Annotated in this window: 53 protein-coding genes and 2 tRNA genes (2 of these 55 running past the window's edge); 23 read left to right on the top strand and 32 right to left on the bottom strand. The window is 68.7% G+C overall.

Annotated elements, in window-relative coordinates; all coding sequences use genetic code 11:
- Window positions 1-1,321 carry the 3' portion of a glycerol kinase GlpK gene (glpK, locus tag HWD99_RS04820; protein ID WP_241795107.1) on the top strand. 194 nt of this gene lie to the left of the window's left edge, so only the last 1,321 of its 1,515 coding nucleotides appear in the window; its start codon lies beyond the left edge, outside the window; the stop codon is at window positions 1,319-1,321.
- 56 nt (window positions 1,322-1,377) lie between these two features.
- Here the strand turns inward: glpK and HWD99_RS04815 are convergent, their stop codons facing one another.
- Complete coding sequence (locus HWD99_RS04815) at window positions 1,378-2,301, bottom strand: LysR family transcriptional regulator (protein ID WP_241795106.1); 924 nt, start codon at window positions 2,299-2,301, stop codon at window positions 1,378-1,380.
- A 39-nt stretch (window positions 2,302-2,340) separates the two neighbouring features.
- Here HWD99_RS04815 and HWD99_RS04810 point away from each other — a divergent pair, with 39 nt between their 5' ends.
- Window positions 2,341-3,246 carry an EamA family transporter gene (locus tag HWD99_RS04810; RefSeq protein WP_241795105.1) on the top strand — a complete coding sequence of 302 codons (906 nt, stop codon included), beginning with the start codon at window positions 2,341-2,343 and terminating at the stop codon, window positions 3,244-3,246.
- Between the two features lie 6 nt (window positions 3,247-3,252).
- Here the strand turns inward: HWD99_RS04810 and ffh are convergent, their stop codons facing one another.
- Both ffh and HWD99_RS04800 read right to left on the bottom strand, forming a co-directional pair.
- Complete coding sequence (gene ffh, locus HWD99_RS04805) at window positions 3,253-4,806, bottom strand: signal recognition particle protein (protein ID WP_241795104.1); 1,554 nt, start codon at window positions 4,804-4,806, stop codon at window positions 3,253-3,255.
- A gap of 73 nt (window positions 4,807-4,879) precedes the next feature.
- Window positions 4,880-5,476, bottom strand: coding sequence for a TetR/AcrR family transcriptional regulator (locus tag HWD99_RS04800; protein ID WP_241795103.1), 597 nt, complete (start codon window positions 5,474-5,476; stop codon window positions 4,880-4,882).
- 79 nt (window positions 5,477-5,555) lie between these two features.
- Between HWD99_RS04800 and lipB the strand changes: the two genes are divergently transcribed.
- Window positions 5,556-6,227, top strand: a complete 672-nt coding sequence (gene lipB / locus HWD99_RS04795) for a lipoyl(octanoyl) transferase LipB (RefSeq protein ID WP_274618021.1) — start codon at window positions 5,556-5,558, stop codon at window positions 6,225-6,227.
- Window positions 6,224-7,213, top strand: coding sequence for a lipoyl synthase (lipA, locus tag HWD99_RS04790; RefSeq protein ID WP_241795101.1), 990 nt, complete (start codon window positions 6,224-6,226; stop codon window positions 7,211-7,213). Before lipB ends, lipA begins: the two co-directional genes overlap by 4 nt.
- 9 nt (window positions 7,214-7,222) lie before the next feature.
- Here lipA and HWD99_RS04785 read toward each other — a convergent pair whose 3' ends face one another.
- Window positions 7,223-7,723 (bottom strand): DUF2004 domain-containing protein, encoded by a 501-nt coding sequence (locus tag HWD99_RS04785; protein WP_241795100.1) that lies wholly within the window; start codon window positions 7,721-7,723, stop codon window positions 7,223-7,225.
- A gap of 43 nt (window positions 7,724-7,766) precedes the next feature.
- Window positions 7,767-8,639 carry a signal recognition particle-docking protein FtsY gene (ftsY, locus tag HWD99_RS04780; RefSeq protein WP_241795099.1) on the bottom strand — a complete coding sequence of 291 codons (873 nt, stop codon included), beginning with the start codon at window positions 8,637-8,639 and terminating at the stop codon, window positions 7,767-7,769.
- Window positions 8,640-8,667: 28 nt separating this feature from the next.
- On the opposite strand from ftsY, the gene HWD99_RS04775 reads away from it, so the two are divergent.
- Complete coding sequence (locus HWD99_RS04775; RefSeq protein ID WP_241795098.1) at window positions 8,668-9,324, top strand: hypothetical protein; 657 nt, start codon at window positions 8,668-8,670, stop codon at window positions 9,322-9,324.
- Window positions 9,325-9,353: 29 nt separating this feature from the next.
- Here the strand turns inward: HWD99_RS04775 and smc are convergent, their stop codons facing one another.
- The gene (gene smc, locus HWD99_RS04770) at window positions 9,354-12,899 is read right to left on the bottom strand and encodes a chromosome segregation protein SMC (protein ID WP_241795097.1); all 3,546 of its coding nucleotides are present in this window, start codon (window positions 12,897-12,899) and stop codon (window positions 9,354-9,356) included.
- A gap of 550 nt (window positions 12,900-13,449) precedes the next feature.
- Between smc and HWD99_RS04765 the strand changes: the two genes are divergently transcribed.
- From HWD99_RS04765 to HWD99_RS04745, 5 genes are all read left to right on the top strand, one after another.
- Entirely contained in the window at window positions 13,450-13,728 is a 279-nt protein-coding gene (locus HWD99_RS04765) for a hypothetical protein (protein WP_241795096.1), read from the top strand.
- 13 nt (window positions 13,729-13,741) lie between these two features.
- Complete coding sequence (locus HWD99_RS04760; RefSeq protein WP_241795095.1) at window positions 13,742-14,830, top strand: GNAT family N-acetyltransferase; 1,089 nt, start codon at window positions 13,742-13,744, stop codon at window positions 14,828-14,830.
- A complete protein-coding gene (locus HWD99_RS04755) occupies window positions 14,827-15,906 on the top strand; it encodes a GNAT family N-acetyltransferase (RefSeq protein WP_241795094.1) in 1,080 nt (359 codons plus the stop codon). Before HWD99_RS04760 ends, HWD99_RS04755 begins: the two co-directional genes overlap by 4 nt.
- 87 nt (window positions 15,907-15,993) lie before the next feature.
- Complete coding sequence (locus HWD99_RS04750; protein WP_241795093.1) at window positions 15,994-16,689, top strand: ABC transporter ATP-binding protein; 696 nt, start codon at window positions 15,994-15,996, stop codon at window positions 16,687-16,689.
- Window positions 16,686-18,008 (top strand): permease, encoded by a 1,323-nt coding sequence (locus tag HWD99_RS04745; protein ID WP_241795092.1) that lies wholly within the window; start codon window positions 16,686-16,688, stop codon window positions 18,006-18,008. Before HWD99_RS04750 ends, HWD99_RS04745 begins: the two co-directional genes overlap by 4 nt.
- A 6-nt stretch (window positions 18,009-18,014) precedes the next feature.
- Here the strand turns inward: HWD99_RS04745 and mutM are convergent, their stop codons facing one another.
- The 6 genes from mutM to HWD99_RS04715 all read right to left on the bottom strand — a co-directional run bounded on the left by mutM (window position 18,015) and on the right by HWD99_RS04715 (window position 23,125).
- Entirely contained in the window at window positions 18,015-18,878 is an 864-nt protein-coding gene (gene mutM, locus HWD99_RS04740; RefSeq protein WP_241795091.1) for a bifunctional DNA-formamidopyrimidine glycosylase/DNA-(apurinic or apyrimidinic site) lyase, read from the bottom strand.
- Window positions 18,871-19,563: a ribonuclease III gene (gene rnc / locus HWD99_RS04735; protein WP_241795090.1), complete on the bottom strand. Its 693-nt coding sequence runs from the start codon at window positions 19,561-19,563 to the stop codon at window positions 18,871-18,873. Before rnc ends, mutM begins: the two co-directional genes overlap by 8 nt.
- Window positions 19,564-19,580: 17 nt before the next feature.
- Window positions 19,581-19,790: a 50S ribosomal protein L32 gene (gene rpmF, locus HWD99_RS04730; protein WP_013586329.1), complete on the bottom strand. Its 210-nt coding sequence runs from the start codon at window positions 19,788-19,790 to the stop codon at window positions 19,581-19,583.
- Between the two features lie 2 nt (window positions 19,791-19,792).
- Window positions 19,793-20,287: a DUF177 domain-containing protein gene (locus HWD99_RS04725; RefSeq protein WP_241795434.1), complete on the bottom strand. Its 495-nt coding sequence runs from the start codon at window positions 20,285-20,287 to the stop codon at window positions 19,793-19,795.
- Between the two features lie 135 nt (window positions 20,288-20,422).
- Entirely contained in the window at window positions 20,423-20,920 is a 498-nt protein-coding gene (gene coaD, locus HWD99_RS04720; protein WP_241795089.1) for a pantetheine-phosphate adenylyltransferase, read from the bottom strand.
- Between the two features lie 30 nt (window positions 20,921-20,950).
- A complete protein-coding gene (locus HWD99_RS04715; RefSeq protein WP_241795088.1) occupies window positions 20,951-23,125 on the bottom strand; it encodes an ATP-dependent DNA helicase RecG in 2,175 nt (724 codons plus the stop codon).
- Between the two features lie 61 nt (window positions 23,126-23,186).
- On the opposite strand from HWD99_RS04715, the gene rsmD reads away from it, so the two are divergent.
- Window positions 23,187-23,780, top strand: coding sequence for a 16S rRNA (guanine(966)-N(2))-methyltransferase RsmD (gene rsmD, locus HWD99_RS04710; protein ID WP_241795087.1), 594 nt, complete (start codon window positions 23,187-23,189; stop codon window positions 23,778-23,780).
- Here the strand turns inward: rsmD and thiL are convergent.
- Complete coding sequence (gene thiL / locus HWD99_RS04705) at window positions 23,750-24,745, bottom strand: thiamine-phosphate kinase (protein ID WP_241795086.1); 996 nt, start codon at window positions 24,743-24,745, stop codon at window positions 23,750-23,752. The genes rsmD and thiL overlap by 31 nt on opposite strands.
- A gap of 23 nt (window positions 24,746-24,768) precedes the next feature.
- Between thiL and HWD99_RS04700 the strand changes: the two genes are divergently transcribed.
- Window positions 24,769-25,263: a DUF3515 family protein gene (locus HWD99_RS04700; RefSeq protein WP_241795085.1), complete on the top strand. Its 495-nt coding sequence runs from the start codon at window positions 24,769-24,771 to the stop codon at window positions 25,261-25,263.
- Between the two features lie 19 nt (window positions 25,264-25,282).
- Here HWD99_RS04700 and HWD99_RS04695 read toward each other — a convergent pair whose 3' ends face one another.
- The 6 genes from HWD99_RS04695 to leuC all read right to left on the bottom strand — a co-directional run bounded on the left by HWD99_RS04695 (window position 25,283) and on the right by leuC (window position 31,663).
- Window positions 25,283-26,365, bottom strand: a complete 1,083-nt coding sequence (locus HWD99_RS04695; RefSeq protein WP_241795084.1) for a D-alanine--D-alanine ligase family protein — start codon at window positions 26,363-26,365, stop codon at window positions 25,283-25,285.
- Complete coding sequence (locus HWD99_RS04690; RefSeq protein ID WP_241795083.1) at window positions 26,271-27,404, bottom strand: NAD(P)H-dependent glycerol-3-phosphate dehydrogenase; 1,134 nt, start codon at window positions 27,402-27,404, stop codon at window positions 26,271-26,273. The genes HWD99_RS04695 and HWD99_RS04690 overlap by 95 nt, the downstream gene beginning before the upstream one ends.
- A complete protein-coding gene (locus tag HWD99_RS04685; RefSeq protein ID WP_241795082.1) occupies window positions 27,394-28,149 on the bottom strand; it encodes a 1-acyl-sn-glycerol-3-phosphate acyltransferase in 756 nt (251 codons plus the stop codon). Before HWD99_RS04685 ends, HWD99_RS04690 begins: the two co-directional genes overlap by 11 nt.
- A gap of 5 nt (window positions 28,150-28,154) precedes the next feature.
- On the bottom strand, window positions 28,155-29,522 hold the full coding sequence (gene murA / locus HWD99_RS04680; protein ID WP_241795081.1) for a UDP-N-acetylglucosamine 1-carboxyvinyltransferase: 1,368 nt from the start codon (window positions 29,520-29,522) through the stop codon (window positions 28,155-28,157).
- A gap of 63 nt (window positions 29,523-29,585) precedes the next feature.
- Window positions 29,586-30,182: a 3-isopropylmalate dehydratase small subunit gene (gene leuD / locus HWD99_RS04675; RefSeq protein ID WP_241795080.1), complete on the bottom strand. Its 597-nt coding sequence runs from the start codon at window positions 30,180-30,182 to the stop codon at window positions 29,586-29,588.
- Entirely contained in the window at window positions 30,182-31,663 is a 1,482-nt protein-coding gene (gene leuC / locus HWD99_RS04670; RefSeq protein WP_241795079.1) for a 3-isopropylmalate dehydratase large subunit, read from the bottom strand. Before leuC ends, leuD begins: the two co-directional genes overlap by 1 nt.
- 187 nt (window positions 31,664-31,850) lie before the next feature.
- Here leuC and HWD99_RS04665 point away from each other — a divergent pair, with 187 nt between their 5' ends.
- Window positions 31,851-33,146, top strand: a complete 1,296-nt coding sequence (locus HWD99_RS04665) for an O-acetylhomoserine aminocarboxypropyltransferase/cysteine synthase family protein (protein ID WP_241795078.1) — start codon at window positions 31,851-31,853, stop codon at window positions 33,144-33,146.
- A complete protein-coding gene (locus tag HWD99_RS04660; RefSeq protein WP_241795077.1) occupies window positions 33,143-34,456 on the top strand; it encodes an LLM class flavin-dependent oxidoreductase in 1,314 nt (437 codons plus the stop codon). Before HWD99_RS04665 ends, HWD99_RS04660 begins: the two co-directional genes overlap by 4 nt.
- A gap of 20 nt (window positions 34,457-34,476) precedes the next feature.
- Here HWD99_RS04660 and HWD99_RS04655 read toward each other — a convergent pair whose 3' ends face one another.
- Window positions 34,477-34,974 carry a DUF427 domain-containing protein gene (locus HWD99_RS04655; RefSeq protein ID WP_241795076.1) on the bottom strand — a complete coding sequence of 166 codons (498 nt, stop codon included), beginning with the start codon at window positions 34,972-34,974 and terminating at the stop codon, window positions 34,477-34,479.
- Window positions 34,975-35,027: 53 nt separating this feature from the next.
- On the opposite strand from HWD99_RS04655, the gene HWD99_RS04650 reads away from it, so the two are divergent.
- Window positions 35,028-35,621, top strand: coding sequence for an LON peptidase substrate-binding domain-containing protein (locus HWD99_RS04650; RefSeq protein WP_241795075.1), 594 nt, complete (start codon window positions 35,028-35,030; stop codon window positions 35,619-35,621).
- A gap of 12 nt (window positions 35,622-35,633) precedes the next feature.
- Here HWD99_RS04650 and HWD99_RS04645 read toward each other — a convergent pair whose 3' ends face one another.
- Window positions 35,634-36,638 carry a TerC/Alx family metal homeostasis membrane protein gene (locus HWD99_RS04645; protein WP_241795074.1) on the bottom strand — a complete coding sequence of 335 codons (1,005 nt, stop codon included), beginning with the start codon at window positions 36,636-36,638 and terminating at the stop codon, window positions 35,634-35,636.
- Between the two features lie 292 nt (window positions 36,639-36,930).
- Between HWD99_RS04645 and HWD99_RS04640 the strand changes: the two genes are divergently transcribed.
- Genes HWD99_RS04640 through HWD99_RS04630 form a run of 3 tightly spaced genes read left to right on the top strand, consistent with a single transcriptional unit; the run spans window position 36,931 to window position 40,003 of the window.
- A complete protein-coding gene (locus tag HWD99_RS04640; protein ID WP_241795073.1) occupies window positions 36,931-37,488 on the top strand; it encodes an RNA polymerase sigma factor in 558 nt (185 codons plus the stop codon).
- Window positions 37,485-38,624, top strand: a complete 1,140-nt coding sequence (locus tag HWD99_RS04635; protein ID WP_241795072.1) for a DUF4349 domain-containing protein — start codon at window positions 37,485-37,487, stop codon at window positions 38,622-38,624. The genes HWD99_RS04640 and HWD99_RS04635 overlap by 4 nt, the downstream gene beginning before the upstream one ends.
- A gap of 56 nt (window positions 38,625-38,680) precedes the next feature.
- Entirely contained in the window at window positions 38,681-40,003 is a 1,323-nt protein-coding gene (locus HWD99_RS04630) for an acyltransferase (protein ID WP_241795071.1), read from the top strand.
- Window positions 40,004-40,075: 72 nt separating this feature from the next.
- Here HWD99_RS04630 and HWD99_RS04625 read toward each other — a convergent pair.
- A tRNA-Glu gene (locus tag HWD99_RS04625) sits at window positions 40,076-40,148 on the bottom strand.
- Window positions 40,149-40,302: 154 nt separating this feature from the next.
- On the opposite strand from HWD99_RS04625, the gene HWD99_RS04620 reads away from it, so the two are divergent.
- The gene (locus HWD99_RS04620) at window positions 40,303-40,941 is read left to right on the top strand and encodes an MBL fold metallo-hydrolase (protein WP_241795070.1); all 639 of its coding nucleotides are present in this window, start codon (window positions 40,303-40,305) and stop codon (window positions 40,939-40,941) included.
- A complete protein-coding gene (locus HWD99_RS04615) occupies window positions 40,941-41,819 on the top strand; it encodes an aminoglycoside phosphotransferase family protein (protein ID WP_241795069.1) in 879 nt (292 codons plus the stop codon). Before HWD99_RS04620 ends, HWD99_RS04615 begins: the two co-directional genes overlap by 1 nt.
- 56 nt (window positions 41,820-41,875) lie before the next feature.
- On the opposite strand, the gene pepN is transcribed toward HWD99_RS04615, so the two are convergent.
- Window positions 41,876-44,353: an aminopeptidase N gene (pepN, locus tag HWD99_RS04610; RefSeq protein WP_241795068.1), complete on the bottom strand. Its 2,478-nt coding sequence runs from the start codon at window positions 44,351-44,353 to the stop codon at window positions 41,876-41,878.
- A 72-nt stretch (window positions 44,354-44,425) separates the two neighbouring features.
- Here pepN and HWD99_RS04605 point away from each other — a divergent pair, with 72 nt between their 5' ends.
- Window positions 44,426-44,872 (top strand): MarR family winged helix-turn-helix transcriptional regulator, encoded by a 447-nt coding sequence (locus HWD99_RS04605; protein WP_241795067.1) that lies wholly within the window; start codon window positions 44,426-44,428, stop codon window positions 44,870-44,872.
- A 56-nt stretch (window positions 44,873-44,928) separates the two neighbouring features.
- On the top strand, window positions 44,929-45,786 hold the full coding sequence (locus HWD99_RS04600; RefSeq protein WP_241795066.1) for a 3-hydroxyacyl-CoA dehydrogenase: 858 nt from the start codon (window positions 44,929-44,931) through the stop codon (window positions 45,784-45,786).
- Window positions 45,787-45,829: 43 nt separating this feature from the next.
- On the opposite strand, the gene HWD99_RS04595 is transcribed toward HWD99_RS04600, so the two are convergent.
- The 9 genes from HWD99_RS04595 to HWD99_RS04555 all read right to left on the bottom strand — a co-directional run bounded on the left by HWD99_RS04595 (window position 45,830) and on the right by HWD99_RS04555 (window position 55,520).
- Complete coding sequence (locus tag HWD99_RS04595) at window positions 45,830-46,792, bottom strand: DNA topoisomerase IB (RefSeq protein WP_241795065.1); 963 nt, start codon at window positions 46,790-46,792, stop codon at window positions 45,830-45,832.
- A 197-nt stretch (window positions 46,793-46,989) separates the two neighbouring features.
- Window positions 46,990-47,061, bottom strand: a tRNA-Gln gene (locus HWD99_RS04590).
- Between the two features lie 178 nt (window positions 47,062-47,239).
- Window positions 47,240-48,745, bottom strand: coding sequence for a glutamate--tRNA ligase (gene gltX / locus HWD99_RS04585; protein WP_241795064.1), 1,506 nt, complete (start codon window positions 48,743-48,745; stop codon window positions 47,240-47,242).
- A gap of 88 nt (window positions 48,746-48,833) precedes the next feature.
- Window positions 48,834-49,598 carry a class I SAM-dependent methyltransferase gene (locus HWD99_RS04580; RefSeq protein WP_241795063.1) on the bottom strand — a complete coding sequence of 255 codons (765 nt, stop codon included), beginning with the start codon at window positions 49,596-49,598 and terminating at the stop codon, window positions 48,834-48,836.
- A complete protein-coding gene (locus HWD99_RS04575) occupies window positions 49,595-50,854 on the bottom strand; it encodes an MFS transporter (protein WP_241795062.1) in 1,260 nt (419 codons plus the stop codon). Before HWD99_RS04575 ends, HWD99_RS04580 begins: the two co-directional genes overlap by 4 nt.
- Window positions 50,851-51,627, bottom strand: a complete 777-nt coding sequence (locus tag HWD99_RS04570; protein ID WP_241795061.1) for a fumarylacetoacetate hydrolase family protein — start codon at window positions 51,625-51,627, stop codon at window positions 50,851-50,853. Before HWD99_RS04570 ends, HWD99_RS04575 begins: the two co-directional genes overlap by 4 nt.
- An 83-nt stretch (window positions 51,628-51,710) precedes the next feature.
- Window positions 51,711-52,811 carry a branched-chain amino acid aminotransferase gene (locus tag HWD99_RS04565; RefSeq protein ID WP_241795060.1) on the bottom strand — a complete coding sequence of 367 codons (1,101 nt, stop codon included), beginning with the start codon at window positions 52,809-52,811 and terminating at the stop codon, window positions 51,711-51,713.
- Window positions 52,812-52,870: 59 nt separating this feature from the next.
- On the bottom strand, window positions 52,871-53,914 hold the full coding sequence (locus HWD99_RS04560; RefSeq protein WP_241795059.1) for a 3-isopropylmalate dehydrogenase: 1,044 nt from the start codon (window positions 53,912-53,914) through the stop codon (window positions 52,871-52,873).
- Window positions 53,915-53,984: 70 nt separating this feature from the next.
- Window positions 53,985-55,520 (bottom strand): MFS transporter, encoded by a 1,536-nt coding sequence (locus HWD99_RS04555; protein WP_241795058.1) that lies wholly within the window; start codon window positions 55,518-55,520, stop codon window positions 53,985-53,987.
- A 111-nt stretch (window positions 55,521-55,631) separates the two neighbouring features.
- Between HWD99_RS04555 and HWD99_RS04550 the strand changes: the two genes are divergently transcribed.
- Window positions 55,632-56,106, top strand: the 5' portion of a protein-coding gene (locus HWD99_RS04550) for a TetR/AcrR family transcriptional regulator (RefSeq protein WP_241795057.1). 71 nt of this gene lie beyond the right edge of the window; only the first 475 of its 546 coding nucleotides appear in the window; it begins with the start codon at window positions 55,632-55,634; its stop codon lies beyond the right edge, outside the window.

Below are 56,106 nucleotides of genomic sequence, written 5' to 3'. Positions count from 1 at the left end.
TGCAGACCTGACGCGTCATGACATCGCCGCCGTCGGAATCACCAACCAGCGTGAGACCGCCGTGGTCTGGGACAAGACGACCGGCAAGGCCGTCTACAACGCCATCGTCTGGCAGGACACCCGCACGCAGGAGATCGTCGACCGCCTCGCGGCCGAGGGCGGCGTCGAGCGGTTCAAGCCCATCGTCGGCCTCCCCCTCGCCACCTACTTCTCCGGCACCAAGATCGCCTGGATCCTCGAGAACGTCGAGGGCGCACGCGAGAAGGCCGAGGCAGGCGACCTCGTCTTCGGCACGACGGACAGCTGGGTGCTGTGGAACCTCACCGGCGGCGTCGACGGCGGCGTTCACGTGACCGATGTCACCAACGCCTCGCGCACGATGTTCATGGATCTCGAGACGCTCGAATGGCGCGACGACATCCTCGACGCCTTCGGAGTTCCGCGCTCGATGATGCCGGAGATCCGCTCGTCCTCCGAGGTGTACGGCGCCGCCGAGGACTCGTCGCTGCTTCGCGAGACGCCGATCGCCGGCATCCTGGGCGACCAGCAGGCCGCGACGTTCGGCCAGGCCGCCTTCAACACGGGCGAGAGCAAGAACACCTACGGCACGGGATGCTTCCTGATCTTCAACACGGGCGAGGAGATCGTCCACTCGAAGAACGGGCTGCTCACCACCGTCGGCTACAAGCTCGGCGACGGGCCCACGCACTACGCGCTCGAGGGCTCGATCGCCGTCACGGGATCGCTGATCCAGTGGCTGCGCGACCAGCTCGGCATCATCGGCTCCGCTCCCGAGGTCGAAGAGCTCGCCAAGAAGGTCGACGACAACGGCGGCGTGTACATCGTCCCCGCATTCTCGGGTCTGTTCGCGCCGTACTGGCGTCCGGACGCACGCGGCGCGATCGTGGGCCTCACCCGCTACGCGAACAAGAACCACATCGCTCGCGCCGCGCTGGAGGCTGTCGCCTTCCAGACCCGGGACGTCCTCGACGCGGTCAACGCCGACGCCGGTGTCGACCTCACCGAGCTCAAGGTCGACGGCGGCATGGTCGCGAACGACGCGCTCATGCAGTTCCAGGCCGACGTCCTCGGTGTCCCGGTCGTTCGTCCGGTCGTCGCGGAGACGACCGCACTCGGCGCCGCGTACGCCGCCGGCCTCGCTGTCGGCTTCTGGAACGGTCTGGACGACCTCTCCGCCAACTGGCAGGAGGACCGTCGCTGGGAGCCGTCGATGGAGGACGCGGAGCGCGACCGTCAGCTGCGTCTGTGGCGCAAGGCCGTCAGCAAGTCGATGGACTGGGTCGACGAAGACGTGAAGTGACCTCAGATCTCTGAGGAGACGGGCTCGGAGGATTCCTCCGGGCCCGTTTCGTCTCGTCAGCGGGGCGTCATCTCTTCGACAACCCGCAGGAAGGCGACGGCGACCGCCCGCGGCGCACGGTCGTCCCACGCGACGTACTGGATGCGCAGAGGACCGTCTCCGAGGTCGACAGCCACCGCATCCGTCGATGACTCGGCGATCACGATCGGAGACAGCAGCGCGACAGCGAGCCCGACGGAGACGAGCCCGAGGATCAGCTCGGAGGAGTCGGCCTCGAAGGCCACGTCACGCGCTATTCCGGAGGCCGCGAAGGCCGCATCGCCCTGCGCGCGCCCCGAGGTTCCTGCAGGGAAGTCAGCGAACACCTCGCCGTCGAGGTCGGCGAGCCGGACCCCGCCGCGCCGCGCGGCGAGTCGATGTGTCGGCGGCACGGCGACGGCCAGCCGCTCGCGCCCGAGCTCGCGCGCCGCGACGCCTCGCGGAGATGCTCCCTCCCGCAGGCCGAGCAGCGCGACATCGAGCGCGCCCCGCCGCACTGCGTCAGCCAGGGTGTCGCTGTTGCCGACCGTGAGCTCGACCCGCGCGTCGGGATGCGCCGCCCGGAACCGCGAGATCACCTCAGGCACCGAGACCGCGCGGGCGGTGGGGATGACGCCGAGGCGAAGCGTGCCGACGACGCGCCCGACCGCCGCGGCCGCAGCCTCGCGCGCCTCGTCGACGGCGAGCACAGCCGCTCTCGCATGGATCAGGAACGCCTCCCCCGCATCCGTCGTCCGCACACTTCGACTCGAGCGGACGAAGAGACGCTGTCCGAGTTCACGCTCGAGAGCCGCGATCTGATGACTGAGCGCCGACTGGGTGACGAAGCATCGCTCGGCGGCGCGGGTGAAACTCGACTGGGAGGCGACTTCGACGACGTACCTCAGCTGCTGCAGATCCATTCGTCCATGATCGCTCTTCATCATCGAGATGAGAACCATGTGTTGGACTCATAATCGGTTCGCGATCAGGCTGAGGACATGAATCGAGCGACGCTTGTGCTTCTCACGGCAGTGGCCCCCATCTCGTGGGGGACGACCTACCTGGTGACGACCGAGCTGCTGCCTGCGGGGCATCCGCTGCTGGCCGGTCTGCTCCGCTCGCTCCCCGCCGGTGTCATCGCCCTGGCCCTCGCACGCACTCTGCCCACCGGAGGGTGGTGGCTGCGATCGCTGCTGCTCGGAACCCTCAACATCGGCGCGTTCTTCCCGCTGCTGTTCCTGGCGGCCGAGCGGCTGCCCGGCGGGGTGGCCGCGGCCGTCGCGGGTGTGCAGCCGCTGATCATCCTCAGCCTGGGAGCGCTCGTGCTCCGCGACCCCGTCCGCCCCGGCACCGCGGCCGCCGCTGTGGTGGGAGCGGGTGGAGTCGCGCTCGTCGTGCTGGGTCCGACCGCCCAGCTCGACGCACTGGGTGTCCTCGCGGCGCTGGGCGGCGTGACGGCGACGGCTCTCGGCATGATCCTCACCAAGCGCTGGGGACGGCCTGCGGGCGTCGGCCCGATCGCGTATGCGGGCTGGCAGCTCACCGCGGGCGGACTGGTCCTGCTGCCTCTCACGCTGGTGTTCGAAGGCGCTCCACCCGCGATCGACGGCGGCGCCGTTCTCGGATACGCCTGGCTGGGCATCGTCGGCGGGTTGCTCGCCTACACGCTCTGGTTCCGCGGGATCCAACAGCTGCCGGTCATCGCGCCGGGGCTGCTCGCGCTGCTCTCCCCCGTCGTGGCGACCCTTCTGGGTGCGCTCGTCGCGGGTGAGACGTTCAGCCCGATTCAGGCGCTCGGACTCGCCCTCGTACTCGTTGCCCTCGTCGCCGGCCAGGTGACAGCGCTCAGGAGGCCGCGCCGGTCGCAGGCGCCGGAGTCGGTGCTGCGACCGTCGAAGTCCTGAAGAACCTCAGTTCTTGCCGAACAGCTTCTGGATCTCGGCGAGATCCGCCTCGCTCGGAGCCTTCGCACCGCCCAGCCCGAAACCCGACCCGGTCGGGGCCGACGTGGCAGCGATTCCGGCGTTCTCCGCCGCCCTCTTCGCAGGGTTGCCCGATCGCGAGCCGCCGGACGACTTGCCCTTCTTGCCGCGCTTCGAGGAGGCGCCTGGCTTGCCGAGACCCGGCATCGCGCCCATTCCGGGAATGTTCGGCGTGCCGCCCCGAGCGACCGTCTTCATCATCTTCGCGGCCTGGTCGAAGCGCTGCACGAGCTGGTTGACGTCGGTGACGGTCATACCGGAACCGCGGGCGATACGAAGGCGACGCGATCCGTTGAGGACCTTCGGGTTGCGCCGCTCCCCGGGAGTCATCGACCTGATGATCGCCTCTGTGCGATCGATCTCGCGCTCGTCGAAGTCCTCGAGCTGCTGCTTCATCTGGCCCATGCCGGGGAGCATCCCCAGCATCTTCTTCATCGAGCCCATCTTCTTCATCTGCTGAAGCTGGTCGAGGAAGTCCTCGAGGGTGAACTGCTCGGTGGCGAGCTTCTCGGCCATCTTCATGGCCTCTTCCTCATCGAAGGCCTGCTGGGCCTGCTCGATGAGGGTCAGGATGTCACCGAGGTCGAGGATGCGGCTCGCCATGCGGTCGGGGTGGAACGGTTCGAGGTCTTCGAGGCGCTCGCCCGTCGACGCGAAGATGATGGGGCGGCCGGTGACCGATGCCACGGACAGCGCGGCACCGCCTCGGGCGTCGCCGTCGAGCTTCGACAGCACCACGCCGGTGAAGTCGACGCCCTCCTGGAAGGCCTTGGCGGTGTTGACGGCGTCCTGACCGATCATGGCGTCGATCACGAAGAGGACCTCGTCGGGATCGACCGCCTTGCGGATGTTCGCCGCCTGCTTCATGAGCTCGGCGTCGACGCCGAGGCGTCCGGCCGTGTCGATGATCACGACGTCGTGCTGCTGGCGGCGAGCGTACTCGACGCCGTCACGCGAGACCTTGACCGGGTCGCCGACGCCGTTGCCGGGCTCGGGCGCGTAGACGGTCGCGCCCGCCTGCTCGGCGACGACCTGGAGCTGATTGACCGCGTTGGGACGCTGGAGGTCGGCGGCGACGAGGAGGGGCGTGTGCCCCTCGCCCTCGAGCTGCTTCGCGAGCTTTCCGGCGAACGTGGTCTTTCCCGACCCCTGCAGACCGGCGAGCATGATCACGGTCGGTGCCGTCTTGGCGAACTGCAGTCGCCGCTGCTCGCCGCCGAGGATCTGGACGAGCTCCTCGTTGACGATCTGCACGACCTGCTGCGCCGGGTTCAGCGCCTTGTTGACCTCATCGCCGAGTGCGCGCTCGCGCACCTTCGCGGTGAAGTCCTTGACGACAGAGAGCGCGACGTCTGCGTCGAGCAGGGCGCGACGGATCTCACGGACGGTGCCGTCGACGTCGGCCGCAGTGAGCTTTCCCTTCGTGCGCAGGTTGCGGAAGGTCTCGGTGAGCCGATCGGAGAGCGTGCCAAAGGTTGCCATGGTGCTCTCGATTCTACGCGAGCGACGACTACACGCTCAGCGCGGCACGAACTTCCCGCCGACCCGGCGGTCTTCACTCCCTCGCGGCGGCCCAGGGGAGCCGGTGGATCGCTTCCACGGCGTCGACGAATCTGTCTCCCACCGATCCACGCCCGGCTCCGCTCTCCGCCCACGCGCGCACCGCAGCGAGCACGGCCGCCGCCCACGTCGCCGCGACGATGTCCGCCACGAGGGACGTGACTCCCGACCTCCGTGCGAGATCGGCGAGGGCGGCTGCGAGACGGGCCTGACGACGTGCGGCGTCCTGCTCGAGCTCGTCGTCGAGACCCATCGCCGACGAGTTCGTCATCGCCAGCGCCAGGCTGTCAGGGGCGAAATCTGCGACCAAGTGGCCGAGTATGCGTCTGACCTCGGCCCCGTCACGGTCCTCGCGAATCGTGACGAGATCGGAGACCGCGCGGTCGATGCGCTCGTCCAGGCCGGACCAGAGCACGTCGCTCTTCGACGCGAAGTAGTTGAAGAAGCTGGATCGGCTCACACCGGCGCGCTGCGTGATGTCGGCGACGGACGTCGCGTCGTAGCCGCGCTCGAGGAACAGTTCGCATGCGGCTTCCGCGAGCGTCTCGCGAGAAGAGGCCCTGGGGCGGCCCGCCCGGCCGTGAATGCTCATCCTCACACGGTACCGCGCGTCCTTCCTCGACCGATGGGGCGGAGCGGAGGAGTATTGTTGGACGCAATCCATCAAATGACTGAGAGCGACCACGAGAATGCTCGACATCCTGACTCCCGGCCTCGCGCCGGACTATGTGCCCTACAGCGAGGGGTGGGACCTGCAGCGACGCACCCATGCCGACGTCGTCGACGGCACTCGCCCGGACACGCTGATCCTGCTCGAGCACGAGGCGGTCTACACCGCCGGCAAGCGCACCGAGCCTCAGGAGCGGCCGCAAGACGGGACACCCGTGATCGACGTCGACCGCGGCGGCAAGATCACCTGGCACGGCCCGGGACAGCTCGTCGGCTACCCGATCGTGCGACTCCCCGAGCCCATGGACGTCGTCGCACACGTCCGCCGACTCGAGAGAATCCTCATCGACGTCCTCCGCCCGTTCGGGGTCGAGGGCTATCAGGTCGAAGGACGCAGCGGCGTGTGGGTTCGCCGCCCCCTCTCCGAGGACAAGGTCGCGGCGATCGGCGTACGCGTCCAGCAGGGCGTGACGATGCACGGGTTCGCGATCAACTGCGACAACAGCCTCTCGGGCTTCCGCGGCATCATCCCCTGCGGGATCACGGACGCGGGTGTGACGACCGTGAGCGAGGTCGTCGGAGCCGACATCTCCCCCGCCGACATCATCGATTCCGTGTCCGCCGCCTTCCTCGCCGACTACTCGACCGCCGACCACGCAGGAGTCCTCGCATGACCGCCGCACCCGAGGGACGCAAGCTCCTCCGCCTCGAGATCCGCAACGCCGAGACGCCCATCGAGCGCAAGCCCGAGTGGATCAAGACGAAAGCGAAGATGGGACCGGAGTACACCGCGCTCCACTCCCTGGTGAAGAGCGAGGACCTGCACACGGTCTGCCAGGAGGCCGGATGCCCCAACATCTTCGAGTGCTGGGAGGATCGCGAGGCCACCTTCCTGATCGGCGGCTCGCAGTGCACGAGGCGGTGCGACTTCTGCCAGATCGACACAGGCAAGCCCGACGCCTACGACACCGACGAGCCGCGCCGCGTCGCCGAGAGCGTGGTGAAGATGAACCTGCGCTACGCGACCGTCACGAGCGTCGCTCGCGACGACCTGCCCGACACGGGCGCCTGGCTCAACGCCGAGACGGTCCGCAAGATCCACGAGCTCAACCCGAACACCGGAGTCGAACTGCTCGCCAACGAGCACAACGCCGATCCCGCGTTCCTCGGTCAGATCTTCGATGCGCGGCCCGAGGTCTTCGCCCACAACGTCGAGACCGTTCCCCGCATCTTCAAGCGCATCCGCCCCGCGTTCCGCTACGAGCGGTCGCTCGACGTGATCAGCCAGGCGCGGAATGCCGGCCTCATCACGAAGTCGAATCTGATCCTCGGGATGGGCGAGGAGCCGGAGGAGGTCGTCCAGGCGCTGAACGATCTGCACGACGCCGGCTGCGACATCATCACCATCACGCAGTACCTGCGTCCTTCGCCACGCCATCTGCCGGTCTCGCGTTGGGTGAAGCCCGCCGAGTTCGTGGAGTTCAAGGAGGAGGCGGAGCGGATCGGCTTCCTCGGCGTGCTCGCAGGCCCGCTCGTGCGTTCGTCCTACCGTGCCGGTCGCCTGTGGGCGCAGTCCATGATCTCGAAGGGCCGCGAGATCCCGCCGCACCTGGCGCACATCGCCGAGAGCGCCGACCTGGGCTTCGCGCAGGCGGTCTGAGGCGGTCGCTCAGTCGGCGCTCATCACCGACTGGACGCTGCCGTCGGACCCGAGGTTGACGAGCAGGACGTCGTCGGTGGTGTCGGCGTCGAGCGCGTACTCGAGCACCGCGAAGGGCTCGGAACCGCCGTGCTCGTCGGCGAGGATCGTCATGCTCATCAGCTTGAGCGAGCGGATGATGTCCACAGCCGCATCGCCGCTGACATCGACCAGCACCTCTTCGAGATCCTCGCCGTACGCCTCCTGCTGCTGGAGGATGTACTCGGTCACCTCGCTGGTGCGGTCGTCGACCTCCGACAGCATTCCCCGACGGGCCGTGGCATCGACGTTCTCCAGTCCGGCGATCAGCGACGCGGCGATGTCGAGCGCATCCGCGGACACGTCGTCCTGGTCCGGAGCGGTGAGATCGACGGTGACGCTCTGGTCGCCGAGCTCGACGGTCTCCGACCAGAAGATCGAGCCGTCGGGCCCTGAGGACAGGAGTCCGAAGTAGTCGTGTTCGATCGCCATAACGCTATGAAACCAGCCTCGTGCTCGTGACGGTAGCCCTGTGTCAGCCGACCATCGACTGCACGAAGACATGGGGGGTGAATCCGGTGAGATCGTCGATGCCCTCGCCCTGACCCAGCAGCTTGACGGGGATCCCGGTGCGTTCCTGCACCGCCAGCACGAATCCGCCCTTGGCCGACCCGTCGAGCTTGGTGAGCACGAGGCCGGTGACCCCGGCGTGCTGGAGAAACGCCTCGGCCTGCATGACACCGTTCTGCCCGGTGGTGGCGTCGAGCACGAGGAGAACCTCGCTGATCGGCGCCTGCTTCTCGATGACGCGGCGGATCTTCGACAGCTCGTCCATCAGCCCGCCCTTCGTGTGCAGGCGGCCCGCGGTGTCGATGATCGCGATCTCGATCCCCTCCCGCTGCGCGTACTCGACAGTCTGATACGCGACGGATGCGGGGTCCTGCCCTTCCTGCTGGGGGCGGACGATCGCCGCTCCCCCGCGCTGGGCCCAGGTCGCGAGCTGGTCGACCGCCGCGGCGCGGAAGGTGTCCGCCGCCCCGACGACCACGCTGCGCTGGTACCCGCGGAGGAACTTCGTGAACTTGCCGATCGTCGTCGTCTTGCCCACGCCGTTCACGCCGACGACGAGCACGACCGCCGGACGCTCCGTGAGCGTGAGCGTGGTGTCGAACTTCGCGAAGTGCTCCTCGAGGGTCTCGCGAAGCATGCGCTGGAGATCCTGCGGATCGGTCGTGCGGTAGCGCTCGACCTTCTCCTTGAGCTCCTCGACCACGCGCTCGCTGATGTCGGGACCGAAGTCGGCCGTGATCAGCGCTGTCTCGAGGTCCTCCCAGGTCGTCTCATCGATCGTGGGCTTGACGAACATCCCGCGCAGAGCACGGGTGAGGGACCAGGACTTCTCCGCCATGAGTCCAGCCTACGGGTAGCATCCTGAGATGCCTCACGAACGGGTCTTCATCCACGGCTCCGGACGAGGTGGCGCCGAGGCATGGCCGGGGGCGGACGGCGAGTTCCTCCGCTTCGCGGACGGGTGCTCGATCACCGATCAGGTCCGTATGATCCGCGAGCGATGCGAGGGACGACGAGCGATGCTCTTCGCTCATTCGATCGGCGCGGTCCCCGCCGTGCTCGCCGCCGGCCGGCTCGATCTCGCAGGCCTCGTCCTCGTCGAGCCGGCGCTCTACGACATCGCGCGCGGCGACGCGGCGGTCGAGCGGCACATCGGGATCGTCACCGAAGCAAGGTCTCTGGCCGAATCCGGCGATCTGCGGGGTTTCTGGGCCATGCTTCGCCCGCTGATGTTCGGCGGACCTCTCGACGGCGATCTGCCGGACGACGAGCGAGCAGTGGCGCAGCGATGGGCCCGCGCGAATCTCCCGTGGGGCCACGGCGTGCGCGCCGCCATGGTCGACGACGTCGCGACCCTGATCGTCACCGGCGGCTGGAACGACGAGTACGAGGAGATCGCACGTGTCCTGCGCGGCCGCGGTGCGACGCACGAGGTCCTGCGCGGGTACGGTCATCGGCCGCAGGATTCGTCTCGCTTCGACGATGTCGTCGGCGCATTCGTCGCGACCCTCCCGCTCTCGTGAGCCGCGGCCTGCGGGCCTCGGATCCTCGGTCAGCGCGCTGCGGCTGCTCTGTCGCCCACGCGCTGCCCCACCACGGCTGAGACGCCGTCCTGACGCATCGAGACACCGTACAGAGCATCCGCGATCTCCATAGTGCGCTTCTGGTGCGTGATGACCAGGAGCTGAGAGCTCTCGCGGAGCTGTTCGAAGACGGTCAGCAGTCGCCCCAGGTTGGCGTCGTCGAGCGCCGCCTCCACCTCGTCGAGGATGTAGAACGGGCTGGGTCGAGCTTTGAAGATCGCGACGAGAAGGGCGACGGCCGCGAGGGAGCGCTCTCCGCCCGAGAGCAGAGAGAGCCTCTCGATCTTCTTCCCCACCGGACGCACCGAGACTTCGATGCCGGTGGTGAGCATGTTCTCGGGATCCGTGAGCGAGATGCTCCCTGACCCGCCGGGGAACAACAGCGGGAAGACCTCGCCGAATGCCACCCGCGTGTCCTCGAACGCACTGGCGAAGATCGTCTGCATGCGCTCGTCGAGGTCGGCGATGATCGTCAGGAGGTCCTGCCGGGTCTGGGTGAGATCGGTCAGCTGTTCGGTCAGGAAGGCGTGCCGCTGCTCGAGCGCGGCGAACTCCTCGAGCGCGAGCGGGTTGACCCGGCCCAGTTGCGCGAGTTTGCGCTCGGCATCCGCGAGTCGCCGTTGTTGGATTCGCCGGTCGAAGGGGATCGCGGTGTCGTCGGAATGCCCGTCTTCTGTCGGCGGTGCACCCGGATCGCGCGGAATCAGCTGGTCGGGTCCATATTCCGCAATGAGAATATCTTCATCGAGAGCGAGCTCCGATGCCACGCGCTCCAGGAGACTGTGCAGGTGCAGCTTCTTCTCGTGGATCTGCAGTTCGAGTCCGTGCACACTCTCCGTGAGCCCTGCGAGTCGCTCGCGCAACGAGGTCTCCTGAGCACGAAGCGCGGTCAGCTCGTGATTCTGAGCGGACCGTGCCGCTTCGGCCTCCGCCAGCGCGACCCGCGCCTCGGTGACCGAGCGATCGATCGAGTCGAGGATGCGCGGGAGCTCTTCCGCGACCCCGGCAGCCGCCTCGCGCTGACCGCGCCGGATCACCGCACGACGGGCCGCCTCCGCGGCGGCGTCGCGTTCCTGCTCCCGCTGGCGCTCGAGGCTCACGACCCGCGCCTGTGCTGCGCGCACACGTTCGCGCAGCGTCTCGATCTCGAGCCGCGCGCGGATCTCGTTCTCACGCGCCGACTCCAGTGCTTCGAGCAGACCGTCGCGTGCCGAGGCGTCGAGAACCGGTCGGGGTGCGGACACGGCAGCGTCGACCTCGGCTTTGGCCGCCTCGGCCTTCGCCTCCGCATCCGCCACCGCGGCCTGTGCCTGCGCCAGCCCTGTCTCGAGCCTCTCGCACTCTGCGACCGCCGACTCATGCGTCACGGTGACGCGGTTCACCTGCTCGGCGTGACTGGCCAGCGCGGCATCGTGCTCACGAAGAGCACGGAGCGCATCCTTCGCTTGCCGACGTGATGTCTCGACCGTCTCGTCCGCCTCCGCGCGGGCTTCGCGCAGCGAGTCGACGATCACCTGCACTTCGGCGAGCCGTTCGTCGGCCGCGTCGCGCTCGGCCGCGAGCTCGAGACGTGAGCGCTCACCGCCCGATCCGGTGCGCACCGTCTGCGCCGTGACGACATCGCCCGCGGTCGTGACGATCGTCGTCAGAACGTCACCGACCGCGTCGAGGGTCGCGCGCGCCGCTCGTGCCGTGTCGAGACCGTCCGCGATGAGCACGTGGGACAGGATTCCGAGCACACCCTCGGGGGCGGTCACGGTGTCGACGGCCGGGGTGACGCCATCGAGCGTCGGCAGCTCGACCGACGGACGGATGCCCTCGGCAACGACGAAGTCGACCACTCCGCGGTGATGCTCGGCGACGTCCGCCGCGAGAGCGAACGCATCCGAGGAGCGCTCGACGAGCACACCCTCGGCGAGCGGGCCCAGCACCGCGGCGATCGCGGCCTCAAAACCGGCTCTGACCTGCACGGAATCACCCACGAGTCCACGGATGCCTGTGCCGCCGCCCTTGACGATCTCGGCCGCACCCCCCGAGATCGCGAGTGCGCTGCCGAGAGCAGCCGACTTGGCCGTGAGCGCGTCGACCTCTCGCTCGGCAGCGTGCAGACGCTCCCGGAGCGTCTCCCGCTCGGCTTCCGCGGCAGAGGCCGCGCGCTGCGCACTGTCGTACGCGGCGGAGTGCTCCGCTGCCGTCCCCTCCGGCGCCTCCGCCTGGTCGATACCGTCGAGTGCCTCGGCCGCCTCGCGGCGCCGGTTGTTCGCCGCCTCCAGTGCGTTCTCCTGCCGCAGGACGGCGCCCCGCACCGCGGCGAGAGCAGACGCGGCGGCGTCCGCCGTCCCGCGAAGCGCGCTCAGACGCATGTCGTACGCAGACACCAGGGCGCTCTGCTCCGCGATGTCGACGTCGAGCGTGTCCAGCTCCGCGCGCGCGTGCACGACCTCGCGGCTCGCCACGGTCGCAGCATCCTGGGCGTCGCCGAGACCGGCCGAGATCTCGGTGATCTCGTCCTGCGCGTCGTCGATCGTGCTCTGCGTGACCGTCACCGCCGTGACCGCTGCATCGTCCTCCTCCGACCCCAGGAGAGCGAGGCGCTGGTTCGCGAGCGTGTACAGACCGCGCATGCGCTCCTGCACCTGCTCGAGACCGAAAGCCACCCCACGCGCCTGGTCGACGGCCACCGAGTTCTGGTCCTGCTCGAGGCGGGCGATGCTCGCACGCACGGCCTCGGCCTGGTCGCTCAGGACCAGCCGTTCGGTGTGGCGTTCCTGTTCGGTGCGCGTGTGATCGGCGAGAGCGGTGCGGAGTGCGACGACATCGTCGGCGAAGATGCGCGCCTTGGCATCGCGCACGACCGCGGCGATGGTCTGCGCCTCCCGAGCGATCTCCGCCTGGCGTCCCAGCGGCTTCAGCTGCCTGCGGATCTCGCCGGCGAGGTCGCTCAGGCGCGTGAGGTTCGTCTCCATCGCGTCGAGCTTGCGAAGGGTCTTCTCCTTGCGACGACGATGCTTCAGGATGCCGGCGGCCTCCTCGATGAAGCCACGACGATCCTCGGGCGACGCCTGAAGCACCGTGTCGAGACGTCCCTGCCCGACGATCACGTGCATCTCTCGACCGAGTCCCGAGTCGCTCAGCAGCTCCTGCACATCGAGCAGACGGCAGTTCTCGCCGTTGATCGCGTACTCGCTGGAGCCGTTTCGGAACAGCGTCCTGCTGATCGTGACCTCGGCGTAGTCGATCGGCAGGGCACCGTCGCTGTTGTCGATCGTGAGCTGGACCTCGGCGCGGCCGAGCGGACCGCGGGTCGAGGTGCCCGCGAAGATCACGTCCTCCATCTTGCCGCCGCGGAGCGTCTTCGCCCCCTGCTCGCCCATCACCCAGGCGAGAGCGTCGACGACGTTCGACTTGCCCGATCCGTTCGGACCGACGATGCAGGTCACTCCCGGTTCGAAGACGAAGCTGGTCGGCTGCGCGAAGGACTTGAACCCCTTGAGGGTCAGGCTCTTCAGATGCATGCGCGTGCCGCGCTTCCGGGGTGAATCACGCCCATACGCTACCGGAATCACGCGGTTTTCCCGGCATCCCGCGCGGGATCACGCCGAACCGCGGCAGGTCGCGACACGCCGATCCACGCCGTGCCTGCTTGACGGACACGCCCGGGTGTCGCTACCGTAACCTCCGGATCGCCACACGAAAGGAGGTTACCGATGATGATCACACTCACCGCACAGGCCACAGGCCTCGCCGCGCCATTCGCGCCGCGCACTGCGCACTCGGTAACCGCCGGCGTCCAGATCAGCACGCTCTCGTAGCACTGCTGTCCGGGGACTCCGCCGCACGCCGGCACCAGGTCTGAGACCTGCGATTACCGTCCTCCGCCGCGCACCTTCGCGCGCCACCCTCTGATCTGCAGTCAGATCACGGATCCCGCCGACCCGGCATCTGCGTCCTCGCGCCGTCGGGGTCTCGTCGGGCTTCGCGTCCCGTCATCCGTCATGGAGTCTGCTCCGACGGATGACAGGGACCTCTCGACCCCCTCCACACCACACATCTCGAAGGATCATCGTGAACACCACGCTGTACCGCAGCACCACCCATCCACCGGATACCGAGGACCAGCAGGTCCTCCACATCCCCGTACCCGACGACCTGCGGCGCCTCGCGCTCGCCGATCGTCTCTCGCTCCGAGTCGGCCTCTGGCTGCTCCAGCGCGCTCAGCGGCCTCGGCCGGCACGGCGCGCGTCGACCTTCTCGGTCGACCCGCTCCACCTGGAGAAACGAGAGCGTCCCGCCGCTGAGGCGCTCGCCCTGATGACGTTCGATCTGCAGCGACAGCTGCGCTGACCTGGAGACGACCATGAGCATCACCCTCATCGATGGTGCAACGCTGCATCCGCTCGTGCTGCCTGCGCGAGCGGATGCCGCGGACGCGGGAGAGTTCCGCGAACTCTCCCGCGTCCGCAACGAGGTCTACCGCGAACTCACCGGACGGACCGAGCAGGACCTCGCGCCCGAGGCCCTGCTGCCGCTCCTGCGCTCCCGCGCGGAGCGGACGACGGTCGTGTGGGCGGTTCGCGTCGACGGCGAGATGGTCGGTCGTACCGTCGTCGACATCCCGCACGAGGAGGGATCCCGCGTCGCCATCGCCGCGATCGAGATCCATCCGCGGGTCTGGGGTCGAGGGATCGGCACGGCGATCATGCCGCACATCGAGGCGGTCGCCCGCGAACACGGGCGCTCCGTGATCCAGAACTGGACCGAGCAGCAGGCGAGCTCCGGCTCCCGCCTCGACGCACGCACCGGATTCGGCAGCGTGCCGGATGACCACGTCGCACGGTTCCTCACGCGGCACGGATTCACCCTCGAGCAGGTCTACCGGGTGAGTCGGCTCGATCTGGACGTCGATGCGTGGGACCGCGCTCGCGACCTCCTCGACGACGCTCGACGGTTCTCCACCGAGTACCGCGTGCTGCAGTGGACCGTCCCGACCCCGGCGGAGCACCTCGACGGATACGCGTGGCTGAAGTCGCGGATGTCGACGGACGCGCCGTCCGCGGATCTCGAGACGGACGAGGAGTCCTGGGACGCCGCCCGAGTCACCGCCGCTGAGGAGCGCATCGCCGAGATGGCGCAGACGATGCAGGTGACCTTCGCGCAGCACATCGCGACGGGAGAGCTCGCGGCGTTCACCGAGCTCGGGATCGGTCCCGACCTGACAGCCACGACCCATCAGCACGACACGCTGGTTCTGAAGGAGCACCGGGGCAACCGGCTCGGACAGCTCGTGAAATGCGCGGCCCTCCTCGCCTGGGCGGAGGTCGCTCCGTCGTCGCGCGACGTCATCACCTACAACGCCGAGGAGAACCGGCCGATGCTCTCCATCAACGAGGCCCTGGGCTTCACCGCCATCGCCTACGAAGGCGCCTGGAAGAAGGAACTGTCATGACGACGATCGCCCTGACGATCACTCCCCTCATCGTCCCGACGTCGCTCGAGGACGACGAAGGTGCGGATTTCCGCGCGTACGGTGAGCTGAACCGCCTGATATGCGACGAAGCGGTCGGTCTGCCGGACATCGCACCGGATGCGGCACAGCTGCTGGCATCCTGGCGGGATCCCACCGACACGCTCTGCACCGGCTTCGTCGCGCGACACGGAGATGAGATCGTGGGCATGGTCACGATCGACTACCCGCAGGAGGAGGACGCTCAGGCGGCGGAGATCGATCTGATGGTCCCTGCCCGGCACTGGGGCCATGGCGTCGAGGATGCGCTGCTCTCGCTCGCCGAATCCGAAGCACGCGCGCACGGACGCTCCCTCGCGCAGACCTGGACGCTGCACCGACCGATCGACGCCGACCGCATGATCACGCCGAGGACGGGCTGGGGACGCATCCCTGCGACGCCTCTCTCCGATGTCCTGACGGCGCGCGGCTACGAGTTCGAGCAGGTGGAGCGCAACAGCGAGTTCGACCTGAGGTCCGATCCCGCGCCGGTCCGTGCTGCTCTCGAGGCCGCAGAGACGGCGGCCGGCCCCGACTATCGCACCCTGCAGTGGATGGCACCGACTCCGGCGGATCGCCGGGACGGCTATGCGGCGATCCTCGCGCGGCTGTCGACGGACGCGCCGAGCGGAGACATGGACTTCGTCGCAGAGGTCTGGGACGCCGACAGGGTCGTACGCCGGGAGAATCGGCTCACGGGTGCCGGACAGGCTCTCTCGATCGTCGCGGTCGAGCATGTGCCGACCGGTGCTCTCGTCGCGTACAACGAGCTGCTCGTCGGGGCCGACCGCGCGAGCGTCACCCACCAGCTCGGAACGCTCGTGTCGAGTGATCACCGCGGGCACCGCCTGGGAACCGTCGTCAAGTGCGCGAACCTCCTGCTGTGGCGGGACCTGATGTCCCTGTCCCCCGCGGTCTCGACGTTCAACGCTGAGGAGAACCGTCCGATGCTGGGCATCAACGAAGCGCTCGGCTTCGTCGCGGTCTCGTACGCGGGGGCCTGGCAGAAGCGTCTCTGAGAGATCATCCGATCGGTGTACCGGGCCGATGACGGATACACCGCCAGGCCGATGCACCGATCGGGGCCCCGCCGCGAGGCTGGAGACATGAACGCATCCGTGCTCGAAGCCCGACACCTCACCAAGTCCTACGGAACCACCCATGCACTCGCCGGGGTCGATCTGACGATCCTCCGCGGCGAGTCCGTGGCGATCATGGGCGCGTCAGGATCCGGCAAGACCACACTGCTGCACGTGCTCGCCGGGATCATCACGCCCGATTCCGGAACCGTCAGCTTCCAGCCATCCGGGGGGAGCCCGGTCGACGTCGCCGGGCTCGGGGAGTCCGCGCGGTCACGGCTCCGTCGCGAGAGGTTCGGGTTCGTCTTCCAGCAGGGTCTCCTGATCCCCGAGCTCACCGCGGTCGAGAACGTCGCTCTCGCCTCCATGATCACCGGAGTGAAGAGAGCGGATGCGGTCGCCCATGCCGCGTCGTGGCTCGCTGCGCTCGGACTCTCCGGAATGGAGGACCGCCGGATCGGAGAGCTGTCCGGCGGTCAGGCTCAGCGCGTCGCGATCGCCCGCGCGCAGGCGACCGGCGCCGACCTGGTGTTCGCCGACGAGCCGACCGGCGCGCTCGATTCGCAGACCTCGCACGAGGTCATGGACGCACTGCTGTGGTCGACGACGGGGCAGGGCCGCACGCTGCTCGTCGTCACCCACGACTCCGAGGTCGCCGCTCGATGCTCACGCACCGTGGCCGTCCGCGACGGTCGCATCGCCGGGACGGAGGTCGCCGCGTGAACGCTCGCACCCTCCTGCTGCTCTTCCGACCGGCAAAGGGGCAGAGCTCCGTCCTGGTGCTGCCCGTCGTGGCCTTCGCGATCGTCACCGCGCTCGTGCTGACGGTGGTCGGGGGCGCACAGTCGTTCTGGACCTGGACGGATCCCGAGGCTCCCCTCTACCAGGCTCTGGCAGCCATCGCGCTCGTGCTCCTCGTCGTGCCGCTCATGAACCTCGGCGGTGCCGCCGCCCGGCTTTCCGCACGACGTCGCGATGAGAGACTCTCCACTCTGCGGCTTCTGGGGGTCACTCCCCTCGGTGTGGGCGTCGCGACCGTCGTCGAATCCGTGTTGGTCGCGGCCGCGGGGGCACTCATCGGCGTGCTCGCACATCTGGCGATCTCCCCGCTGATCGGCATGATCCCCTTCCGCGGCAGTCCGCTCGGACTCGGCGCGGTGCTGATGCCGCCCCTCGTCGGTACGGGCGTGGTGGTCGCGGTGCTCCTTCTCGCCGCGGCCAGCGCCGCACTCGGCCTCAGACGAGTGGTCATCTCGCCCCTCGGCGTCCGTCTTCGCGCCACCGCCTCGCCCGCGCACTGGCTCCGCGTCGTGGTCGGGGTGGCGGTCCTCGCGGGCATCTTCGTGATGATCAAGATCTTCCCTGCGGTGGCCGACCTCACCGTGACGATCGTGGTCCTCGCCGTCCTCTTCGCCGTCGCCCTCGCCGTCGTGAACGTCATCGGCCCCTGGGTGCTCAGAGTCGGAGCATCACTGCACCTCCGCCGCGCCGAGACGCCGTCCGGCCTGCTCGCGGCGCGGATCGTCCTCGACTCGCCCCAGGCGGCATGGCGTCAGGTCAGCGGTGTCGCGATGACCAGCTTCATCGCGGTGTTCGCGGGCACGGGAGTGTCCCTTCTGAACGTCATGTCCAGCGCGGACCTGAACGCGGCCGACGCCGCACTCGCGGCCGACATCCGCACCGGTCTCATCATCACGCTGGTGGCGTCCTTCCTCATGGTCGCGGCGTCCGTCGGTGTGAACCAGGCGGCCTCCGTCCTCGATCAGCGAGAGCTGCACACGAGCCTGCACCGGCTGGGGATGCCGATGGAGACGGTGCACAGCGCACGCCAGCGAGCCGTCATGTCGCCTCTGCTCGCCGTGTCGATCGGCTCCGCCCTCTGCGCGGGAATCCTCGTGTTCCCGCTTCTCGGAATGGCGCTGATCACGGCACCGGCGTCGCTGCTCACGATCGGGATCGTGCTGGTCCTCGGAATCGGCATCGTCTGGGTGAGCACCCAGACGACCAGGCCGCTGCTGGCTCGAGCCTTCCAGGAGGCCTGAGGCGAATCAGCGACGCCGCTGGCACCGCGGGCAGTAGTGGCTCGAGCGATTCATGAACGCCTCACGGCGGATCAGTCCGCCGCAGCGGGGGCAGGGCTGGCCCCCGCGCCCGTAGGCATTGAGGGAAAGCGCGAAGTAGCCGGCCTGGCCGTTGACGTTCACGTACTGCGCATCGAAGCTGGTGCCGCCCTCGGCCAGGGCTTTGGCGAGGACCGATCGAACCTCGGCGAGGAGTCTCGACACCGCGGGTGTCGAGAGGGAGCTCGCCGAGGTCTCGGGGTGAATGCGGGCCGCCCAGAGAGACTCGTCCGCGTAGATGTTGCCCACCCCGCTGATCACCTGCTGGTCGAGCAGCACCCTCTTGATCGCGCTTCTCCGGCTGCGCAGCGTCTGGCGGAACCGAGCGTCATCGAAGAGCGGGTCGAGCGGATCCCTGGCGATGTGCACGACCTGGGTCGGGACGGATGAGGGGCCGTCGCTCACGAGGCGGTCCACGGCGAGCGACCCGAAGGTGCGCTGGTCGGCGAAGACGACAGCGAGCTCGCCGTGCTGCGGATGCTCGAGGTGGATGCGGATGCGCTCATGTCGTTCCGCTGCGGCATCCGGACGACGGAGCAGCATCTGCCCGCTCATGCCGAGGTGTGCGATGAGCGCGGAGTCGTCGGCATCCAGCGGCAGCCACAGGAACTTGCCACGACGCGCGGCATCCGTGAATCTGCGGCCCTCGAGCCTGCCGACGAAATCCGCTGCGCCCGCCGCGTGCCGGGTGAGGGCGCGCTCGTCGAACACGCTGACGCCGGTGATCAGCGAGCCGGTCGTCGCCGGAGCGAGCCCGGCCCGCACGACCTCGACTTCGGGGAGCTCAGGCACGTTCGTCGAGGAAGCGCCACGCGCTGAGCGCGGCTGCCATCTCGGCCGTCTTCTTGCTGCTGCCCTTGCCGGTCATCGCAAGATCCCCGACCACCACCGTGGCGGTGAAACGCCGATCATGATCGGGGCCGCTGGCCTCGACCGAGTACTGGGGCGGCGTGGACCCCTGACGGGCGGCCAGCTCCTGCAGACTCGTCTTCGGATCCATCGCGGCGCCGTAGCGCTCGGGATCGGCGAGCAGCGGCGCCGTCAGTCGGAGGACCAGTTCGGTCGCAGCCTCGGGCCCCGCGGACAGGTAGGTGGCGCCGATCACGGCTTCCATCGTGTCTGCGAGGATCGAGTCCTTGTCGCGGCCCCCGGTCTGCTCTTCGCCACGACCGAGACGCAGATGGCTCCCGAGGTCGATGCCTCGGGCGACCTCTGCGAGAGCCACGGTCGACACGACGCTCGCACGCCGCTTCGCCAGCGATCCCTCGTCGAGTTCGGGGTGGGTCGTGAACAGCATCACGGTGACCGCCTGCCCGAGGACCGAGTCCCCGAGGAACTCGAGTCGCTCGTTGTGCGGGATCGCACCGTGCTCGTACGCGTACGAGCGATGCGTGAGCGCCAACTCCAGAAGCTCCGCGTCGATATCGACGCGGAGCTTCTCAGGGAGAGGTCTCGTCGTTCCGTCGACCTCTGTCACAACCTTGATGTCGCGACTCAGACGTCGGCGACCTTGCGGCCCTTGTACTCGAGGAACAGCTCGGTGCCCTGCGAGTCGGTGACGACCTTCGCCTGGTGCGGGCGGCTGTAGACGACCTTGCCGTTCTCGATGGTCTTGACGAGCGCGGGGGCTTCGGCCTTCCACTGCGCGCGGCGCGAGCGGGTGTTCGAACGGGAGACCTTGCGCTTCGGGGGGTTACCAGCCATGACTAGCTCTCTTCTTTCTCGGCGGCGCGGCTCTCTGCCTCGCCGTCTTGGTCTGTGATCTTCTGGAGCGCGCTCCACCGAGGATCGATGGGAGCGGCCTGCTCCGTTCCGGTGCTCTCGGTCAGTCGCTCGCCCGTAATCGGGTCGAGCCCGAGGCAATCCGGCTGACACACCGGCTGAAATGGAAGCGACAATACGGCCGCATCCCTGACAAGAGTTTCAAGATCCACGTGGTCGTCTTGAACCTCGAAGTCAGTTTCTTCCTCACCAGGATACGCGAAAAGCTCCTGGAACTCGACTTCGACGGGCCGAGCGATGTCGATGAGGCATCTGCCGCACACACCCGAGTACTCGGCATCGACTGTTCCGGACACCAGGATGCCTTCGTGGACCGACTCCAGACGCACGTCGAAATCGAGCTCGGAACCTGCTTCGTAGGACACGATGCCCTCGCCCCAGGCCTCGGGCAGCGTCACCGTGAAGTCATGCTCGCGCATCTCCCCCGGCTTGCGGACGATGTCGCGGACGGGGAGGACGAAAGGGCCATTGAGTCGGGAACGCACCACGCAATGGTATCGGCTTCGTGGCCTCCGCGGCTGGTTCCGAGCTGAGCGGACCCGGTCGTGCGCCGCTCAGATGCCGCGGGATCCCGTGTCGAGGAATGCCGCGACCGCCGGGGGCACGAACGGCGACACGTCTCCGCCGAGTCCGGCCACCTGCCGCACCAGGGAGCTCGACACCAGCGCGTGAGCCGGGTCGGGCAGCAGGAACACGGTCTCGATGTCGGCGAGGTGACGGTTCACGATGGCCATGGGCGATTCATACGCGACATCGATCTGCGATCGGATGCCCTTGACCAGCACTCCGGCGCCCACATCGCGTGCGTAGTCCACGAGAAGGCCCATGCTCCACGACCCGATGATGACGTTGCCGTCCATGCCCTCGTCGGCGATCGACTGCTCGAGCAGGGACATCCGCTGCGCGATGGGAAGCATCGCCTCCTTGCCGGGGTTGTGCACGACGAGCACGTGAAGCTCGTCGTACAGTGTGGCCGCGCGACGGATCACGTCGAGGTGACCCAGGGTCGGCGGATCGAACGATCCCGGGACGACGGCGATCCGACTGCTCATGGGACCAGCCTAAAGCACACCCCGGCCGCGTCAGTTCTTGGCGAGCGCAGCGCGATCCTCGTCGCTGACGCGCCGCACGATCGCGGACTTCAGCCCAGGGTTCGCCTCGAGGTCCGGGTCGTCGGCGAGAATGACCTCCGCGAGTTCACGGGCTTTGACGATGAGCCGCGAGTCCTTGACCACGCGGAGCAGCTTGAGTGACGAGCGCACCCCGGCCTGCGCGGCCCCGAGCACGTCTCCCTCGCCGCGGAGTTCGAGATCGACCTCCGCCAGCGCGAACCCGTCGAGTGTCGCGGCGACGGCGTCGACGCGTTCGCGAGCGACGGAGCCCTCTTCGGCCTCGGTCACGAGAAGACAGAGGCCGGGGACTCCTCCTCGCCCGACACGACCACGCAGCTGATGAAGCTGCGACACTCCGAAGCGGTCGGCATCGAGGACGATCATGGTCGACGCGTTGGGCACGTCGACGCCGACCTCGATCACGGTCGTCGCGAGCAGGAGATCGATCTCGCCACGCGCGAAGGCCTGCATGACCGCGTCCTTCTCATCAGACGGCATACGTCCGTGCAACACCGCGCGACGCAGGGTTCCGAGTCTCGGATGCGTCGCCAGCGCCTCGTCGAGCTGCACGACCCCCCAGCGCGGGCCCGAGGCTCCCTCGGGCTGAGGCGCCAGCTGCTCCCCCGCTTCGGCGGTCTTCTTCGTCGTGTCGATCGCCGCGCACACGGCGAAGACCTGTCGGCCCTGAGCGATCTCCTCTGCGGCGCGCTCCCACACCCTGTTGAACCAGCGCGGATGCTCGGCGAGGGGCGCCACGAACGATTCGATTCCCGCACGTCCCTTCGGCATGGTGCGGATCACCGAGGTGTCGAGGTCGCCGAAGACCGTCATGGCCACGGTCCGCGGGATCGGGGTGGCCGTGAGCACCAGCGCATGCGGGCTCGATCCCTTAGCACGAAGGGCCTCACGCTGCTCGACACCGAACCGGTGCTGTTCGTCGACGACGACGAGCCCGAGATCTGCGAACGTCGTCTTCTCGCCCAGCAGCGCGTGGGTGCCGACCACGATGAGCGCCTGCCCGGATGCGACGCGGAGTGCGGCCTTCCGGCGCTCGGCTGCCGGCATCTGGCCCGTCAGCAGCGTCGGCATCACGAGAGGTGCGAGCTGAGGACCGAGCATCTTCGTGATCGAGCGCAGGTGCTGACCGGCGAGGACCTCGGTCGGGGCGATGAGAGCCGCCTGCCCACCCGACTCGGCGACCTGGAGCATCGCCCTGAGCGCGACGAGGGTCTTGCCGGAGCCGACCTCGCCCTGCACCAGGCGGTTCATCGGCCAGGAACCGACCAGATCGGCGGCGACCTGATCTCCCACCGTCTGCTGGTCGGGGGTCAACGAGTAGGGCAGCGAGGCGTCGAAGCGCTCGAGGAGGCCACCCGGCTTCGCGGGGCGGGCCGTCGCCGCGAGCGACCGCACCGCATCGCGCTGCTGCAGCAGCGCGGTCTGCAGAGTCAGCGCCTCGTGCATGCGCAGCGTGCGCACCGCAGGATCGATGTCGTTGCGGGTCTTCGGACGGTGGATCTGCTCGAGCGCCTCCCTCGCCGTGAGGAGCTCCTCGCGGGCGCGCACGTCGGCGGAGAGCGGCTCGGGTACCTCGTCGACCGCGTCCAGAACCCGCCCCACGAACTTCGCGATCTGCCACGTCTGCAGGCTCGCGGTCGCGGGATAGATCGGGATCAGGACGGCAGCGCGCGCGTCGGCCCGGCGGCGCGCCGCATCCTCGTCGTCGAAGAGCTCGTACTCGGGGTGCGCGAACTGCGTGACGCCGTTGAACTCGCCGACCTTGCCCGAGAAGACTCCTCGCCGACCGACAGCGAGCTCTTCGGACCGCCATTTCGCCGCGCCCAGGTTCTTGGCGAAGAACGTGAGCGACATCTTGCCGATGCCGTCGCCGATGACGACGTCCGCCATCGCGCCACGCCTGTTGCGCATCGCGCGGGCACTCGACGAGAGGACCTCGGCGACGATCGTGACGGTCTCGCCGAGAGGGAGCTCGCGGATCGGGGTCAGCTCACCGGGGTCCGCGTAGCGCCGTGGATAATGCGACAGCAGATCGCCGACCGATGTCATCCCGAACGCACGGTCGAGGGTCTTCGCCGGGGTGGCACCGAGAGCCTCCTCCAGCGAGGAATCGAGCGTGAGCGACATGCTCCGAGTCTAGGAGGCGGCACCGACAACCGATGTCCCGGGGCTGTCGTATCGTGAACGGGTGACGAGGATCATCGCCGGAAAGGCACGGGGCGCCCGATTGGGTGTGCCCCCCGCGGGAACCAGACCGACGAGCGACAGGGTCAGGGAGTCGCTCTTCGGCGCTCTCGATTCGATCGACGCCTTCGCCGGAGCTCGTGTGCTCGACCTGTATGCCGGTTCCGGTGCGCTGGGACTCGAGTCACTCAGTCGCGGTGCCTCGTCGGCGGATCTCGTGGAGCAGGGACGCCCCGCGGCAGCCGTCGTGCGCCGGAACGCGGCGCTCGTCGCCGCAGCCGGCGATCTGCCGACCGCCCGCGTGCACGAGACCTCCGTCCGCTCGTTCCTGCAGCGGGCCTCCGGCCCGTTCGATCTGGTGTTCTCCGACCCGCCGTACGACCTCGCCGACGAGGCGATGACGGCCGACCTCACCGCGCTCGCTCCTCTGCTGTCGCCCGACGCCCTCGTGGTCATCGAACGCGCGCGCCGGTCGACGCCGCCCGAGCTCGCCGCCGCCGGTCTCGAACTCGTCCGGGAGAAGACGTACGGCGACACCACGCTGTGGTGGGCGGAGCCCTCGACACCTCAGCCCGAGGCGGAGTCCCAGTCTCGATAGGGGTCCCAGCCTGTGACGTCGGCGGGAGCGCCGTCGACCAGCAGCCCCTCCTCACCGCGAGCGAGCACTGATCCGATGATCCGGAATCCCGGCGGGAGGACGCCGTGAGGGAAGGTCGCGAGGAGAGCGTGGTCCTCGCCTCCGGCCAGAGCACGCCGCGCATCGCGTCCGAGGGCCGAACCGTCGAGCGAGATCGTCACCTCGGACGCTGCGGCGAGACGCCGTGCATCGAGAGCGAGACCATCGGAGACGTCCATCATCGCGGTCGCGCCGGCCATCGCGGCGACGGGACCGAGACCGATGGGGGGCGAAGGGCGGAGCTGAGCCGCGAGAGCCGCCCTCTCCCCCTCACCGAGCCGAGCGACGTCGACCGGCACCGGAACCTCGCCGTCGCGGAATCGTCCGAACAGCACGGCGAGTCCGAGCGCTGCGTGGCCCAGCTCCCCCGCCACGGCGACGACATCGCCCACCCGGGCGCCCGTCCGGGTGACCGGCGGCCGTCCCTCGAGGTCACCCAGCGCGGTCACGGCGACGGTCAGGACGTCGGACACGGTCAGATCCCCGCCGACGACGGCGCACCCGGGAGCGAGCGACTGGCAGGCTTCGCGGAGGCCGTCGGCGAGCCGCTCGACGAACGACAGCCGCAGGTCTCGCGGCACCGCCAGAGCGACGAGGAGAGCCGTGGGACGGCCCCCCATCGCGGCGATGTCGGCGAGATTCACCGCCGCGGACTTCCAGCCCAGGTCATAGCCGCTCGACCATGCGAGGCGGAAGTCCGGACCGTGCACGAGCGTGTCCGTCGTCGCGATGACGCTGCCGGACGGCGCGGCGATCACGGCAGCATCGTCACCGGGGCCGAGGAGGGTGTGCGAGGCAGGTGCGGTCCGGGCGAGGATCGCCCGGAGGATCTCTCCTTCGGAGAGGTCTCCCAGGCGCGGATCATCGTCGTCGGGTCGGGAGGGCATGCAGTCAAAGGTAGCCTGGATGCATGCCCCGTTTCCGCCGTCTCACCGTCGTCGCCGGCGGACTGGCACTCGTCGCGGCGCTCTCCGGGTGCTCGACCACTGTCCACCTCGAGCCCGCCTCCCACGCCAACGATCCCGCGTGCGCCGAGGTCTCCGTCCTGCTCCCCGATGCGGTCGGCGAACTGGATCGCGTCTGGACCGACGCCCAGGCGACGGGAGCATGGGGCGACCCGACCGTCGTCCTCCGATGCGGAGTCGAGCCTCCTGCGCCCTCCACCGAGGTCTGCACGACGATCGGCAGCGTCGACTGGCTCGTGCTCGACCAGGAGGAGGAGCGGCAGCGACTCGTGACCTACGGCCGCGATCCCGCCATCGAGGTCATCATCCGCCGCGGTGAGTCGCTCGACTTCCGTACCGTGATCGAGAGCCTCTCGACGAGCATCCAGTCGGGGCTCGCGCCCGCCACCGCCCGATGCACGGACCGCGTTCCCACCACCGACGACTCCGCGGCGGGCTGAGCGCCCGCCGCGATCGCGGTCAGCGCCGCAGCCCCGCCTCGATCAGCTCGGAGATCAGGTCGCCGTAGCTGAGCCCCGAGGCCACCCAGCACTTGGGGAACATCGAGATCGGCGTGAAGCCCGGCATGGTGTTCAGCTCGTTCACGACGAGTTCGCCTGCCGTGGTGAGGAACATGTCGACCCTGGCCAGCCCGCGTCCGTCGACCGCTTCGAACGCGTGGACCGCCGCCTCCTGGATCGCAGCGATCTCGCCGTCGGAGAGCTCCGCGGGGCAGACGACGTCGACGCCGTCACCGCCGAGGTACTTGCCCTCGAAGTCGTAGAATCCGCGCGAGGTGAGCACGATCTCCCCCGGCAGCGAGGCGCGGATTCCCTCGCTCCCCTCGAGCACGGCCACCTCGATCTCGCGCCCCGAGACGCCCGTCTCGATGAGCACCTTGTCATCTTCGGCGAAGGCGACGGCGAGGGCGTCGTCGAGCTCCTCCGGTGACTCCACCTTGGAGACGCCCACGCTCGACCCGGCACGCGCAGGCTTCACGAACAGCGGCAGACCGAGGTCGGCGGCCGCACGGCGGACCGACTCGGGGTCCTGAGCCCACTGCCGTGCGCGAACGGTGACCCAGGGGGCCACGGCCAATCCGGCGGCCTGCAGCGCGATCTTCATGAAGTGCTTGTCCATGCAGAGCGCGGAGTCGAGCACACCACCGCCGGCGTACGGCACCTCGAGGGTGTCGAAGTACCCCTGAATCGTGCCATCCTCGCCGTGCGGACCGTGGAGAATCGGCAGCACGATGTCGATCTCGCCGAGGCCCTCAGTGGTGCCGTCGGATCGGACCACGCGAAGCGTGCGGTCTCCCCCGGGCTCGGGCCACAGGATGCGTGTGCCGTTGTCCGCGACCTCGGGCAGGTGGGCCGCATCGAGCGGGAACTTCGCCGGGTCGTCGTCCTCGAGGACGAAGGCCCCCTCCCGGGTGATCCCGACCGGGATCACGGAGTAGCGGTCGCGATCAATCGCGCCCAGCACCCCTCCCGCCGTTGCGGAACTGATCGAATGCTCGCTGGAGCGCCCGCCGAAGAGCACCACCACCGTCTGCTTGTCCATGGTTGGTCCTCTCACCCTGTGGGGTGTCGTCGTCCGTCGTCAGGTGGGGTGCGATGTCGCGCGGGTTCATCTTCCCGTCGAGCACCATCTTCACCTGTTCGACGATGGGCATGTGCACGTCGGACTCGCGAGCGAGCTGCAGCACCGGCGCGACGGACGCGAGTCCCTCGGCTGTCTGCTGCATCTGCTTCACGACGTCCTGGAAGCTGTATCCCTGGCCGAGCAGTCGCCCGGCCGTGTTGTTGCGGCTCAGCGGAGACTGACACGTGGCGATCAGGTCGCCGAGACCCGCCAGCCCCTGCAGCGTCTCGGGGTGCGCGCCGTTCGCGACGGCGAAGTCGGTCATCTCCACGAGGCCGCGGGTGATGATCGACGCCTTGGTGTTCTCGCCGTAGCCGACGCCGTCGACGATGCCGATCGCGACAGCGATCAGGTTCTTGAGCACGCCGCCGAACTCGGTGCCGATCACATCGGTGTTCACGAACGTGCGGAAGTAGCCGTTGCGTGCCGCTCGGGCGACCTCTTCAGCGGTCTCCCTGCTGCGCGACGAGATCACCGCAGCGGTCGGCTGCTCGCGAGCGATCTCGAGAGCGAGGTTCGGTCCGGATGCGACGGCGATGCGATCGGGATCGCACCGCAGCTCCTGCTCGATCACCTGGCTCATCCGCAGACCGGTCGATCTCTCGACGCCCTTCATCAGGCTGACGATCTTCGCGTCGCCGTCGCCGATCAGCGGCCGCAGCGCTTTGAGATTCTCGCGCAGCGACTGACTGGGAACCGAGAGGTAGACCTGATCGACGTCGCGCAGCGCGGTCGCGAGCTCGTGCGTCGCCGCCATGGTGCGCGGCAGGTTGATGCCGGGGAGGTATCGCGAGTTGCGCTTGGCCTCGTCGATCTCGTGCGCCAGCTCTGCGCGGCGGGCCCACATCGTGACCTGCGCTCCGCCGTCGGCGAGGATCTTCCCGAAGGTGGTTCCCCAGCTCCCGGCGCCGATCACGGCGACGCGGGGGCCCGAGACCACGGTTCGCTTAGGAGTCAAGGCGACCCGTCTCCCTCTGTCCGTGCGACGCCGGGTTCCATCGCTCCGCGGGCGCCTTCTCATCGCGCAGCTCTTCGAGCAGCGCGGTGATCGCGTTCATCAGACGGTTCGTGGCCTCGTTCAGCGCCGCGGCCTCGCCGGCGCGACCGTGGAGGTCGGAGACGTCGACGGGGTCACCGACGATGACGTCCACGCGCTTGCGCAGAGGCCAGAGGCTCAGACCCTTCTGGTAGCGCCCCATGATCTCCTGGGTGCCCCAGTGGGCCATCGGGATGAGCGGGATTCCGTCGGTCAATGCGAGCCGGACCGCTCCGGATTTGCCCCGCATCGGCCACATGTCGGGATCGCGGGTCAGCGTGCCCTCCGGGTACACGATCACGCCTCGGCCGTGCTCGACGAGCTCGGCGGACTGCTTCAGCGTCTGCTTCGCCGCCGACGCGGACGAGGAGCGAGCCACCGGGATCATCCCGGTCACACGCAGGATCGATCCCAGGACCGGCACGCGGAACAGACTCTCCTTGGCCATGAAACGCGGCGCACGGCCGATACGCCAGACGGCGACCGCGACGATCAGCGGATCGAACTCCGAATAGTGGTTCGGAGCCAGTACATAGGCGCCCTCGCGCGGCAGCTTCTCGCTGCCCGTGATGCGGATCTTCGCCAGGAGCGAGACCAGGGGCAGCACGATCGCCGCGATCGGCCAGAACAGGCTGGGCCGCGTGGTCTCCGCAGACCGGGAACCCATCGGGGTCACCGGATGACGTCGAAGTCGGCGCCGAGCGCGTCGAGCTTGGCGAGGAACTTCTCGTATCCGCGGCTGAGGATGTCGACTCCCGAGACCTTCGACTCGCCCTCTGCCGTCAGCGCCGCGATCACGTGGCTGTACCCGCCGCGAAGATCGGGCACCACGATGTCCGCACCGTGCAGCGGCGTCGGCCCCGTGATGACGGCGGCCTGCTCGAGATCACGGCGAGGAACGCGGCGTGCACCGTCCTGGAGTCCGCGCGGGTGCACGACGATGTCGGCCCCCATCTTGACGAGCGCCTCGGTGAAGCCCATGCGGTTCTCGTACACGGTCTCGTGTACGACCGAGCGGCCGTTCGCCTGGGTCAGCGCCACCACGAGGGGCTGCTGCCAGTCGGTCATGAACCCGGGGTGGACGTCGGTCTCGACGATGACGGGCTTGAGCTCGCCCTCGCGCCGGAACAGGATGCCGTCCTCCTGGATGTCGAACCAGCCACCCGCCTTGCGGAAGACGTTCAGGAAGGTGAGCATCTCCTGCTGCTTCGCGCCGCCGACGAAGATCTCGCCGTCGGTCGCCAGCGCCGCAGACGCCCACGAGGCGGCTTCGTTGCGGTCGAAGATCGAGCGGTGGTCGTAGCCGCGGAGCTTCTCGACGCCCTCGATGAGGATCACCCGGTTCGGCTCGTAGGAGATGATGGCGCCCATCTTCTGCAGCACCGCGATCAGATCCATGATCTCGGGCTCGATGGCCGCGTTGCGCAGCTCGGTCGTCCCCTCGGCGCGCACGGCCGTGAGCAGCACCTGCTCGGTGGCGCCCACGCTCGGGTACGGGAGGTGGATCTTCGCACCGTGCAGCCGGGAACCGCCGGTGGAGAGACGGATGCCGCTGGGCAGCTTCTCGACGACCGCACCGAACTTGCGCAGCGCGTCGAGGTGGAAGTCGATCGGGCGGTCGCCGATGCGGCAACCTCCGAGGTCGGGGATGAAGGCCTGTCCGAGACGGTGCAGCAGCGGCCCGCAGAACAGGATCGGGATGCGGGAGGCGCCGGCGTGGGCGTCGATCTCCTCGAAGTGGGCCGACTCGACGCCGACCGGGTCGAAGGTCAGGGAGCCGGGCTCGTCGCCGGGCGTCACCTGCACGCCGTGCACCTCGAGCAGCGAGCGCACCACGGCGACATCGCTGAGATCGGGCACATCGCGCAGCGTGCTGGCCGTCTCGCCCAGGAGCGTGGCGACCATGGCCTTCGTCGCCAGGTTCTTCGCGCCCTTGACGTCGACGCGTCCGCGAAGCGGGCGCCCTCCGCGAATGGCGAGGACGTCTCCGGTGAGAGCGGGTGCTCCGTCGGGGAGAGCGTCGCGCACGGGTGTCGTCATTCGGGCCTCACTTCGTTCAGGGAAATCGGGGCGGGTCGCCCTTCGGCTCACCCGCCCCACCGTTCACTGAACGGGTAGGGTCCGGGGCCGCCACGACTCGCGACGGGCCTCGAACTGCGCGATCTTGTCTTCGTTGCGCAGGGTGAGCCCGATGTCATCGAGCCCTTCGAGGAGCCGCCATCTAGTGTAATCGTCGATACCGAGGTCAGCCTGGATATCGCCGATCGAGGCGATCCGCTCCTCGAGGTTCACCGTGATCTGGGCCCCGGGATTCCGGTCGATCTCGGCCCAGATCCGCTCGAGATCCTCCTCGGAGATCGTGGCGGCGAGCAGACCCTGCTTGCCCGAGTTCCCCCGGAAGATGTCGGCGAAGCGCGGGCTGAGCACGACCGTGAAGCCGAAGTCGCGCAGCGCCCAGACGGCATGTTCGCGGCTCGACCCCGTACCGAAGTCGGGCCCCGCGACCAGCACGGAGGCCCCCTGGAAGGCAGGCTGGTTGAGCACGAACTCGGGGTCCTGGCGCCAGCCGTGGAAGAGCGCGTCCTCGAAGCCGGTCTTGGTGACCCGCTTGAGGAACACCGCCGGGATGATCTGGTCCGTGTCGACGTTCGAGCGCTTGAGGGGTGCGGCGATACCCGTGTGGGTGGTGAACTTCTCCATCAGAGGGCTCCGTCCGTGGTCGCGCCCGCGGTCACGGGCTGTTCGTTCGACAGGTCGCTCGGGCTCGACAGCGTGCCGCGGATCGCGGTGGCCGCGGCGACGAGCGGTGAGACGAGGTGGGTGCGGCCCCCCTTGCCCTGGCGACCCTCGAAGTTGCGGTTCGACGTCGACGCGCAGCGCTCTCCGGGCGCGAGCTGGTCGGGGTTCATGCCCAGGCACATCGAGCAGCCCGCGAAGCGCCACTCGGCGCCGAAGTCCTTGATGACCTGGTCGAGGCCCTCGGCCTCCGCCTCGAGGCGCACCCGCGCGGATCCGGGGACCACCATCACGCGAACCCCGTCGGCCTTCTTCTTGCCCTTGACGATCGAGGCGAACGCACGCAGATCCTCGATGCGGCTGTTGGTGCACGAGCCCATGAAGACCGCGTCCACCGGCACCTCCTTGAGCGGTGTGCCCGGGGTGAGGTCCATGTATTCCAGTGCGCGCTCGGCGGCGGCGCGCTCGTTCGCGTCGGCGATCTCGGCCGGGTCCGGCACCGCGGCGGAGAGCGAGCTGCCCTGACCGGGGTTGGTGCCCCAGGTCACGAACGGCTCGAGCTCGTCGGCGTCGATGAACACCTCGGCGTCGAACGTCGCGCCCTCGTCGGTGGGAAGCGTGCGCCAGTAGGCGACCGCATCGTCCCAGTCCTGGCCTTGCGGCGCGTGGGGGCGGCCCTTGAGGTACTCGAAGGTCGTCTCGTCCGGCGCCACCATGCCGGCGCGTGCACCCGCCTCGATCGACATGTTGCAGATCGTCATGCGACCTTCCATCGACAGCGAGCGGATGGCGCTGCCGCGGAACTCCAGCACGTAGCCCTGCCCGCCGCCGGTGGTGATCTTCGCGATCACCGCGAGGATGATGTCCTTGGCCGTGACCCCGGGGCGCAGCGTGCCCTCGACGTTGATCGCCATCGTCTTGAACGGCTTCAGCGGCAGCGTCTGGGTCGCCATCACGTGCTCGACCTCGCTGGTGCCGATGCCGAACGCCATGGCGCCGAACGCACCGTGAGTGGACGTGTGCGAGTCGCCGCAGACCACGGTGATGCCGGGCATCGTGAGTCCCAGCTGCGGGCCGACCACATGCACGATCCCCTGCTCGGCATCTCCCAGGGAGTGCAGCCGCACGCCGAACTCGGCGGCATTGCGGCGCAGGGTCTCGATCTGCGTGCGGCTCGTCAGATCCGCGATGGGCTTGTCGATGTCCCACGTGGGGGTGTTGTGGTCCTCGGTCGCGATCGTGAGGTCGAGGCGCCGCAGCGGACGTCCCTCGGCGCGCAGGCCGTCGAACGCCTGCGGGCTCGTGACCTCGTGCACCAGGTGCAGGTCGATGTAGATGAGGTCCGGCTCGCCGTTCTCGCCCTTGACGACGAGGTGGTCGTCCCAGACCTTCTCGGCCAGGGTCCTGCTGCGTGCGGGAGCAGAGTCTGCTGCGGGGGTGTTCATTGCGTGTCTCCTGAAGATGGCGGGTCGGCCCACGATGGACTCCGCGACGAGGAGGGGCTCAGAACGAGGTCTCGTCGCGGCCGCTAAGAAGGAGCACGATCCGCATGACGTCAGGTTACCACCGCTCGAACAGTGCTCGACGCGCCGTGACACAGTACTGTGACCCGACCCTTCGAGAGGCATCCGCATGACCGACGACACCGCAGGCTTCACCACCAGAGCCGTCCACGCCGGCCGGAGCCAGGATGCCGCGTCGTCGCGGGCGACACCGATCTACCTCACCGCCGGGTTCGAGTTCGAGGACTTCGACCACGCCGCCCATCACTTCGGCACCGGCGCCGGATTCGGCTACACCCGCACCGGCAATCCGACGGTGCACGCCGTCGAGCGGCAGATCGCGGCCCTCGAGTCCGGAGCCGAGGCTGTGCTCGTCGCGAGCGGTCAGGCCGCCGTCGTGACGGCGCTGCTGACCGTGGCGGGGGCGGGAGATCACATCGTCTCGTCCACCCACATCTACGAGGGAAGCCGAGGGCTCTTCCTCGACAACCTCTCGCGGCTCGGGATCGAGACCACCTTCATCGACGACATCGCCGACGAGGATGCCTGGCGACGGGCGATCCGTCCGAACACCCGGGCGCTCTTCGCCGAATCGATCTCGAACGCACGCAACGACATCCTCGACATCGCGGCCGTGAGCGGCGTGGCCGACGCGGCCGCGATCCCGCTCATCGTCGACAACACCCTGGCGACGCCGTACCTGCTGCGCCCCCTCGAGCACGGAGCGGCCATCGTGGTGCACTCCGCCTCGAAGTTCCTGGCCGGACACGGATCCGTGCTCGGCGGAGTGATCATCGACGACGGACGCTTCGATGCCGAGAAGGCGGGTCACAACGCACCGCACCTGGTGCTCCCCGGCCGCGGCGGATTCCCCAGCGTCGCTGCGCGACACGGAGGGAAGGCGCGCATCGCGTACGCCCGCGAGTCCGTGGCGCCGCGCTTCGGGGCGTCGCCGTCTCCGCTGAACGCCTTCCTCATCGGACAGGGGGTCGAGACGCTCGGCCTCCGCGTCGAGCGTCAGTCCCGCAACGCGCTCGACGTCGCGAGGTGGCTCGCCGCGCAGGACGCGGTGGAGAGCGTCGACTATGTCGGACTCGAAAGCCACCCCGACCACGAACTGGCACACCGATACCTCACCGGCGGCCACGGGTCCATCTTCACGTTCACTCTGCGCGGAGGGCTCGAGGCAGCGCGTGATTTCGTGGAGCGGGTCGAGGTGTTCACGCACATGACGCACATCGGCGACGTCCGGTCGCTCGTGCTGCACCCGGCGACCACGAGCCACTCGCACCGCTCCGACCATGAGCGCGAGGTCCTGGGAGTGCGTCCGGGAACACTGCGCCTGTCGATCGGCATCGAAGACGTCTCCGACCTGATCGCCGACCTCGCCCGCGTGCTCGAGCCCGCACGGGAGACGGTGGCATGACCAGACAGCAGCACTTCGGCTGGTTCCTGGCGCGGGGCTTCGGACCGCAGGGCTGGGGGTACCCGTCTCTGGAGTGGGACTACGACTGGACTCGCCCTGACGTCTATCAGGAGGCGGCTCGCACTCTCGAACAGGCGGGATTCGATCTCGTCATCATCGAGGACGCACCGTCGCTCGGCTCGCCCGACACGATCGACCTGCGGGTCCGTCATGCCTTCGGCGGCCCGAAACACGATCCGCTGCTTCTCGCTCCGTATCTCTTCCAGGCGACCCGCCACCTCGGTGTCGTGCCGACGGTGAACCCGGCGGCATACCTGCCGTACACGGCCGCGCGGCAGTTCTCGACGCTGCAGCACCTCAGCGGTCACCGTCTCGGGCTCAATGTCGTCACCGACACCGGGAGCGCACGGCTATTCTCCGCAGCGGGGCAGCTGGGTCATGACGCCGCCTACGACCGTGCCGAGGAGTGGCTCGCCGGCATCCGCTCTCTCTGGCGCAGCTGGGACGACGGCGCACTGGTGCAGGACCGCGGGACCGATGTGTTCGCCGACGGCTCGAAGCTGCACGCCGTGCGCCACCGCGGCGAGCACTTCGCGTTCGAGGGTCCCCTGAACGCCCTGCCCTTCACCGACGGGGAGCCCGCGATCGTCTCCCCCGGCGGCTCCGGACGCGGCCTCGGGTTCGCCGGCGCGAACTCCGACGTCCAGCTCGCCCTCGCGCCCCTGGACGAGGCATCGGTGCGCGCCTACCGGTCGAAGATCCACGCGGCGGCGACGGCCGCGGGGCGCTCCCCCGACGACGTGAAGATCCTCTTCGCGATCCAGCCCGTGATCACCTCGTCTCCGGAGGAGGCCGATCGGATCGTCGCCGCGTCGGCCGATCCCGACGACGCAGCCCTTCTGCAGATCGCACGCAAGCAGTCGAGCGACCTCGAGACCGACCTGACCTCGCTCGACCTCGAACGACCGCTCGACCTGTCGATCTTCGGGGATCACGTCTCACGCGGCAGCATCCAGCGACTGATCGGCGACCGCGGTGAGGGGGCTCCGCTGCGGGCTCACCTCACGGCCCTCGCCCGCACCGGTCGGATCACCGATCGTTCCGGCTTCGTCGGGACGGCCGAGGAGTTCGCCGACCTCATCGAGGAACTCGGAGAGTGGGGCAACGACGGAGTGCTCCTGTGGGGCGACTTCCATCCCGTGACCCTGCACCGCACGCTCGACGAGCTCGTACCGGTGCTGCGTCGTCGTGGCATCCTCCGCCGGGAGTATGTCGACGGCGGCCTGCAGGCGAACCTGCGCGCCTTCTGATCGCACTCCCGCCGTGCGGGCTACCAGCCCAGAGAGCCGGGTCCGCCCTTGAACGGGCCGACGACGGATGACGTGACCCAGCCGCCGTAGAACCCGCCGGGCTGCGGAGTGACGATCTCACCGCCGACGGTGCATTCGTCCATCGGTCCCGCATACACGGCGACCCGGTCCTTCAGTGCGTCATAGCCCGGCGCAGGGCTGGGGTAGTTCCATGCCGCGCCGGGGGCGACGGATCCGCCACCGTGCACATCGAGATAGCGCGCGGCGCCCTTGAACTCGCAGAAGGAGGACCCGGCGGCATCCATCAGAGCGCCGTCGACGAAGTCCGCGATCGGGAGGTAGTACACGGGAGGATGACTCGTCTCGAGCACCCGCATCGCGCTGGCCGTATCGGCGATGAGCTCACCGCCGAGGCGTATCGTGACCCGTTCGCGCACCCGCTCGACTCTCGGTGGCCGGGGATAGTCCCAGACCGACTCCTGACCGGGACCGGGGACGAGGGGGTGTGGTCTGCGCATCTGTTCACTGTACGACGCTGTTCATCTCGGGGCGCGCCGTGTTGACTGGGGTCATGGCCGCGATACCCATGTTCCCGCTCGGGTCGGTGCTCTTCCCCCACACACCTCTTCCCCTGCGTGTGTTCGAGCCGCGCTATCTCGCGATGATCGGGCGCCTGCTCGACGACGAGGAACCTCTGTTCGGAGTCGTGCTCATCGAACGCGGCCAGGAGGTCGGCGGCGGCGATCGACGAAGCGGAGTCGGCACGCTCGCCCGGCTGGTCACCGTCTCGGCAGAGGCCGAGGCGCTGTACGCCGTCTCGGTCGGCACCTCTCGCTTCGTCGTCGACAGCTGGATGGACGACGCACCCTATCCGCGCGCCGAGGTGAGCCCGCTGGCCGAGCTCACATGGAACGACGCGCTCACCCCGCTGCGCACCGAGGCCGAGGCGATCGTGCGGCGCGTCCTCGCGCGATCCGACGCCCCCTGGGACGCCGACACCGAGCTCTCCGACGATCCGCTCGCCGCGTCATGGCAGCTCGCGGCGATCGCGCCCCTGGGCGAGTACGACCGCCACACCCTGCTGAGGTCGGACTCGGTCGGCGCGCTGCTTCGTCAGGTCATCGACCTGACACTCGACGCGGAGCTCCTCTGGTCGACCGAGTGAGGACTCCGGCCCCTACTCGACGCCCACCGACCTCTTCGCGGCCGACTTCTCCCGCGACGCCGCGATCAGGCTCGCCACGGTCGCGACGGTCATCGACACGACGATGACGCCGAGCGAGACGAGGTTGTCGATGTCGGGCACCCACTCGACGTGCTGGCCGCCGTTGATGAAGGGCAGCTCGTTCTCGTGCAGGGCGTGCAGGATCAGCTTCACTCCGATGAACCCGAGGATCACCGCGATGCCGTAGTGCAGGTAGCGCAGGCGGTCGAGCAGGTCGCCCAGCAGGAAGTAGAGCTGGCGGAGGCCCATGAGCGCGAAGATGTTCGCCGCGAAGACCAGGAATCCGTTCGTGGTGATCTCGAAGATCGCGGGGATGGAGTCGATCGCGAAGATGAGGTCGGTCACGCCGATCGTGATGAACACGATCACCATGGGCGTCCACATCCGCTTGCCGTCGACCGTCGTGCGGAGCTTGGAGCCGTCGTAGGTCTCGCTGATGTCGATGCGGCGGCGCAGCAGGCGCACGATGAAGTTCTCGCGCTTGACGTCGTCCTCATGCTCGCCTTCGGGCATCGCCTGCTTGATCGCCGTGTAGATGAGGAACGCGCCGAAGATGTAGAAGATCGGCGAGAAGTGCTCGATGACGGTCACGCCGACGAGGATGAACGCTCCTCGCAGAACGAGCGCGATGATGATGCCGACCATCAGGACCTGCTGCTGCAGGCGTCGCGGCACCGCGAACTGCGCCATGATCAGCACGAAGACGAACAGGTTGTCGATCGAGAGGCTGTACTCCAGGGCCCACCCGGTGATGAAGTCCCCGGCGTTACGCCACCCGGCCACGTTGCCGAGAAGCACGGCGAAGAGCAGCGCGAGACCGACGTAGAAGACGACCCACAGCGTCGACTCCTTGGTCGACGGGATGTGCGGACGCAGGCGGATGAGGAGGAGGTCGCCGATCAGGATGATCGTGAGGACGATCATCGAGGTGATCTCGAACCAGACAGGAATGTCCACGGGTGCTCGGCACCTTTCGGCAGGGGTCGGAAAACGGCCGAAAGTCTCTCCCACGCATGGAATGCGTCGCACGACCGGAGCAGCGATGACGGTGCTCGTGATGACGGTGGGTGCGCTTGCGGGATACTCCCTCTCGCGTCCCCGATTCTAGTCTCAGTTTCTCGTCTCGGTGTCGTCGCCGAGGGGAGAATGCAGCGCCTGATTCGCCCCGTCCCCCACCGGCGTCTCACGATCTGAGACGATGGGGCCTCCTTCGACACTTCCCCGGTGAGAGACACCGAACGGAAACGGGATGACCGTGCAGACGACTGATCAGAGATGGGTGGCGCTGGCCGCGACCGGTGACGAGAGCGCCTTTCGCCAGCTGTACCGCTCACACGTCCGACCGGTCTACTGGATCGCCCACGGGCTGCTCGGCTCCCCCGCCGACGCCGAGGACGTGACTCAGGAGACGTTCGTCACCGCGTGGCGCAAACTGCCCGGGCTCGAGCTGCAGGGAGAGTCCCTGCTCCCGTGGCTCGCGACGATCTGCCGTTTCCAGGCGGCGAACCGCCTGCGACAGCGCCGGCGCGACCAGGCGAACACCACGGACGCGGTCGATGACACGATCCCCTCGACGATCAGTGTCGAGGAGCAGGTGATCACCGCCGCGCTCGCGACGCGGATCGCCGCCGAGGTCGGCACGCTGAGCGATCTCGACCGCGAGATCTTCCGACTGTGCGCGGCCGACGGGTATTCGTACCAGGCAGCGGCCGAGGAACTCGGTGTGAGCCACGCCATCGTCCGGAACCGTCTCTCCCGAGTCCGCACCCGACTGCGCGGTGCTGTGAAGGAAGCGAGCGACGCATGAACGACAGCGAGCGGCACATGACCGACGACGAACGACGCGGGCACGAGAGCGTGCCCATCGACGATCTGCCGGACCTCTCGGATGCGGCTGTGGCGCGCATCGAGTCGTCGGTGTTCGCGCAGATCGCGGCCGAAAGTCATCCGGAGACCGCCGGCTCGGCCCCCGCGCGAGATCGCCGTCGACGCTGGTTGACCGGCATGGGCATCGCCGCAGCCTTCGTGGTCGGCGTGCTCGTCACGCCGCCGATCCTGGGCATCGTGGGCGGCAGCGCGACGAGCGACGCCGGCGGCGGGGAGCTGCCGGCGGGTGTCGCGATCGAAGATGCACGGGCAGGGTCCGCCGATCAGAGCGCGCCCGAGAGCGGATCCGATCTCTCGGCGGAGTCGTCGAGCGTGCTGCCGGGTACCGCCGACAGCGCGGAGCGCGAGATCATCGCGACCGCGAACGCCACCGTTCGGGTCGAGGACATCGCCGAGGCCGCTGCCGAGATCACCGCAGTCGCCGAGACCCACGGAGGGTACGTCGAGGGTACGGAGATCGGCGGGAGCACCGCCGGCGACGGCTCGTCGGAGCCCGCCCCCTCCGAATCCGGATACGGGTGGATCAGCATCCGGGTACCGTCGGCCGACCTCGCGTCCGTGATCGACGAGCTCGCGGACTCGGGCGAGGTGCTCTCGTCGTCGACCTCAAAGCAGGACGTGACCGCGACGGCGATCGACCTCCGCGCGCGCGTGGATGCCACGAGGGCGTCCGTGCAGCGCCTGACCGAGCTGATGTCCCAGACCGGCACGGTCGCAGAGCTCATCGAGGCCGAGGTCGCTCTCACCGACCGGCAGGCACTGCTCGAGTCCTACGAGCAGCAGCTCGCCGGGCTCGAGGATCAGGTCGCCATGTCGACCCTCCAGGTACAGCTGACGCGGACGACTCCGCCGACAACGGCTGACCCTGCCGGATTCACCGACGGTCTCACCGCGGGGTGGAACGGTCTGGTGGCGTCGCTGAACGCGCTGGTCGTCGCGATCGGCTTCGTGCTGCCGTGGATCGCGCTCGCAGGCGCCGTGGTCCTCGTGATCTGGCTCATCCGCCGGGCACGGCGCACCCGCCGCTCCCTCGAAGAGCCCCCTGTCGACAACTGAGCGCACACGGGTCTCCCGCGTCTCCTCCGATCGGCGGCGCCGCTAGAGTCGTCGGCATGAGCAGCGCCGCCACCGACTCGACGACCCGCACGGTGCCCGCCGGTCGCGATCTCACGCTCGATCTGGCGCGGGTCGTCTGTGTCGTACTGGTCGTGTTCGTGCACATCCTGTTCACGGGGGTGGGACGCGCGCCGGACGGCTCGCTGCTGATCGAACGGACGGTCGAGGCGCAGTCCTGGTTCACCGCCGCGTCCTGGGTCGCGAACATCATGCCGCTCTTCTTCGTGGTGGGAGGATACGCCGCCCGTGCCGGATGGCGGTCGGCCGCGGCCCGAGGAGACTCGGCCGCGGATTTCGTCCGGGTCCGTCTCATCCGTCTCGCACGCCCGGCGCTCCCGTTGTTCGTCTTCTTCGCGGTCGCCCTCGGTACCACGCGGGTGTTGGGCATCGACCCCGCGCTCGTCGACACCGTCGCGATCGGGGTCGGATCTCCCCTGTGGTTCCTCGCCGCGTACATGATCGTCCAGGCACTCGCTCCGAGCATGATGCGGCTGCATTCGAGGTACGGAGCGTGGGTGCTGCTCGGCCTCCTGGCGGGGGCGATCCTGGTCGACACCTTCCGATTCACGGTGATCGGGGGGTTCTTCGGCATCCAACCGGTCGCCGGAACGGGCTACGGCCTCGGACAGGAGCTGTTCGGCATCCCGAACATCGTCTTCGTCTGGCTCTTCGCCCAGCAGGTCGGGTTCTTCGTGTTCGACGGCTGGTTCGCATCTCGGCGCTGGTGGCAGCTGCTGCTGCTCATCGGAGCGGGCTATGCGGCGCTCTGGGGGCTCGTGTCGCTGGGAGGGTATTCGTGGAACATGCTCGGCAACCAGTGGCCTCCGACCACAGCCATGGTGATGCTCGCAGTGATCCAGGCAGCGGCTCTCACCCTGCTGCATGCGCCGCTCACCGCCCTCATGCGGCTGCGAGCCGCGCAGGCCGTGGTGTTCGTGATCGGCTCGCGCCTCATGACGATCTACCTCTGGCACCTGCCGATGATCATGGTGCTGATCGGCGTCCAGATTCTGCTTCCGTTCCCGCTTCCGGCACCGGGAGGCGCCGTGTGGTGGTGGACGCGACCGCTGTTCCTGGTCGTGGTCCTCGCGGCGGTGTGGCTGCTCTCACTCTGGCTGGTCCGATTCGAGAGGGCGCCCGACGGTGGCACAGTGCGCTTCCCATCCACGGCCTCCGTGATCGCTGCCGTGCTGGTCTTCGTCGCACCGATCATCGCGATCACCGCGTACGGGCTCGACTTCCCGCTCGCGGCGGCGGCCCTGATCGGCACCGCGCTCGCGCTGTGGCTGACAGGCACGCGCCGAGACTCCGCACTCTGACGGACGCCGGACGTCGATAGTCGGAGGATGACGAAAGCCCCCCGGATGACCGGAGGGCTTTCGCGTGTTGTGTGACCCCAGCGGGATTCGAACCCGCGTTACCGCCGTGAGAGGGCAGCGTACTAGGCCGCTATACGATGGGGCCGTCTGGCGGAATGTTTCCGTTCCGCGACAACTGTTCAAGTATGCCACGACGATTCTGTGCGTGCAAAATCGAGCCCGGCCCTCGTCGATTCCCGGGCGTGGCGCGCCGGACCGAGACGTTTGCCAGACTCGGCCGGAAGGAGTTGACTCATCTCATGCGCGTCACGAAATTCGAACATGCTGCCCTTCGCATCGAGCAGGGCGACGAAGTCATCCTCCTCGATCCCGGTTCTTTCACGACTCCCCCGCACGACCTCGGCGGCCTGGTCGCGGTCGTACTCACCCACGAGCACCCCGACCATTGGACTCCCGAGCACCTGGACCGCATCCTGCGTGCGGCGCCGGGTACTCCGATCTTCGCGCCGTCGGGAGTGGCGCGTGCCGCAGAGGGGTACGACATCACGGTCGTAGCCCCCGGCGACGCCGTCGATGCGGGGAGCTTCTCGCTCCGGTTCTTCGGGGGCACCCACGAGGTCATCCACTCCTCGATTCCGACGATCGAGAACGTGGGCGTCCTGGTGAATGACGCGCTCTACTACCCGGGCGATTCCTACGCGGTGCCCGAGGGCGTCACGGTCGACACCCTCGCCGCACCCCTCGGCGCCCCCTGGCTCAAGATCGGCGAGGCGATGGACTATGTGCTCGCCGTCAGGCCGCGCCGAGCGTTCGGCACCCACGACATGACTCTCTCGGTGGCAGGCAAGACCATGCACCGCCAGCGACTGCAGTGGGCGACCGAGCAGAACGGCGGCGAGTTCTTCGTGCTCGAGCCCGGCGAGTCCCTCGACATCTGATGGCGGATTCGCCGCAGGCCGAGATCGCCCTCGACGAATCCGCCGTCCGGTCTCTCCTGCGAGAGTCCGCCCCCGCCCTGGCAGAGCGCGATCTGCGGCTGTTCGCCGAGGGGTGGGACAACACGAGCTGGCGGCTCGGCCCAGACCACCTGGTACGCCTGCCCCGTCGCCTGGCAGCTGTGGCGCTGGTCGAGCACGAACAGCGCGCGCTGCCGGAACTGGGGCCGTGGCTGGCACGCCTCGGCATCCGGACGCCGATTCCCGTGCACGTCGGGCGTCCCTCGGAGCGGTTCCCCTGGCCGTGGTCGATCGTGCCCTGGATCGACGGCGAACAGGCCCTGGGCATCGACCGCGCGGACAACACCGGCTGGGCGGCGACGCTCGCCGCCGCCCTCACGGCGCTGCATCAGCCGGCCCCGGCCGACGCCCCGCGAAACCCCGTGCGCGGCGTGCCCCTGCGAGAACGTGACGAGGTGATGCAGGCGCGACTCCAGACCGCCGCGGCGCCGTCGGTCATCGGGGACGCCTGGGGACACGGTCTCGACGCCGCGGACGCGAGCGAGCGGGTGTGGATCCACGGCGACCTCCATCCGGGGAACGTCGTCGTCGAGAACGGCATGCTCCGCGCCCTCATCGATTTCGGTGACGTCACCGCGGGAGATCCCGCCTACGATCTGGCCGCGGCCTGGCTGCTGTTCGACGGCGACGGACACGAGACGTTCCGTCGGGCGACCCTCTCCCGCTACGACGACGCGACCTGGACGCGCGCCCGCGCATGCGCCGCCTACCTCGCGACCGTCTTCCTCACCCAGATGGACGACCGCCCCGAGTTCCGTGCGCTCGGGTCGAGCACGACACGCGCGATCGCCGAGCGCTGACGACGAGCGGCCCGCCGGCCCCGGACCGGGTGCCGAGGCCAGACGAGCGCAGACTCCTACTGGAGCGCGCGCACCCGCAGGTCGCGGGCGAGATGGTCGCGCTGCTCGAGCACGATTCGTCGCAGCGCCGCGGGAGCGGATGCGTTCTCCGTGAGCCAGGAATCCACCAGGTCGAGGCTCGCCGACGCCGGGAACAGGCCGACGACGAGCCGCTGCGCCAGCTCGATGCTCCGTGAACGCCAAGCCTCGGCGATCCGACCGAAGTACTCCTCGTCGAAGGCGGCGATGAGGTCCCGGCGACCTCCCGCCCGGATGCCGGCGATCTCCGCGTCGAGGTGATCGTTGCTCAGCGTCCGGTCCTCCCAGGCGGCGGTCCACGCGGCCGCACGCACCTGCGGGGTCGGCCGCGAGGCCAGCGCCCGTCGCGCAGCCGTGCGACCGCTTGCGGTGTCATCGCGACTCTGCTGCTCCGCGATGTCGCCCTCGTCGGCGTGGCCGGTCGCGACGAGCGCGGTGAGCAGCTGCCAGCGCAGATCGGGGTCGACGGGGAGCCCGTCGGGCACATCCCCGTCGAGCAGACCCCGGATCTCCGTGTGTCGCGCGTCGTCGAACGACGCGGCTGCGGCGACAGCACGCGCCCAGGACAGTTGCGCATCGCTTCCGGCTTCCGCGGCCAGCAGTGCGCCCCACGCCGCATCGACCCATTCGCGCTGCTCGGCGTCGCGACGATCGTCGGCGACGTAATGGCGGATCGCGAACGCCGTGTTCGCGAGGATGCCGACCAGCAGGCCGATGTTCGATTCTGCCGGAGCATGCTCCCGGACGATGGATGCGTACCGGTGCGCGGCGAGCTCTCCGTCGCGAGTGGCGTTCCACAGGGCTGACCAGACGACGGCACGTGCCAGCGGATCATCGATCGAGGAGAGCGACTCCTCGACGGTGGTGAGTGACGCGTGGTCGAGACGGACCTTCGCGTACGTGAGGTCATCGTCGTTCAGGAGCACGAGGTCAGCGTCCGGAAGGTCGATGCGCGTCCGCTCCTCCGCGATGTCGAGAGCGATCTGATGGCGGCGCACCACCCGACCGTCGACCCGGTCGTAGAGTCCGACCCGCAGGCGGTGCGGACGCGGGTCGCTCTGCACCAGTACGGTGCTGTCGCCGTCCTGCTCCAGCCAGAGCGTGGAGACGCCCGTCGTCCGCAACCACGCGTCCGACCATTCGGTCATGTCGCGTCCGGACACCGCGCTCAGCTGCACGAGGAAGTCGTCGAGGGTCGTGTTGCCGAACGCATTGGCGGAGAAGTACCTCCGCGCCCCCTCGAAGAAGGCGTCATCCCCGACGAACGCGACCAGCTGCTTGAGCACCGCGGCACCCTTGGCGTAGGTGATGCCGTCGAAGTTGAGCTTCGCCGCCTCGAGGTCGGTGATGTCCGCGACGATGGGATGGGTCGTCGGCAGCTGATCCTGCTGGTAGGCCCAGGCCTTGCGATTGGCCGCGAACTTCACCCACGCGTCATGGAATCTCGTCGCGACCGCCGAAGCATGCGAGCCCATGTAATCGGCGAAGGACTCCTTGAGCCACAGGTCGTCCCACCACTTCATGGTGACGAGATCGCCGAACCACATGTGCGCCATCTCGTGCAGGATCGTGTTCGCCCGGGCGGCCCGCTGAGCCTCGGTCGCCGCCCCCCGCGCGAGGTAGGCCTCGGTGAACGTGACAAGGCCGGGGTTCTCCATGGCGCCGAGGTTGTACTCGGGCACGAAGATCTGGTCGTACTTGCCCCAGGGATACGCGGAGGCGAAGGCGTCGGTGAAGAAATCGAGGCCCTGACGGGTGATCTCGAGGATCTCGTCGGACTCGAGATACTGCGCGAGCGACTGTCGCGCGAACACACCGAGGGCGACCTGCTGCCCCTCGCTCTCCCACACTCCGTCGACGCGTGCGTAGGGGCCGGCCGCCACGGACGTGATGTAGCTGGAGATCGGCAGGGTCGGAGCGAACTCGACACGCTGCACCCCGACGCCCGCGTCGACCTTCACCGCCGCCTGGTTGGAGAGGACCTCCCACCCGGCCGGGGCATCGACGACGAAGGTGTACGGCGCCTTGAGATCGGGCTGCTCGAAGCAGGCCATCACGCGGCGCGAATCGGCGGGCTCGTACTGGGTGTACAGATACGTGCGGTCGTCGGCGGGGTCGTGGAACCGATGCATCCCCTCACCGGAGCGGCTGTACGCGGCCACGCCCTCGATCCGGACGATGTTGGTCTCGGCCAGGTCGCGCAGTGCGATGCGAGCACCGTCGAAATCGACCTCCTGGTCGACGCCGTTGACGACGACGCGGTCGACGCTCTCGCCGATGAAATCCACCCAGGTCGACTCCGCGGTCGATGAGAACTCGAGTGTCGTGATCGACGCGAAGCCCGTGCGCGAGCGCTCCGGCGCCCCGGTCAGATCCAGCTCGACGCGGATGTGTCGCACGGAGACGGCGGCGGATCGCGCTGCGGTCTCCCCGCGAGTGAGATTGGCGGTGTCCATGCGTCCATCCTGTCACCTGCACGCCCCTCCCCTCTTGTTGCTCGATGCAACTTTCAGGCGTAGAGTTGCATCATGCAACACCAAGATGGCGGGACCGCACGGCATGAAGACAGCGCCGCGGTGCTGCGCTCGCTCGTGGCCATCACCCGCCGGGGCCTGGTCGATGCCCGAGCCGGCGAGACCCGACTGTCCATCACCGATCAGTCGATCGTGATGGCGATCGCCGACGAGCCCGGCATCCGCTCGACGGACATCGCTCAGATGTTCCGCCTGAACCGCTCGACCGTGTCGCGCCAGCTCTCCGCACTGATCTCGCTCGGTCTCGTGCAGGAGACCAGTCCGCTCTCCGGCCGCGGTCGACCGCTCGCACTCACCCCCGCCGGCGACGACGCCTTCCGGAGCACTCTCGACGCGCTCCAGGGCGTGATCGACTCCCATCTCGCCGCGTGGTCCGACGCGGAGGTGTCGCGATTCGCGCACGACCTCCAGCGATTCGACCGGGGCGACGACACAGCCTGACCACGGCTCACCAGACCGGATACGGCCCACAAGGCCACAGAGGAAGAAGAAGAGAAATGAAGAACATCACCGTTCTCGGGACCGGCGTGCTCGGATCGCAGATCGCGTTCCAGACGGCCTTCCACGGATTCGACGTCGTCGCCTACGACATCGACCAGGCAGCGCTCGACCGTGCTGCCGAGCGGTTCCGCGCACTCGCGCAGCGCTACGTGGCGGATGGCGTCGCGAACGCAGCCGACGGAGGCGCCGAGGCGGCGGTCGACCGCATCCGTCTCACCTCGGACCTCGCGGATGCCGCAGCCGACGCCGACCTCATCATCGAGGCCGTCCCCGAGAACCTCGAGCTGAAGCAGAGCATCTACCGGACACTCGCGGACGCGGCACCGGCGACGACGATCTTCGCCACGAACTCGTCCACGCTCCTGCCGAGTGCACTGAGCGAGTCGACCGGCCGCCCCGATCGATTCCTCGCACTCCACTTCGCCAATGAGATCTGGTCTCACAACACCGCCGAGGTGATGGGCACCCCCGCCACCGACCCCGCGGTCTACGAGTCCGTCGTCGAGTTCGCCTCGCAGATCGGCATGGTTCCGATCCAGATCAAGAAGGAGAAGGCGGGGTATCTGCTGAACTCGCTGCTGGTGCCGTTCCTCGAAGCAGGAGCCCAGCTGCTCGTCGACGGGATCGCCGAGCCGGAGGCGATCGACGCGACCTGGCGGATCGGAACCGGTGCCCCCGCCGGGCCGTTCGAGATCTACGACATCGTCGGCCTGACGACCGCGTACAACATCTCGCGCATGGGCGGAGAGAAGCAGCAGCGCTTCGCCGAGCTCCTCAAGGAGCAGTACATCGACAAGGGAAAGCTGGGCGTCGCCACCGGCGAGGGCTTCTACACCTACCCGCGCGAGAGCTGACCCGGCTGTCCCCCGCGCGTTCCGCCGCGGTGGGCGTGGGCGGTCACTTCGCCAGGAGCCGTCGGATCGCGGTCTCGGGCGACACCGTGAGATCGAGCATCCGACCGCGCGCATACAGCCGGAACACCCGAGGGTCGATGTAGCTCCCCCGCGCGACCGCGAGGGTGTTGCCGAGCGCCGACGCCGTGGCCTGCACGGCGAGGCGCTCGGCACGACGTCGCTCGTTCTTCGTCTCGAGACGTCCGATGCGCGCGAGCGCGTCCGCCGCCAGGATGGTCCCGTGCAGCGTGCGGAAGTCCTTCGCCGTGAACGCCGCCCCGGTGACCTGGCGAAGATAGTCGTTGACCTCGCCCGAGTTGAGCCTCACCCGACGCCGTCCCTTGCGGTAGGCGAGCAACGGTGCGCGGGGGGCGCCCACCGCGAACTCCGACAGGGCATCGGCGAGAGCCGCGTCGGTGATCTCGATCGACGCGAGCTGACGGCTCTTCGCCGGGAAGCTCAGTGCGACGGTGCTGCCGTCGACCCGGACGTCGTGCCGGCGAAGGGTGCTGAGCCCGCGACTGCCGTGCTTCACGAGGTAGCGCTCGGAGCCGATGCGCAGCGCCGCGTCATCGAGCAGCCGAAAGGCCACGGCGAGTGCCCGCTCGCGAGTGAGCCCCTCCTGGTTGATCGCCCGCGTGACCTGGGCCCGCGCCGAGGGCAGGGCCGCAGCCAGTCGGAGTGCCCTGGCGAACTTCCTCTGGTCCCGTCCGGTGCGCCACAGCGGGTGGTAGAGATACTGACGCCGCCCTGCATCGTCGGTGCCCACCGCCTGGATGTGCGCGAGCGGATCCGCGGCGATCCACACGTCCTTCCATGCGGGTGGGACGACGAGGTCGTGGATGCGCTCGCGATCCGCCTCCGACACCGCCTGATCCGCGGCATCGAGGTACCGGAATCCCGATCCGGATCGGATGCGGCGGATGCCGGGCTCCTCACCGGGAACCACTCTTCTCAGTGCCATCACTGTCTCCCTCGTGCGCCTCGCTCTCGGCGAGGAGCGTCTGAGGATGAGCATCGCGGCTGCGGGCTTTTCCGAGAAGGGCATGGCGTCATGAACGGTTCTCCTGCTAGGCACGGGAGCCATCCGACGATCACGAGTGAGGGAGCCAGCACGTCCCGAGAAACAAGAAAACCCGCGGAAATCCGCGGGTTTCGTTCTTGCTGGGGTACCTGGACTCGAACCAAGAATAACGGAACCAGAAACCGTCGTGTTGCCAATTACACCATACCCCAAGGGCGAAACCGGAGCCTCGCACCGAGAGTCAAGCTTACCCGAGCCACTGCCCCAATGCCAAAACGCCCCGCACAGTCCGGGCGCGTCGCCCACGATGGGAGCGTGCCGACCCGGGAGGATGTGGCCGTGCACGACAGAGGGAGGGCACCGATGGGTGCCCTCCCTCTGTCAGCAGACTCAGTTCGCGAGGAACTCCGACAGTGCGCGCAGCCGGCGCAGCGACTCGTCCTTGCCGAGCAACTCCATCGACTCGAACAGCGGCGGCGAGATCCGACGGCCGGTGATCGCGACGCGCGGAGGCCCGTAGGCGACGCGCGGCTTCAGCTCCAGCTTCTCGACCAGAGCCTCGGCGAGAGCTTCCTGGATCCGCTCGGGCGTGAACTCCGACACCGGCTCGAGCGCCGTGGCGCAGGCATCGAGCACCTCGGCGGCGTTGGCGGGCAGCCCCTTCAACGCGTCGGCGTCGTACGAGACGTCGTCCGTGAAGAGGAAGCCGACCATGCCGGGCACCTCGCCCAGCAGCTGCACACGCTCCTGCACCAGGGGTGCGACACGGAACGCGGTCACCAGCTGCTCGTGCGTGGGCTCGTCGAACAGGCCGGCGGCGGCGAGATACGGGATCGTCCGCTCGGCGAAGTCCTTCTCGCCCAGCATGCGGATGTGGTCGCCGTTGATCGACTCGGCCTTCTTCTGGTCGAAGCGGGCCGGGTTCGGGTTCACGTTCACGATGTCGAACGCCTCGGTGAACTCCTCGAGGGAGAACACGTCGCGGTCGGGTCCGATCGACCAGCCGAGCAGTGCGAGGTAGTTCAGCAGACCCTCGTGGATGAAGCCGCGGTCGCGGTGCAGGAACAGATCGGCCTGCGGGTCGCGCTTGGAGAGCTTCTTGTTGCCGGTCTCCCCCAGCACCAGCGGCATGTGCGCGAAGCGCGGTACGAACGTGGTGACGCCCGCCTCGATGAGGGCCGCGTAGAGGGCGAGCTGACGCGCGGTCGACGGCATCAGGTCTTCGCCGCGGAGCACGTGAGTGATGCCCATGAGCGCATCGTCCACCGGATTCACGAACGTGTACAGCGGGATGCCGTTGGGGCGCACGACCACGAAGTCCGGGAAGGACCCCGCGGGGAAGGTCACCTCGCCGCGGATGAGGTCGACGTACGTCAGGTCCTCGTCCGGAACGCGCAGGCGCAGTGCGGGCTGACGCCCCTCGGCGCGGAACGCCGCCTTCTGCTCATCGGTCAGAGCGCGATCGAAGTTGTCGTAGCCGAGCTGCTTCGCGCGTCCTGCGGCCTCGTTGCGCGCGTCGATCTCCTCCGCCGTCGAATAGCTCTCGTAGAGCGCGCCCGATGCGAGCAGCTTCTCGATGACGCCGCGGTAGATGTCGTGGCGCTCGGACTGACGGTAGGGGGCGTGCGGACCGCCGACCTCGACGCCCTCGTCCCAATCGATCTTGAGCCAGGTGAGAGCGTCGACGAGCTGACGGAAGCTCTCCTCGCTGTCGCGGGCGGCGTCGGTGTCCTCGATGCGGAACACCATCTTCCCGCCGGTGTGGCGGGCGTACGCCCAGTTGAAGAGCGCGGTGCGGACCATGCCGACGTGCGGCAGGCCGGTCGGTGAGGGGCAGAAGCGGACGCGGACGTCGGCGCCACTGGCGGTCGTGGTGAGGGGGTGAGGAGTAGCCATAGCCCTTCGATTCTAGTTGCCGCGGGGCCTCCTCCCCGGTGACCCCGACCGACGTCTCCGGGCGAGGTCTCCGCCACGACGACCCCGGTCAGCGAGGGCTGCCGACCGCCACGGCCGCGGAGTGCAGCAGCGGCACGAGTCCGTCGACCGATCGCTCCGCGCAGACCGCGTCGAATGCGCGACGGAACGAGACGCGCCCCGCGGGCGCGAGCGCGCGGAAGAACAGGCCTGCTCCCCCGACGCCACCCTCGGCCGATATCCAGAGAGCCGTCGGATCGGCGTGCCAAGTCCAGGTGAGGTCGATGGCCCCGCTCACGTGCCACCCCGCCTCGGTCAGCATCGCCTCGAAGCCGCCCACGGTCCGCTCGAAGTCCTTCTCCGGCGACAGGCGCTCCCCCTGCTCGGGCGTGAGCCCCGCCCTCTCGCACACCTCACGCCACAGCCACGTCGGCGACGTCGTCCAGATCGTCGCCGCGAGGCGATCGGAGGAGACTCGCGCGAGCTCGGCCGCCGATGCCCGAGGGTCGGCGACGTGGTTGAGCACGAAGTTCGCCACGACCGCGTCGAACGACCCGTCGGCGAACGGCAGATGCGGAAGCGCGCCGTCGCGGACGGTGAGCGCAGGATGGTCGTGCTGCGACACGGTTCGCATCGTCGGCTCCGGTTCGCACCCCGTCACGTCCCAGCCGGCGTCCGTCAGCGCCGAGGCGAGAAGACCTGTACCCGAGCCGACGTCGAGCAGTCTGCGCCCGGCCGGGTCGCCCAGAGACTCACGCAGCGCGGACACCGTTCCCACGCACAGCGAGGCGTAGGAGTCGGCGTACGCGCGCCCTGTCCCCGCCCAGTCCTTCATCGCGCCTTCGAGACCCCGAGCGGTGAGAGCACGACGATCGCGATCACCAGCACGGACGCCGCGATGCCGAGCCCGGCGTACTGGAAGTTCGACAGGATCACGCCGGCCAGCACGGCACCCGCGGCGGCGGACAGGCTCATCAGCGAATCGCTCCGCCCCTGACGGCGGGTTCGGAGCTCGGGAGCGCTGGATTCCGTGAGAAGCGCCGCACCCGCGACGGTCGCCGCGCTCCACCCGAGCCCCAGCAGGATGAGGGCCACCATCACTCCCCACTCCTGATCGTTCACGAACACGGCGAAGGCGAGCGCTCCGCCCAGCAGCACCTGTCCGAGCAGCACGACGCGCAGGCGCCCCCACCGGTCCGCGAGGATGCCGAACACGGGCGACAGGGCGTACATCCCGCCGACGTGGAGTGCGATGGTGATCCCGACGAGGGCGGAGACGTCGGCCGGAGTCGGCGCCATCCCGTGACTGCCGTGCGCCATGTGCGCGAGATGCACGGGGGTCATGGCCATGACCGACGCCATCACGACATGCGATCCCGCCACCGCGAACATGGCGTACCGGGCCACGACCGGCCGGTCGGCGAACACCTTCCCGGTCGCTGCCGCTGCCGCCGTGGCGAGCCCTTGGGCCGCGAGGAGCGGATCCGGCCGCAGCGCGATCAGATAGAGGATGAGCGCCGCGAGCTGGGCGACGAAGGAGAACGCGTACGACCCCGTCTGGGGCGGCATGCCGATGATCTCACCGACGATCTCACCGGGCCCGAGAAGCAGGGGGCCCGCGACGCCACCGATCGTCGTGGCCCACACCACGATCGAGAGATCCCGCCCGCGGTGCTGCGGCGCTGCGAGGTCGGTGGCGGCGAATCGCGACTGCAGGTTGCCGGCGTTCCCGGCGCCGATCATGAGGATTCCGACCAGCAGCATCGGGAAGAGCCGCAGCGATGCGGCCAGGATCACCACCGCGATGCCGACGAGCGCGAACAGGTTGCCGAGGGTGAGAGCACGCCGTCGGCCCACGCGTCCGGCCAGACGTGCGAGCGGTATCGCACACAGCGCGGCACCGAGAGTGACCGATGCCGTGGCGAGGCCGGACAGCGCGTCGCTGCCCGAGAGGTCGGCCGCGAGCAGGGCTCCGAGAGACACCGTCGCCCCGAAGGCGATCCCTCCGAGCACCTGACCGGTCGACAGCACCAGCACGGTGCGTCGCTGGACCGCCGCCTGCTGGGTCGCCGTCAGAGCGGCGGTGCTCATGACGGCCGCACGGCGTCGCGCACGGTGTTGCGCAGGATCCCCAGTCCGGTGATCTCGACCTCGACGGTGTCTCCCGCATCGAACGTGCCGACGCCTGCCGGGGTGCCCGTGAGGATGACGTCGCCCGGCAACAGCGTGAACACCGCGGACGCGTGCTCGATGATCGCCTCGACCGAGTGGATCATGTCGGTCAGCGGAGCCTTCTGTCGTACTTCCCCGTTCACCCGCGTCTCGATCGTCGCGGCCGTCGGGTCGAAGTCCGTGCTGATGGTCGGTCCGAGCGGGCAGAACGTGTCGAATCCCTTCGCGCGCGACCACTGGCCGTCCTTGCGCTGCAGGTCGCGAGCGGTCACGTCGTTGGCGATCGTGTAGCCGAGCACGTGGTCCAGCGCATCCGCCCTGGTGACGTTCTTCGCGACCTTGCCGATGACGACGGCGAGCTCGCCCTCGTATTCGGTCTGATCCGAGATCGAGGGTCGCACGATCACGTCGCCGGGTCCGATCACCGCGGTGTTGGGCTTGAGGAACAGCAGCGGCTCCTCGGGGGCCGCTCCGCCCATCTCGGCGGCATGGTCGTGGTAGTTCTTCCCCACGCAGACGATCTTCGAGCGAGGGATCACCGGGGCCAGGATCACCGCGTCCGCGATCGGCACACGGTCTCCCGTGGGCTCGTACCCCGCGAAGAGCGGATCGCCCGAGAGGACGACGAGGTCGGTGTCATCGACGATCCCGAACAGGATGGCGTCGTCATGGCTGAATCGGGCGATCTTCATGCTTCCAGCCTAGCCAGGGCGCGCAGACGAACGGACCCCGCTTGCAGTGTTCGCAAGCGGGGTCCGTGACGATCGTTCGGGCCTCAGGCGTCGAGGCGCAGAAGCCAGCCGTGCTTGTCCTCGCGGCGGCCGTACTGGATGTCGGTGAGCTCCTCGCGCAGCGACAGCGCCAGCTCGCCGAGCGGCTGCTCCTCGTCGAAGCCCTCTCCGACGAGAGCGCCGATCGGCGTCACGACGGCAGCGGTGCCACAGGCGAACACCTCGACGATGTCGCCCGATGCCACGCCCTCGCGCCACTCGTCGATCGAGATCGGCCGCTTCTCGACCGTGTAGCCGCGGTCCTCGGCGAGCTGCAGCAGCGAGTCGCGCGTGATCCCCTCGAGGATGCTGTCGGACTCCGGGGTGACGACGCGGCCGTCCTTGAACACGAACACGACGTTCATGCCGCCGAGCTCCTCGACGTAGCGCTGCTCGTTCAGGAACACGACCTGATCGCATCCCTGGGCCGACGCCTCGCTCTGGGCGAGCAGGCTCGAGGCGTAGTTCCCGCCCGTCTTCGCCTTCCCGGTGCCGCCCTTGCCGGCGCGTGCGTAGTCCTCGGAGAGCCAGATGCGCACCGGCTTCACTCCCCCGCTGAAGTACGCGCCCGCAGGGCTCGCGATCACGTAGTACGCGACCTTCTGCGCTGCCCGCACGCCGAGGAATGCCTCCTTGGCGAACATGAAGGGCCGCAGGTAGAGGCTCTGGTCGGCGCCGGACGGCACCCAGCGGCCGTCGACCGCGACGAGCTCACGGAGCGACTGGATGAAGTACTCGGTGGGCAGCTCGGGCAGGGCGAGTCGGCGTGCGCTCGCCTGCAGGCGCGCGGCGTTGCGATCAGGACGGAACGTGTGGATCGAGCCGTCGGCGTGGCGGTAGGCCTTGATGCCCTCGAAGATCTCCTGCGCGTAGTGCAGAACGGAGGCCGCCGGGTCGAGCGGGATGGGGCCGTACGGCTGCACCCGCGGGCGATGCCAGCCACCCTTGGCCGACCAGCAGATGTCGACCATGTGATCGGTGAAGACGACGCCGAAACCGGGATCCTCCAGTACCTCGGCGACACGCGCCGGAGTCGCCGCGTTCAGGTTCTTCGTCACCGCGAACTCCAGCGGAGCCACGGTCGCCTCACGATCGATGGTCGTCATCTCGTCTTCTCTCTTCCGGGTGCGCGCATCATCACGCCCTGTCAGCCTACGCCTGTCGTTCAGAGCCGTGCAGCGATCGCCGAGCCGATCTCGGCCGTGGTCCGCGTTCCGGTACGGGCGGCGATGTCCGCCTCGACAGCGGCGCTCACCCGCGCGGATTCGGCGGAGAGGCCGAGGTGATCGAGCAGCAGAGCCACCGAGAGGATCGCGGCGGTCGGATCGGCCTTCTGCTGTCCTGCGATGTCAGGAGCGGAGCCGTGCACGGGCTCGAACATCGAGGGGAACGCGCCGTCGGGGTTGATGTTCCCCGACGCCGCCAGACCGATTCCGCCTGTCACCGCACCCGCGAGGTCGGTGAGGATGTCGCCGAAGAGGTTGTCCGTGACGATCACGTCGAAGCGCGAAGGATCCGTGACGAGGAAGATCGTCGCGGCGTCGACGTGCAGGTAGTCGACCGACACCTCGGGGTGCTCCGTGGCGATCTCGTCGACGAGGCGCTTCCAGATCGCCCCTGCGTGCACGAGCACGTTGGTCTTGTGCACCAGGGTCAGCTTCCTGTTCCGCCGCTCTGCCAGCTCGAAGGCATAGCGCACGACGCGCTCGACGCCGAAGGCGGTGTTCACCGAGGTCTCGTTCGCGACCTCGTGCGGCGTCCCCTGACGGATCGCTCCGCCGTTGCCCACGTAGGGCCCCTCGGTGCCCTCGCGCACCACGACGAAGTCGATCTCACCGGGGTTGGCGAGCGGGCCCGACGCACCCGAGAAGAGCTTCGAGGGGCGCAGGTTCACGTAGTGGTCGAGCGTGAAGCGGAGCTTGAGCAGCAGGCCGCGCTCGATGTTCGCGTTCTGGAGACGCGGGTCGCCGGGAGTGCCCCCGACGGCCCCGAGCAGGATCGCGTCGTGGGCGGAGATCGCCCGGAGGTCGTCATCCGTGAGCGTGTCACCGGTCTCGAGGTACCGGGCGGCTCCGAGAGCGAAGCGGGTCTTGTCGAAGGTCACATCGCTGGACGCGGTCACCGCATCGAGCACCTTCTCGGCCTCGGCGACGACCTCTGGGCCGATTCCGTCACCGGGGATGACGGCCAGCTTCACGACACGCGACATGACACTCCTTGCATCGGGATGGACCGGCGACGCTCGGGCACGAGCGTCGCCGGTCCTCCCAGCGTACTGGTCAGTGCGAGGGGGTCTTGCGCAGTGTGACAGCCGCGATGACCCCGGCGATGATCACCAGTCCGGCGCCGATCAGCGACGTCACCAGGACGCCGGAGCCGAAGGCGGCGGATGCGGCATCCCACAGCGCCTCGCCGAGCTGAGCCGGAAGGTCCTGCGCAGCCGTGTAGGCCCCGGCGAGCGTCTCCTTCGCCGCGTTCGCCGCCTCGGCCGGAATGCCGGCCGGCACGACCAGCGCCCCTCGATAGAACGCGGTGATGAGGCCACCGAGCACCGCGGTGCCGAGCACCGCCCCGAGCTCGTACGCGGTCTCCGACACCGCGCTCGCGGCGCCGGCCTTCTCGGCGGGAGCGCTCGAGAGGATGAGCTCGTTCGAGATCGTCTCGGCGGCGCCGATGCCGATTCCCAGCACCACGAACGCGAGGATCAGCGGCGCGACGCCGTGGTCCTCCGTCGTGAACGCGACGAGCAGGTACCCGGCCACGGAGAACGCGAGACCGGCGGGAACGAGGATGTGAGGACGCACGCGGCGCGAGATCGGTACGACTGAGAGGCCGGCCACGATCATCGCGACCATTCCGGGGACCAGCGCCGCACCGGCGGTCATCGGCGAGAGCCCCAGGACCAGCTGGAGGTGCTGGGAGACGAAGTAGAGGAAGCCGACCAGAGCGACCACGCTCAGCAGGTTCACCAGGATCGCCCCGGAGAACGATCCGCGGCGGAACAGGGCCATGTCGAGCATCGGCACCTCCGCGCGCAGCTGGCGCCGGACGAACAGGTAGCCCATGGCGACGCCGAGCAGCGCCCAGGCACCCGCGGTCAGACTCAGCCCGTCGACGGCGAGCGACTTGATCGCGTATACGACGGGGATCATCGCCGCCATCGACAGGACGATGCTGACGATGTCGATGCGGCCGGGGTGCGGGTCGCGACTCTCGGGCACGAGCAGCGGTGCGGCGATGAGCAGAGGGATGAGCACGGGCACGGCGATCAGGAACACCGACCCCCAGTCGAAGTGCTCGAGCAGGAAACCGCCCACGATCGGGCCGAGCGCGGATCCTGCCGAGAAGGCCGACGCCCACACGGCGATCGCGAGGCGTCGCTGATCGCGGTTCTGGAAGATCGAGCGCAGGAGCGACAGCGTCGACGGCATCAGCATCGCGCCGAAGAAGCCGAGCAGTGCACGGGCGGCGATGAGCAGACCGGCGGTCGGAGCGAAGGCGGCGAGGGCGGACACCGCCGCGAAACCGGTCGCGCCGATGAGGAGCATGCGGCGGCGCCCGAAGCGGTCGCCGAGCGTGCCCATCGTGACGAGGAGCCCGGCCAGCACGAGCGGGTAGACGTCGATGATCCACAGCTGCTCGGCGCCGGTGGGCGCGAGCGCGATGGAGATCTCGGGGAGCGCGAAGCTCAGCACCGTGTTGTCCACCGACACCAGGAGGACCGGAAGCATGAGGACGACGAGCGCCGCCCAGCCCCGGGCTCCGACGCGGGGAGCATCCGTCTCTGTCGTCGGGATCGACGCAGTACGGGTCATGGAACACCTCTCAGATCACGACGGCATCGTTACTAAACCGTCCAGATGGTATAGTAACAGAATCGTCACACGGCCGCGCTACTGTGATGCGAGACGAACAGAGGATCCCCGATGCCCCGACCTCCACTGGCCCGCGAACGCGTCCTCGACGCGTTCGAGTCGATCGTCATCGAGGACGGTGAGCGCGCGGCCACCCTCGACGCGACGGCCAAGGCCGCGGGTGTCTCGAAGGGCGGGCTTCTGTATCACTTCGGGTCCAAGGACGATCTCGCGGCCGGTCTGCTCGAGCGTCTCGATGCCCTCACCACGATGGATCTGGAGCGCATGACGACGGCGGAAGAGGGGCCGGTCGCGTATTACGTGCGCACCTCCGTCATGGAGGACGACGCGCTGGATCGTGCTCTCATCGCCGCCACCCGGCTCGCGCAGGGCGGCTCGACCGCCGCTGCCGATGCCCTGCGTCGCAACAGAGACCGGTGGGCGGACACGATCCGCCCCCATGTGCGAGATGCGGCGAGTCTCGACCTCGTGATGCTGCTGAGCGACGGGCTGTACTTCAACAACTCACTCGATGTGCACGGACCCG

The organism is Microbacterium sp. C5A9, from assembly GCF_022627955.1.
In the GTDB taxonomy this organism is placed as follows: domain Bacteria; phylum Actinomycetota; class Actinomycetes; order Actinomycetales; family Microbacteriaceae; genus Microbacterium.
The sequence above is the reverse complement of the archived record's forward strand: the minus strand, read 5'-3'. Positions and strand labels throughout refer to the sequence as shown.

Bases quoted from the DNA above. Each gene is read 5' to 3' on its own strand.
- HWD99_RS04635 (WP_241795072.1), top strand. From the start codon at position 37,485: ATGAACGACAGCGAGCGGCACATGACCGACGACGAACGACGCGGGCAC.
- HWD99_RS04785 (WP_241795100.1), bottom strand. From the start codon at position 7,723: ATGGCGATCGAACACGACTACTTCGGACTCCTGTCCTCAGGGCCCGAC.
- HWD99_RS04715 (WP_241795088.1), bottom strand. From the start codon at position 23,125: ATGTCGCTCACGCTCGATTCCTCGCTGGAGGAGGCTCTCGGTGCCACC.
- pepN (WP_241795068.1), bottom strand. From the start codon at position 44,353: ATGGACACCGCCAATCTCACTCGCGGGGAGACCGCAGCGCGATCCGCC.
- HWD99_RS04775 (WP_241795098.1), top strand. From the start codon at position 8,668: ATGCCTCACGAACGGGTCTTCATCCACGGCTCCGGACGAGGTGGCGCC.
- HWD99_RS04810 (WP_241795105.1), top strand. From the start codon at position 2,341: ATGAATCGAGCGACGCTTGTGCTTCTCACGGCAGTGGCCCCCATCTCG.
- HWD99_RS04570 (WP_241795061.1), bottom strand. From the start codon at position 51,627: ATGAAGATCGCCCGATTCAGCCATGACGACGCCATCCTGTTCGGGATC.
- HWD99_RS04760 (WP_241795095.1), top strand. From the start codon at position 13,742: ATGAGCATCACCCTCATCGATGGTGCAACGCTGCATCCGCTCGTGCTG.
- HWD99_RS04695 (WP_241795084.1), bottom strand. From the start codon at position 26,365: ATGGACAAGCAGACGGTGGTGGTGCTCTTCGGCGGGCGCTCCAGCGAG.
- HWD99_RS04800 (WP_241795103.1), bottom strand. From the start codon at position 5,476: ATGAGCATTCACGGCCGGGCGGGCCGCCCCAGGGCCTCTTCTCGCGAG.
- HWD99_RS04755 (WP_241795094.1), top strand. From the start codon at position 14,827: ATGACGACGATCGCCCTGACGATCACTCCCCTCATCGTCCCGACGTCG.
- HWD99_RS04605 (WP_241795067.1), top strand. From the start codon at position 44,426: ATGCAACACCAAGATGGCGGGACCGCACGGCATGAAGACAGCGCCGCG.
- rpmF (WP_013586329.1), bottom strand. From the start codon at position 19,790: ATGGCTGGTAACCCCCCGAAGCGCAAGGTCTCCCGTTCGAACACCCGC.
- HWD99_RS04700 (WP_241795085.1), top strand. From the start codon at position 24,769: ATGCCCCGTTTCCGCCGTCTCACCGTCGTCGCCGGCGGACTGGCACTC.
- HWD99_RS04580 (WP_241795063.1), bottom strand. From the start codon at position 49,598: ATGAAGGACTGGGCGGGGACAGGGCGCGCGTACGCCGACTCCTACGCC.
- leuC (WP_241795079.1), bottom strand. From the start codon at position 31,663: ATGAACACCCCCGCAGCAGACTCTGCTCCCGCACGCAGCAGGACCCTG.
- gltX (WP_241795064.1), bottom strand. From the start codon at position 48,745: ATGGCTACTCCTCACCCCCTCACCACGACCGCCAGTGGCGCCGACGTC.
- ftsY (WP_241795099.1), bottom strand. From the start codon at position 8,639: ATGGCGGAGAAGTCCTGGTCCCTCACCCGTGCTCTGCGCGGGATGTTC.
- murA (WP_241795081.1), bottom strand. From the start codon at position 29,522: ATGACGACACCCGTGCGCGACGCTCTCCCCGACGGAGCACCCGCTCTC.
- HWD99_RS04665 (WP_241795078.1), top strand. From the start codon at position 31,851: ATGACCGACGACACCGCAGGCTTCACCACCAGAGCCGTCCACGCCGGC.
- HWD99_RS04630 (WP_241795071.1), top strand. From the start codon at position 38,681: ATGAGCAGCGCCGCCACCGACTCGACGACCCGCACGGTGCCCGCCGGT.
- HWD99_RS04620 (WP_241795070.1), top strand. From the start codon at position 40,303: ATGCGCGTCACGAAATTCGAACATGCTGCCCTTCGCATCGAGCAGGGC.
- HWD99_RS04725 (WP_241795434.1), bottom strand. From the start codon at position 20,287: ATGCGCGAGCATGACTTCACGGTGACGCTGCCCGAGGCCTGGGGCGAG.
- HWD99_RS04560 (WP_241795059.1), bottom strand. From the start codon at position 53,914: ATGTCGCGTGTCGTGAAGCTGGCCGTCATCCCCGGTGACGGAATCGGC.
- HWD99_RS04655 (WP_241795076.1), bottom strand. From the start codon at position 34,974: ATGCGCAGACCACACCCCCTCGTCCCCGGTCCCGGTCAGGAGTCGGTC.
- HWD99_RS04660 (WP_241795077.1), top strand. From the start codon at position 33,143: ATGACCAGACAGCAGCACTTCGGCTGGTTCCTGGCGCGGGGCTTCGGA.
- HWD99_RS04575 (WP_241795062.1), bottom strand. From the start codon at position 50,854: ATGAGCACCGCCGCTCTGACGGCGACCCAGCAGGCGGCGGTCCAGCGA.
- ffh (WP_241795104.1), bottom strand. From the start codon at position 4,806: ATGGCAACCTTTGGCACGCTCTCCGATCGGCTCACCGAGACCTTCCGC.
- HWD99_RS04555 (WP_241795058.1), bottom strand. From the start codon at position 55,520: ATGACCCGTACTGCGTCGATCCCGACGACAGAGACGGATGCTCCCCGC.
- HWD99_RS04750 (WP_241795093.1), top strand. From the start codon at position 15,994: ATGAACGCATCCGTGCTCGAAGCCCGACACCTCACCAAGTCCTACGGA.
- thiL (WP_241795086.1), bottom strand. From the start codon at position 24,745: ATGCCCTCCCGACCCGACGACGATGATCCGCGCCTGGGAGACCTCTCC.
- coaD (WP_241795089.1), bottom strand. From the start codon at position 20,920: ATGAGCAGTCGGATCGCCGTCGTCCCGGGATCGTTCGATCCGCCGACC.
- HWD99_RS04640 (WP_241795073.1), top strand. From the start codon at position 36,931: ATGACCGTGCAGACGACTGATCAGAGATGGGTGGCGCTGGCCGCGACC.
- HWD99_RS04815 (WP_241795106.1), bottom strand. From the start codon at position 2,301: ATGGTTCTCATCTCGATGATGAAGAGCGATCATGGACGAATGGATCTG.
- HWD99_RS04615 (WP_241795069.1), top strand. From the start codon at position 40,941: ATGGCGGATTCGCCGCAGGCCGAGATCGCCCTCGACGAATCCGCCGTC.
- HWD99_RS04565 (WP_241795060.1), bottom strand. From the start codon at position 52,811: ATGACGACCATCGATCGTGAGGCGACCGTGGCTCCGCTGGAGTTCGCG.
- HWD99_RS04600 (WP_241795066.1), top strand. From the start codon at position 44,929: ATGAAGAACATCACCGTTCTCGGGACCGGCGTGCTCGGATCGCAGATC.
- smc (WP_241795097.1), bottom strand. From the start codon at position 12,899: ATGCATCTGAAGAGCCTGACCCTCAAGGGGTTCAAGTCCTTCGCGCAG.
- HWD99_RS04685 (WP_241795082.1), bottom strand. From the start codon at position 28,149: ATGGGTTCCCGGTCTGCGGAGACCACGCGGCCCAGCCTGTTCTGGCCG.
- lipA (WP_241795101.1), top strand. From the start codon at position 6,224: ATGACCGCCGCACCCGAGGGACGCAAGCTCCTCCGCCTCGAGATCCGC.
- HWD99_RS04650 (WP_241795075.1), top strand. From the start codon at position 35,028: ATGGCCGCGATACCCATGTTCCCGCTCGGGTCGGTGCTCTTCCCCCAC.
- leuD (WP_241795080.1), bottom strand. From the start codon at position 30,182: ATGGAGAAGTTCACCACCCACACGGGTATCGCCGCACCCCTCAAGCGC.